The organism is Mycobacterium sp. MAC_080597_8934 (assembly GCF_000523975.1).
Classification (GTDB): Bacteria; Actinomycetota; Actinomycetes; order Mycobacteriales; family Mycobacteriaceae; genus Mycobacterium; species Mycobacterium avium.
Genome location: NZ_JAOS01000013.1, coordinates 56,277 through 113,947 on the forward strand (window position 1 = coordinate 56,277; position 57,671 = coordinate 113,947).

Annotated in this window: 48 protein-coding genes and 5 pseudogenes (2 of these 53 cut by a window edge); 29 read left to right on the top strand and 24 right to left on the bottom strand. The window is 70.5% G+C overall.

The window, feature by feature from the left end:
- A protein-coding gene (locus NF20_RS06775; RefSeq protein WP_033713306.1) for a CYTH and CHAD domain-containing protein crosses the window boundary here: on the bottom strand, positions 1-778 show its beginning. The gene continues 863 nt to the left of window position 1, outside the view; the window shows 778 of its 1,641 coding nt (coding positions 1-778); the start codon lies at positions 776-778; the stop codon falls past the left edge of the window.
- Positions 779-893: 115 nt separating this feature from the next.
- Positions 894-1,145: a hypothetical protein gene (locus NF20_RS06780; RefSeq protein WP_003872343.1), complete on the bottom strand. Its 252-nt coding sequence runs from the start codon at positions 1,143-1,145 to the stop codon at positions 894-896.
- 187 nt (positions 1,146-1,332) lie between these two features.
- Between NF20_RS06780 and NF20_RS06785 the strand changes: the two genes are divergently transcribed.
- Positions 1,333-1,749 carry a heme-binding protein gene (locus NF20_RS06785; RefSeq protein WP_019732174.1) on the top strand — a complete coding sequence of 139 codons (417 nt, stop codon included), beginning with the start codon at positions 1,333-1,335 and terminating at the stop codon, positions 1,747-1,749.
- 13 nt (positions 1,750-1,762) lie between these two features.
- Here the strand turns inward: NF20_RS06785 and NF20_RS06790 are convergent, their stop codons facing one another.
- On the bottom strand, positions 1,763-2,938 hold the full coding sequence (locus NF20_RS06790) for a beta-1,4-xylanase (RefSeq protein WP_023881491.1): 1,176 nt from the start codon (positions 2,936-2,938) through the stop codon (positions 1,763-1,765).
- Positions 2,939-3,139: 201 nt separating this feature from the next.
- Positions 3,140-3,997, bottom strand: coding sequence for a 3-methyl-2-oxobutanoate hydroxymethyltransferase (gene panB / locus NF20_RS06795; protein WP_023861483.1), 858 nt, complete (start codon positions 3,995-3,997; stop codon positions 3,140-3,142).
- A gap of 150 nt (positions 3,998-4,147) precedes the next feature.
- Between panB and NF20_RS06800 the strand changes: the two genes are divergently transcribed.
- The 7 genes and pseudogenes from NF20_RS06800 to NF20_RS06830 all read left to right on the top strand — a co-directional run bounded on the left by NF20_RS06800 (position 4,148) and on the right by NF20_RS06830 (position 14,854).
- The gene (locus NF20_RS06800) at positions 4,148-5,539 is read left to right on the top strand and encodes a WS/DGAT/MGAT family O-acyltransferase (RefSeq protein ID WP_033713371.1); all 1,392 of its coding nucleotides are present in this window, start codon (positions 4,148-4,150) and stop codon (positions 5,537-5,539) included.
- 51 nt (positions 5,540-5,590) lie between these two features.
- The gene (locus NF20_RS06805) at positions 5,591-7,153 is read left to right on the top strand and encodes an alpha/beta hydrolase (protein WP_003878170.1); all 1,563 of its coding nucleotides are present in this window, start codon (positions 5,591-5,593) and stop codon (positions 7,151-7,153) included.
- A 150-nt stretch (positions 7,154-7,303) separates the two neighbouring features.
- Positions 7,304-8,871: pseudogene (locus NF20_RS06810) on the top strand (alpha/beta hydrolase).
- A gap of 82 nt (positions 8,872-8,953) precedes the next feature.
- Positions 8,954-10,294, top strand: coding sequence for a type I glutamate--ammonia ligase (gene glnA, locus NF20_RS06815; RefSeq protein ID WP_003872336.1), 1,341 nt, complete (start codon positions 8,954-8,956; stop codon positions 10,292-10,294).
- 65 nt (positions 10,295-10,359) lie between these two features.
- The gene (locus tag NF20_RS06820) at positions 10,360-13,356 is read left to right on the top strand and encodes a bifunctional [glutamine synthetase] adenylyltransferase/[glutamine synthetase]-adenylyl-L-tyrosine phosphorylase (RefSeq protein WP_009976481.1); all 2,997 of its coding nucleotides are present in this window, start codon (positions 10,360-10,362) and stop codon (positions 13,354-13,356) included.
- Positions 13,353-13,997, top strand: a complete 645-nt coding sequence (locus tag NF20_RS06825) for a PaaI family thioesterase (RefSeq protein WP_023861489.1) — start codon at positions 13,353-13,355, stop codon at positions 13,995-13,997. The genes NF20_RS06820 and NF20_RS06825 overlap by 4 nt, the downstream gene beginning before the upstream one ends.
- Positions 13,994-14,854 (top strand): TIGR03619 family F420-dependent LLM class oxidoreductase, encoded by an 861-nt coding sequence (locus tag NF20_RS06830; RefSeq protein WP_033713309.1) that lies wholly within the window; start codon positions 13,994-13,996, stop codon positions 14,852-14,854. Before NF20_RS06825 ends, NF20_RS06830 begins: the two co-directional genes overlap by 4 nt.
- A 167-nt stretch (positions 14,855-15,021) precedes the next feature.
- On the opposite strand, the gene glnA (NF20_RS06835) is transcribed toward NF20_RS06830, so the two are convergent.
- Positions 15,022-16,458 (bottom strand): type I glutamate--ammonia ligase, encoded by a 1,437-nt coding sequence (glnA, locus tag NF20_RS06835; RefSeq protein ID WP_003872332.1) that lies wholly within the window; start codon positions 16,456-16,458, stop codon positions 15,022-15,024.
- A 244-nt stretch (positions 16,459-16,702) separates the two neighbouring features.
- Between glnA (NF20_RS06835) and NF20_RS06840 the strand changes: the two genes are divergently transcribed.
- A complete protein-coding gene (locus NF20_RS06840) occupies positions 16,703-17,125 on the top strand; it encodes an RDD family protein (protein ID WP_019733332.1) in 423 nt (140 codons plus the stop codon).
- A gap of 58 nt (positions 17,126-17,183) precedes the next feature.
- On the opposite strand, the gene NF20_RS06845 is transcribed toward NF20_RS06840, so the two are convergent.
- The 5 genes and pseudogenes from NF20_RS06845 to sucB form a co-directional block, all read right to left on the bottom strand.
- Positions 17,184-17,936 carry a DUF4191 domain-containing protein gene (locus NF20_RS06845; protein WP_003872330.1) on the bottom strand — a complete coding sequence of 251 codons (753 nt, stop codon included), beginning with the start codon at positions 17,934-17,936 and terminating at the stop codon, positions 17,184-17,186.
- A gap of 28 nt (positions 17,937-17,964) precedes the next feature.
- A complete protein-coding gene (lipA, locus tag NF20_RS06850) occupies positions 17,965-18,888 on the bottom strand; it encodes a lipoyl synthase (RefSeq protein ID WP_019733331.1) in 924 nt (307 codons plus the stop codon).
- Positions 18,885-19,586, bottom strand: coding sequence for a lipoyl(octanoyl) transferase LipB (gene lipB, locus NF20_RS06855; RefSeq protein WP_023869023.1), 702 nt, complete (start codon positions 19,584-19,586; stop codon positions 18,885-18,887). The genes lipA and lipB overlap by 4 nt, the downstream gene beginning before the upstream one ends.
- Before the next feature lie 49 nt (positions 19,587-19,635).
- Complete coding sequence (locus NF20_RS06860; protein WP_033713312.1) at positions 19,636-20,559, bottom strand: TIGR01777 family oxidoreductase; 924 nt, start codon at positions 20,557-20,559, stop codon at positions 19,636-19,638.
- Positions 20,560-20,575: 16 nt separating this feature from the next.
- A pseudogene (gene sucB, locus NF20_RS06865) lies at positions 20,576-22,370 on the bottom strand (2-oxoglutarate dehydrogenase, E2 component, dihydrolipoamide succinyltransferase).
- 223 nt (positions 22,371-22,593) lie between these two features.
- Between sucB and NF20_RS06870 the strand changes: the two are divergent.
- Positions 22,594-24,369, top strand: coding sequence for an SDR family oxidoreductase (locus NF20_RS06870; RefSeq protein ID WP_033713315.1), 1,776 nt, complete (start codon positions 22,594-22,596; stop codon positions 24,367-24,369).
- A gap of 44 nt (positions 24,370-24,413) precedes the next feature.
- Here the strand turns inward: NF20_RS06870 and NF20_RS06875 are convergent, their stop codons facing one another.
- Entirely contained in the window at positions 24,414-24,755 is a 342-nt protein-coding gene (locus tag NF20_RS06875; RefSeq protein WP_003878156.1) for a hypothetical protein, read from the bottom strand.
- A 148-nt stretch (positions 24,756-24,903) separates the two neighbouring features.
- On the opposite strand from NF20_RS06875, the gene NF20_RS06880 reads away from it, so the two are divergent.
- Positions 24,904-25,353 (top strand): SRPBCC family protein, encoded by a 450-nt coding sequence (locus NF20_RS06880; protein WP_011724700.1) that lies wholly within the window; start codon positions 24,904-24,906, stop codon positions 25,351-25,353.
- A 197-nt stretch (positions 25,354-25,550) separates the two neighbouring features.
- Here NF20_RS06880 and NF20_RS06885 read toward each other — a convergent pair whose 3' ends face one another.
- On the bottom strand, positions 25,551-27,098 hold the full coding sequence (locus NF20_RS06885; RefSeq protein WP_033713316.1) for a leucyl aminopeptidase: 1,548 nt from the start codon (positions 27,096-27,098) through the stop codon (positions 25,551-25,553).
- 50 nt (positions 27,099-27,148) lie between these two features.
- Here NF20_RS06885 and gcvT point away from each other — a divergent pair, with 50 nt between their 5' ends.
- Together gcvT and NF20_RS06895 are read left to right on the top strand one after the other, a co-directional pair.
- Complete coding sequence (gene gcvT / locus NF20_RS06890; protein ID WP_019733889.1) at positions 27,149-28,252, top strand: glycine cleavage system aminomethyltransferase GcvT; 1,104 nt, start codon at positions 27,149-27,151, stop codon at positions 28,250-28,252.
- 54 nt (positions 28,253-28,306) lie between these two features.
- The gene (locus NF20_RS06895; protein ID WP_033713317.1) at positions 28,307-29,422 is read left to right on the top strand and encodes a branched-chain amino acid aminotransferase; all 1,116 of its coding nucleotides are present in this window, start codon (positions 28,307-28,309) and stop codon (positions 29,420-29,422) included.
- Positions 29,423-29,629: 207 nt separating this feature from the next.
- Here NF20_RS06895 and NF20_RS06900 read toward each other — a convergent pair whose 3' ends face one another.
- The 4 genes and pseudogenes from NF20_RS06900 to NF20_RS06915 all read right to left on the bottom strand — a co-directional run bounded on the left by NF20_RS06900 (position 29,630) and on the right by NF20_RS06915 (position 32,679).
- Positions 29,630-30,385, bottom strand: coding sequence for an adenosylcobinamide-GDP ribazoletransferase (locus NF20_RS06900; RefSeq protein WP_033713318.1), 756 nt, complete (start codon positions 30,383-30,385; stop codon positions 29,630-29,632).
- Positions 30,382-31,434, bottom strand: a complete 1,053-nt coding sequence (gene cobT, locus NF20_RS06905; protein ID WP_164999930.1) for a nicotinate-nucleotide--dimethylbenzimidazole phosphoribosyltransferase — start codon at positions 31,432-31,434, stop codon at positions 30,382-30,384. Before cobT ends, NF20_RS06900 begins: the two co-directional genes overlap by 4 nt.
- Entirely contained in the window at positions 31,431-31,967 is a 537-nt protein-coding gene (locus NF20_RS06910; RefSeq protein WP_033713320.1) for a bifunctional adenosylcobinamide kinase/adenosylcobinamide-phosphate guanylyltransferase, read from the bottom strand. Before NF20_RS06910 ends, cobT begins: the two co-directional genes overlap by 4 nt.
- Positions 31,968-31,994: 27 nt before the next feature.
- Positions 31,995-32,679, bottom strand: a pseudogene (locus NF20_RS06915) (DUF3043 domain-containing protein).
- A 191-nt stretch (positions 32,680-32,870) separates the two neighbouring features.
- On the opposite strand from NF20_RS06915, the pseudogene NF20_RS06920 reads away from it, so the two are divergent.
- Positions 32,871-33,946 (top strand): annotated as a pseudogene (locus tag NF20_RS06920) (glycerate kinase).
- Positions 33,947-34,043: 97 nt separating this feature from the next.
- Positions 34,044-34,400 (top strand): HesB/IscA family protein, encoded by a 357-nt coding sequence (locus NF20_RS06925; RefSeq protein WP_003872274.1) that lies wholly within the window; start codon positions 34,044-34,046, stop codon positions 34,398-34,400.
- A gap of 26 nt (positions 34,401-34,426) precedes the next feature.
- Here the strand turns inward: NF20_RS06925 and NF20_RS06930 are convergent, their stop codons facing one another.
- Positions 34,427-35,104: a hypothetical protein gene (locus NF20_RS06930; protein WP_033713324.1), complete on the bottom strand. Its 678-nt coding sequence runs from the start codon at positions 35,102-35,104 to the stop codon at positions 34,427-34,429.
- 179 nt (positions 35,105-35,283) lie between these two features.
- Between NF20_RS06930 and NF20_RS06935 the strand changes: the two genes are divergently transcribed.
- On the top strand, positions 35,284-36,258 hold the full coding sequence (locus tag NF20_RS06935; RefSeq protein WP_033713325.1) for a carbohydrate kinase family protein: 975 nt from the start codon (positions 35,284-35,286) through the stop codon (positions 36,256-36,258).
- Positions 36,259-36,279: 21 nt separating this feature from the next.
- Here NF20_RS06935 and asnB read toward each other — a convergent pair whose 3' ends face one another.
- Positions 36,280-38,211, bottom strand: a complete 1,932-nt coding sequence (gene asnB, locus NF20_RS06940; RefSeq protein WP_033713328.1) for an asparagine synthase (glutamine-hydrolyzing) — start codon at positions 38,209-38,211, stop codon at positions 36,280-36,282.
- A 121-nt stretch (positions 38,212-38,332) separates the two neighbouring features.
- Between asnB and NF20_RS06945 the strand changes: the two genes are divergently transcribed.
- The 5 genes from NF20_RS06945 (at position 38,333) to NF20_RS06965 (ending at position 42,251) form a co-directional block, all read left to right on the top strand.
- The gene (locus NF20_RS06945; protein ID WP_033713329.1) at positions 38,333-39,415 is read left to right on the top strand and encodes a cytochrome c oxidase subunit II; all 1,083 of its coding nucleotides are present in this window, start codon (positions 38,333-38,335) and stop codon (positions 39,413-39,415) included.
- A 13-nt stretch (positions 39,416-39,428) separates the two neighbouring features.
- A complete protein-coding gene (locus NF20_RS06950; RefSeq protein ID WP_003872269.1) occupies positions 39,429-39,848 on the top strand; it encodes a cytochrome c oxidase subunit 4 in 420 nt (139 codons plus the stop codon).
- A 189-nt stretch (positions 39,849-40,037) separates the two neighbouring features.
- Positions 40,038-41,000, top strand: a complete 963-nt coding sequence (locus tag NF20_RS06955; protein ID WP_033713330.1) for an MmpS family transport accessory protein — start codon at positions 40,038-40,040, stop codon at positions 40,998-41,000.
- Complete coding sequence (locus tag NF20_RS06960; protein ID WP_033713331.1) at positions 41,000-41,632, top strand: DUF2561 family protein; 633 nt, start codon at positions 41,000-41,002, stop codon at positions 41,630-41,632. Before NF20_RS06955 ends, NF20_RS06960 begins: the two co-directional genes overlap by 1 nt.
- Positions 41,633-41,807: 175 nt before the next feature.
- On the top strand, positions 41,808-42,251 hold the full coding sequence (locus NF20_RS06965) for a DUF5994 family protein (RefSeq protein WP_033713332.1): 444 nt from the start codon (positions 41,808-41,810) through the stop codon (positions 42,249-42,251).
- A gap of 34 nt (positions 42,252-42,285) precedes the next feature.
- Here the strand turns inward: NF20_RS06965 and NF20_RS06970 are convergent, their stop codons facing one another.
- The 4 genes from NF20_RS06970 to NF20_RS06985 all read right to left on the bottom strand — a co-directional run bounded on the left by NF20_RS06970 (position 42,286) and on the right by NF20_RS06985 (position 46,727).
- The gene (locus NF20_RS06970) at positions 42,286-43,974 is read right to left on the bottom strand and encodes a cytochrome b (protein ID WP_033713334.1); all 1,689 of its coding nucleotides are present in this window, start codon (positions 43,972-43,974) and stop codon (positions 42,286-42,288) included.
- Positions 43,971-45,176 (bottom strand): ubiquinol-cytochrome c reductase iron-sulfur subunit, encoded by a 1,206-nt coding sequence (locus tag NF20_RS06975; protein WP_031354046.1) that lies wholly within the window; start codon positions 45,174-45,176, stop codon positions 43,971-43,973. Before NF20_RS06975 ends, NF20_RS06970 begins: the two co-directional genes overlap by 4 nt.
- 82 nt (positions 45,177-45,258) lie before the next feature.
- A complete protein-coding gene (locus tag NF20_RS06980) occupies positions 45,259-46,086 on the bottom strand; it encodes a cytochrome c (protein WP_003872263.1) in 828 nt (275 codons plus the stop codon).
- Positions 46,087-46,115: 29 nt separating this feature from the next.
- A complete protein-coding gene (locus NF20_RS06985; protein ID WP_023861629.1) occupies positions 46,116-46,727 on the bottom strand; it encodes a cytochrome c oxidase subunit 3 in 612 nt (203 codons plus the stop codon).
- A 147-nt stretch (positions 46,728-46,874) separates the two neighbouring features.
- Here NF20_RS06985 and trpD point away from each other — a divergent pair, with 147 nt between their 5' ends.
- A complete protein-coding gene (gene trpD / locus NF20_RS26095; RefSeq protein WP_158295311.1) occupies positions 46,875-47,978 on the top strand; it encodes an anthranilate phosphoribosyltransferase in 1,104 nt (367 codons plus the stop codon).
- Here the strand turns inward: trpD and NF20_RS06990 are convergent.
- A pseudogene (locus NF20_RS06990) lies at positions 47,916-49,799 on the bottom strand (DEDD exonuclease domain-containing protein); the annotation flags it as partial. The gene trpD and the pseudogene NF20_RS06990 sit on opposite strands and share 63 nt — an antisense overlap.
- A 116-nt stretch (positions 49,800-49,915) precedes the next feature.
- Here NF20_RS06990 and NF20_RS26100 point away from each other — a divergent pair.
- From NF20_RS26100 to pimB, 4 genes are all read left to right on the top strand, one after another.
- A complete protein-coding gene (locus NF20_RS26100; RefSeq protein WP_224112062.1) occupies positions 49,916-50,191 on the top strand; it encodes a hypothetical protein in 276 nt (91 codons plus the stop codon).
- Positions 50,192-50,371: 180 nt separating this feature from the next.
- Positions 50,372-51,529 (top strand): peptidoglycan hydrolase RipC, encoded by a 1,158-nt coding sequence (gene ripC / locus NF20_RS06995; RefSeq protein ID WP_033713336.1) that lies wholly within the window; start codon positions 50,372-50,374, stop codon positions 51,527-51,529.
- Positions 51,530-51,560: 31 nt separating this feature from the next.
- Positions 51,561-52,391 (top strand): hypothetical protein, encoded by an 831-nt coding sequence (locus NF20_RS07000; RefSeq protein ID WP_033713337.1) that lies wholly within the window; start codon positions 51,561-51,563, stop codon positions 52,389-52,391.
- A gap of 36 nt (positions 52,392-52,427) precedes the next feature.
- Positions 52,428-53,561, top strand: a complete 1,134-nt coding sequence (pimB, locus tag NF20_RS07005) for a GDP-mannose-dependent alpha-(1-6)-phosphatidylinositol monomannoside mannosyltransferase (RefSeq protein ID WP_033713338.1) — start codon at positions 52,428-52,430, stop codon at positions 53,559-53,561.
- Between the two features lie 140 nt (positions 53,562-53,701).
- Here the strand turns inward: pimB and NF20_RS07010 are convergent, their stop codons facing one another.
- Positions 53,702-55,504 carry an AMP-dependent synthetase/ligase gene (locus tag NF20_RS07010; RefSeq protein ID WP_023869045.1) on the bottom strand — a complete coding sequence of 601 codons (1,803 nt, stop codon included), beginning with the start codon at positions 55,502-55,504 and terminating at the stop codon, positions 53,702-53,704.
- Positions 55,505-55,670: 166 nt separating this feature from the next.
- On the opposite strand from NF20_RS07010, the gene NF20_RS07015 reads away from it, so the two are divergent.
- The 3 genes from NF20_RS07015 to NF20_RS07025 all read left to right on the top strand — a co-directional run.
- On the top strand, positions 55,671-56,069 hold the full coding sequence (locus tag NF20_RS07015) for a hypothetical protein (RefSeq protein ID WP_033713373.1): 399 nt from the start codon (positions 55,671-55,673) through the stop codon (positions 56,067-56,069).
- A 115-nt stretch (positions 56,070-56,184) separates the two neighbouring features.
- Complete coding sequence (locus tag NF20_RS07020) at positions 56,185-56,622, top strand: SRPBCC family protein (RefSeq protein WP_009976532.1); 438 nt, start codon at positions 56,185-56,187, stop codon at positions 56,620-56,622.
- Positions 56,615-57,671: the 5' portion of an ArsA family ATPase gene (locus tag NF20_RS07025; RefSeq protein WP_085988250.1), read on the top strand. Its footprint extends 224 nt past the window's final position; 1,057 of the gene's 1,281 nt are visible here — the first part of the coding sequence; it begins with the start codon at positions 56,615-56,617; the stop codon falls past the right edge of the window. The genes NF20_RS07020 and NF20_RS07025 overlap by 8 nt, the downstream gene beginning before the upstream one ends.

A 57,671-nucleotide genomic window follows, 5' to 3' on the forward strand; every position in this document is an offset into this window, starting at 1 on the left:
CGCCGTTGGGCGACGGCGCGCGGCCCAGCACCCGCGCCAGCTTGGAGCCGTGGCCTGCCGGCACCGCTCCGGCGTCCAGCAGCCGGTTGCTCAGCCGGTTCAACAGCTCGGTGCCGGCGGCGCCCTCGGCGTGCCCGTTGCCGCCGAGCAGCTCCAATTCCCATTCCCGCCACTCCTGTTGGGTGGGCGGATGTTGGGTGGGCGGGTTTTGGGTGGGCACCTGATCGGTGGCCGACGCGGCGGTGTCGTCGAAACCGCCGGAACCCTCGTCGACACCGCCGGAACCGTCGTCGGGGCCATCGGGCGCGCTCGGCGTCGCCCACGCGGTGACGTGGTCGTTGCTGAACTCGGCCAGCGGCTGGCCCGCCGCGTCGTAGAGCACCTGCGTGTCACGCTCGGTGGTGATCCGCGCGACCGGCCGCAGCGGACGGTTGCGGACGATCGCCAGCACCACATCGACCAACTCGGTGGGCACGGTGTCGGCGTCGGAGGCGTCCAGCGGTGCCCGGACTTCGGTGCGCGCGTCGGGCCCGGCGGGCAGCTTCAGGTGCCATCCGGCGTCCGAGCCGCCGGTGCGCCGGCGCAGGGTGATCTTGTTGCGCGCCAAGTCATGTGCGGGCGTGTCGAAATACGTCGCGTCCAGGATCTGGGTCGGCGACTGCTCGACCCGGGCGACCGCGGCGATCCCTTCGAACGAGGGCATCACCGTGGACTCGACCACGTCGAACTTGCGCTCCACCTCGAGATGACGCGAGGTCTGCGGCGCTTGTGCAGGCATCTTCGGGCTCCATCGGAGGCGCGTCGGAGGCGCGTCGGGGGCGCCGGGCGCGGCCGTCAACATGGTGGACAGGGGCGGATGAGCACCCATAGCCTGCCATACCGCGGTGACGGCGTTACGGCGGCGGAGGCGGCGGGGGAGTCGAGGTGTCGTCTTCGGGCAGCGGCGCGTAAACGGCCGGCGGCGGGGCGTAGCGGGCGATGTTGTCGCCGATGTTGGTGCACCCGCTCACCGTGACGCGCCGGCCGGCGCCCACGCACACGGTCGCGTCCGCGCGATCGGCGCCGGGCACGGCGACCAGGATCGCGGGCACGGCGGCCAGACCGCAGAGCACCAGCAATGCCGCACGGCACCGGCGCGCATTCATCCGCGCTCCCCTTCCGACGCTTTGATTGCCACCTGATTGCATTGTGCCGTCGTGAGCCGGCGGCGGGCGGGAATCGGAAATAATCGCCTGGGGGCCGCGCAATTCTTCGCCGCGAATCGGCGCCCGCGCGGCGAGGAAACCCTTATGGTTTGCCATACGCACACCCGCCTTTCGGCAGAACCGACGAATGGAGCGTTCCATGGCGCCTTTTGCTCGCTCGGCACGCCGAGTCATCGGCGAAAGAATCGCGGCCGGCGCGGCCGGGGTGGCAATGACCGTCGCCGGCCTTGTCGCGACGCTTGTGCTGACGGCGGGACCGGCGGCGGCCGACTGGCCGATGGACGATCCGGAACCGGCGCCGGCGTCGCTGCCGAACTGCACGGCGGCCGACCTGGCCCAGGTGTCGGCGGGCGTCGCCGCAGCCACGTCGGCGTATCTGTTCAGTCACCCGGACGTCAACGCCTACTTCACCAGCTTGAAGGGCCAGCCCCGCGACGAGATGCGCGCGCAGCTCAAGCAGTACATGGACGCCAACCCGCAGACCCACGCCGACCTGGAGGGCATCCGCCAGCCGCTCACCGATTTCCAGGACCGCTGCCGCTGACGGCCCCGGCCGGTCAGCCGGCCGGCGGCGGCTGCAGATGCATCGCCAGATCGCTCAGCTCGAGGATGGTCTGAATCTCGCTGTCCCGGAACGGCCGCCCGTCGGGATCCAGCAGGTCGTGGAACCATTCCCGCGGCATCGCCGGATCCGGATGCTCCCAGGAATCCCACGGGAAAAACGTCTGGGTTTTCCCGGCGACCAGGCCCCAGTTGAACGCGCCGACGTTGGCGCGCTTGGCGATCGGCAGGATGGTTTGCACCGTGCTGCCCAGCGGCCGGGCCATGTACTCGGTGCACAGGATCGGGCGCCCCAGCGGCACCAGATCGGCGATGCGCTTCTCGAACGCCGCCGGTTCGCCGTAGCAGTGGAAGGTGATGACGTCTGAGTTGTCGAGCTGGATGCCGCTGATGACGCTGCGCCGTGCCGGGTCGGCCCACTCGCCCTGCCACACGCCGCTGGTCAACGGTTGGCAGGGATCCACCGAGCGGGCCCACGCGAACACCTGCGGCAGCAGCTCGGCGACCCGGTCCAGCTTGTCGGTGCGCTCGACCGAGGCGTAGGCGTCGGCGGGATTGTCCGGCTCGTTCCACAGGTCCCAGCCCAGAATGCGGTCGTCGGTGCGGAATTGCGACAGCACCCCGGTGACGTAGCCGCGCAGGGTGTGCAGGTAGCCGTGGTCGTCCAGCCGCGCCGCGCCCGGGCTTTGCACCCAGCCGGAATTGTGGATGCCGGGCCGGGGCGCCCGCTGCGGACCCGGTTGAGGAAAGGGATCCCAGCACGAATCGAACAACACGAACAGCGGCTTGATGCCGTGCCGGGCCGCGATGTCGACGAACCGGGCCAGACGGCCCTGAAACCCCCGGTGGTCCTGTTCCCACAGCAGGTCGTGCAGGAAGACGCGCACCGCGTTGAACCCGTTGCGGCGGGCCCAGCCCAGCTCGGTGTCGATGCGCCGAGGGTCGAAGGTGTCCGGCTGGAACATCTCCAGCTGGTTGATGGCGTTGGAGGTGATGTAGTTCGCGCCGACCGGCCAATCCTGCGCCTGATACCAGCGATTGGCCCGCTCGGGTGACCACCGGCTTGCCTGCGGCGACGTGCGGGGCGGCTGCGCGGACGCGTGCGGTGCTCGGGCCAAAGCCATGCCTCCTGCCAATAGCAGCGGCAACTTGAACACCAGTCGACGGTGCACTAAGTCACCACGATTCCCCCGGTCGATGTGGTCCCACCCTTGCGCTAGACAATCCGTCTTCGGCAATCGTACATCGTTGCCACACAAGGACTTTCAGCCCACACGGGCCGTCGGGTCGTGACCGGGACGGCTGCGGTGCGCGCTAAAACCCTTGCTACGCCGTCACAGTAGCGCAGCGGGGGGAGGGCCCCAACGACCGCCTCAGAAGCAGTGTTCGTCGGCCGGGAAGACCCCGGCGGCCACCTCGTGCGCATACTGCGTTGCGGCGCGGCGCAATTCGCCGCCGATGTCGGCGAAGCGCTTGACGAAGCGGGCGGACTTGCCGCTGCTCATGCCGGCCATGTCCTGCCAAACCAGAACCTGGCCGTCGCAGTTGGGGCCGGCGCCGATCCCGATGGTCGGGATGGTGAGCTTGCCGGTGATCTGGGTGGCCAGCTCGGCCGGCACCATCTCCATCACCACCGAGAACGCTCCGGCCTCGGCGACGGCGATCGCGTCGGCGATGGTCTGTTCGGCCGCGTCGCCGCGGCCCTGCACCCGGAAACCGCCCAGGCTGTTCACGCTCTGCGGGGTGAAGCCGATGTGCGCCATCACCGGGATGCCGGCCGCGGTCAGGTGAGCGATCTGCTCGGCCACCCGTTCGCCGCCCTCCAGCTTCACCGCGTGCGCGCCGCCCTCCTTCATGAACCGGGTGGCGGCGGCCAGCGCGGCGGCCGGCCCGGCCTCGTAGCTGCCGAACGGCAGATCGGCGACCACCAGCGCGTGCGGGGCCCCCCGCACCACGCCGCGGACCAGCGGGATCAGCTCGTCGATCGACACCGGCACCGTGGTGTCGTAGCCGTAGACGACGTTGGCCGCCGAGTCGCCCACCAGCAGCACCGGGATGCCGGCCTCGTCGAAGATGCGGGCGGTGGAATAGTCGTACGCCGTCAGCATGGCCCACTTGTGGCCCTCGGCCTTCATCTTCTGCAGATGGTGGGTGCGAATCCTGGTGCGCGGCTGGGCGGGCTGGGCCGGTTGGGCGGGCTGGGCGGCACCGTAAACATTGTGCTCAGACATCGTTGTCCTAGTGGGTGGTCGGGTCGATCCTCGTGGCCCTCAGTTTTGGAAAATCCTGAGCGGGTCCCCGGGCTCGTCTGACGGTGCCATTCTGCCATTTCTTTTGCGCAGTCGCACCGCCGCGGCGGTGTGAGACATACCATGCTGCGCATGCAGCGGCTGAGTGGACTCGACGCCAGCTTCCTGTACCTGGAGACCTCGTCGCAGCCCATGCATGTGTGTTCGATCATCGAGCTGGACACCTCGACGGTGCCGGGCGGCTACACCTTCGAGCGGCTGCGTGACGCGCTGGTGCGCCGCATCCGGGCGATTCCGCCGTTTCGGGAAAAGCTCGCCGACAGCCCGCTGAATCTGGACCATCCGGTCTGGGTGGACGACGTGGACTTCGACGTCGACCGTCATCTGCACCGCATCGCCGTGCCGGCGCCGGGCGGGCGGGCCGAGCTGTCGCAGATCTGCGGCCACATCGCCCAGACGCCGCTGGACCGCCGCCGGCCGCTGTGGGAGATGTGGGTGATCGAGGGCGTGGCCGGCACCGACTGCCACCGGGACGGGCGGCTGGCGGTGATGACCAAGGTGCACCACGCCGGCGTCGACGGGGTGACCGGCGCCAACCTGATGTCGCAGCTGTGCGCGACCGAGCCCGACGCCGCGCCGCCGGAACCGGCCGCGGGTGTCGGCGGCGGCGCCGGGTGGCGGATCGCCGCCGGCGGCCTGGTCAGGTTCGCGGCCCGGCCGCTGCGGCTGGCCAGCGTGGTGCCCGACACCGCGGCGTCGGTGCTGGCCACGGTGCGACGGGCGCTCGACGGCGCGGCCATGGCCCGCCCGTTCGCGGCGCCCGCGACGGTGTTCAACGCCCGGATCAGCAACCGGCGCTGCATCGCGTATGCCGAATTGAATCTCGACGACGTCAAAGCGGTGAAGAACCATTTCGGCGTCAAAGTCAACGACGTGGTGATGACCCTGGTTTCCGGCGTGCTGCGCCAATATCTGGCGGAGCGAAACGCATTGCCGGATTCGTCGCTGGTGGCGTCGGTCCCGATTTCCGTGCACGGCAAATCCGACCGGCCCGGCCGAAATCAGGTGTCGGCCATGTTCGCGTCCCTACACACCGAAATCGCCGACCCGGTGCAGCGGCTGAAAGCGATCGCCCACGCGAATTCGGTTGCCAAAGAACACAGTTCGGCCATCGGGGCGTCATTGCTGCAGGATTGGACGCAATTCGCGGCGCCGGCGGTGTTCGGCATCGCGATGCGGCTTTACGCGCGGACCCGGTTCACCGACAGCATGCCGGTGCACAACTTGGTGGTCTCCAACGTGCCCGGGCCGCAGGTTCCGCTGTACCTGCTGGGCTGCGAGGTCAAGGCGATGTATCCGCTGGGGCCGATCTTTCACGGCTCGGGACTCAACATCACCGCCATGTCGTTGCGGGGCAAGCTGGACGTCGGCCTGATCGGCTGCCCGGACCTGGTGCCCGACCTCTGGGAGCTGGCCGACGAGTTCGCGGTGGCGATGGAGGAGCTGCGGGCGGCGGCGCGGTAGCCGGGCCGCGGTGCCGCTGATCAGGATCCCAAGTTTCCTCTGGCAGCATATGTGGGCATGGGCCTGTCTCGTCGCGGTAAGAGCGCGCGCACGCTGCTGATCTGGATGTCGATCGCCGCGGTCGCGTTGCTGTTGGCGGGCTGCGTCCGGGTGGTGGTGGGACGCGCCGTCATGTCCGGGCCCAAGCTGGGCCAGGCCGTGGAGTGGACGCCGTGCCGGGCCGCCAACCCGAAGGTCAAACTGCCCGCCGGCGCGCTGTGCGGCAAGCTGGCCGTCCCGGTCGACTACGACCACCTCGACGGCGACGTGGCGACGCTGGCGATGATCCGTTTCCCCGCCACCGGGGACAAGATCGGTTCGCTGGTGATCAACCCCGGCGGGCCGGGGGAGTCGGGCATCGAGGCGGCGCTGGGCGTCGTGCAGTCGTTGCCCAAGCGGGTCCGCGAACGCTTCGACCTGGTCGGTTTCGACCCGCGCGGGGTGGGCGCGTCGCGCCCGGCGGTCTGGTGCAACTCCGACGCCGACAACGACCGGCTGCGCACCGAGCCCAACGTCGACTACAGCCCGGCCGGGGTGGCCCACATCGAGGACGAAACCAAACAGTTCGTCGGCCGCTGCGTCGACAAGATGGGCAAGAAGTTTCTGGCCAACGTCGGGACCGTCAACGTCGCCCGCGACCTCGACGCGATCCGCGCGGCGCTGGGCGACGACAAGCTGACCTACCTCGGCTACTCCTACGGCACCCGGATCGGCTCGGCCTACGCCGAGGCCTACCCGCACAACGTGCGGGCGATGATCCTCGACGGCGCCGTCGACCCCAACGCCGACCAGATCGAAGCCGATCTGCGGCAGGCCAAGGGATTCCAGGACGCGTTCAACAACTTCGCCGCCGAATGCGCCAAGCAACCGAACTGCCCGCTGGGCACAGACCCGGCCAAAGCCGTCGACGTCTACCACAGCCTGGTGGACCCGATGGTCGATCCCGACAACCCGATGGTCGGCCGGCCCATCCCGACGAATGACCCACGCGGACTGAGCTATAGCGACGCCATCGTCGGCACCATCATGGCGTTGTACTCACCCAACCTGTGGCACCACCTGACCGACGGGCTGTCCGAACTCGTCGACCACCACGGCGACACCCTGCTCGCCCTGGCCGACATGTACATGCGCCGCGACGCGCACGGCCACTACACCAACGCCACCGACGCCCGGGTGGCGATCAACTGCGTGGACCAGCCGCCGATCACCGACCGCGCCAAGGTGATCGACGAAGACCGCCGCTCCCGGGAGATCGCGCCGTTCATGAGCTACGGGCAGTTCACCGGCAACGCGCCGCTGGGTACCTGCGCGTTCTGGCCGGTGCCGCCGACCAGCAAGCCGCACACCATCTCCGCGCCCGGGCTGGCGCCCACGGTGGTGGTGTCGACGACGCACGATCCGGCGACGCCGTACAAGGCCGGGGTGGATCTGGCCAACGAGTTGCGCAGCTCGCTGCTGACCTACGACGGAACGCAGCACACCGTGGTGTTCCAGGGTGACGGCTGCATCGACAACTACGTGACGGCCTATCTGGTCGGCGGCACCATCCCGCCCAGCGGCGCCAAGTGCTGACGCCCCAGGTTTCGCCGAACGTGCACTGGCGGCGAGCTTCTCGCGGATTTTTCGCGCTGAGTGCACGTTCGGCGGCGGCCGGCTCGGCGGCCCGGCCCGAGACCAAGGCGTAACCGTTTCGCGCTGCCACGGGTATCCGGGGCTGCAACGATGACAGCCATGTCGCGCCTGAGATCGTTGAGCTCGGCGCTGCTCTCATTCGGCCTCGTCCTCGGTGGAACATCGGGCGCCGGGTTGCCGGTGGCCGGCGCCACCCCGGAGCCTGGCGCCGGCCAGACCCCGGCGCCGAATCCGCCGACGGCCGCGGCGCCGCAGGGCTGGGGGAGCTGCAGCCAATTCGTCACGGACACAAGCGATATCCCGACCGCGCAGTGCACCACGGTGTCGGTCCCGATCGACTACAACAACCCCGGCGCCGGGCAGGCCAAGCTCGCCGTGATCCGGGTACCGGCGACCGGTCAGCGGATGGGCTCGCTGCTGGTCAACCCCGGCGGCCCGGGCGGCTCGGCCGTCGACATGGTGGCCGCGATGGCCTCCGACATGGACAACTCGGCCATCCGGCGCAGCTTCGACCTGGTCGGCTTCGACCCGCGCGGGGTGGGCCACTCGACACCGCCGCTGCGGTGTCGCACCGACGCCGAGTTCGACGCCTACCGGCGCGAACCCATGGTCGACTACAGCCCGGCCGGGGTGGCCCACATCGAGCAGCTCTACCGGCAGCTGGCCCAGCAGTGCGTCAACCGGATGGGCACCGCGTTCCTGGCCAACGCCGGCACCGCCTCGGTCGCCCGCGACATGGACGCGGTGCGCCAGGCGCTCGGCGACGAGCAGATCAACTACCTGGGCTACAGCTACGGCACCGAGCTGGGCACCGCGTACCTGGAGAAGTTCAGCAACCACGTGCGGGCGATGGTGCTCGACGGCGCCATCGACCCGACCGTCGGGCCGGTCGACGAGAACATCAACCAAATGGCCGGATTCCAAACGGCTTTCAACGACTACGCCACCGACTGCGCCCGCTCGCCGGGCTGCCCGCTGGGCACCGACCCGGCGCAGTTCGTCAACCGCTACCACGCCCTGGTCGACCCGCTGGTCACCCGGCCGGGCCGCACCGCCGACCCGCGCGGGCTGAGCTACGCCGACGCCACCACCGGCACCATCAACGCCCTCTACACGCCGGCACACTGGAAGTACCTGACCAGCGGTCTGCTCGGGCTGGCGCGCGGCACCGACGCCGGCGATCTGCTGGCGCTCGCCGACGACTATCAGGGCCGCGACCGCAACGGCCACTACTCCAACGACCAGGACGCGTTCAACGCGGTCCGCTGCGTCGACGCCCCGAACCCGACCGACCAGGCCAGCTGGGTGAGCGCCGACCAGAAGATCCGCCAGGCCGCGCCGTTTTTGAGCTACGGGCCGTTCACCGGCAACGCGCCCGCGACCTGTGCGCGCTGTGGCCGGTGCCGGCGACGTCGGCGCCGCACGCCGCCCCGCCGATGCCCGCGGGCAAGGTCGTCGTCGTCTCCACCACGCACGACCCGGCCACGCCGTATCAGGCCGGGGTGAATCTGGCCCGCCAGCTCGGCGGCCCGCTGATCACCTACGACGGGACGCAGCACACCGCGGTGTTCAACGGCGACCAATGCGTGGACAACGCCGTGGTGCGCTATTTCGTCGCCGGCACGCCGCCGCCGGCGTCGTATCGCTGCCAGTCCTGACCAGCGCCGCACGCCCCGCCGCAACGGTTCTGAGCGGGCATCGGTAACACAGAATTAACAGCGGTTGCCTACTGTTCGAGATATGGATCGACAGAAGGAATTCGTCCTGCGCACCCTCGAGGAACGGGACATCCGCTTCGTTCGGCTGTGGTTCACCGATGTGCTCGGGTTCCTCAAGTCGGTCGCCATCGCCCCGGCCGAACTCGAAGGCGCCTTCGAGGAGGGCATCGGCTTCGACGGCTCCTCGATCGAGGGCTTCTCCCGGGTGTCGGAATCCGACACCGTCGCCAACCCCGACCCGTCCACCTTCCAGGTGCTGCCATGGGCCTCGCCCAACGGCCACCACCACTCGGCGCGAATGTTCTGCGACATCACCATGCCGGACGGGTCGCCGTCCTGGGCCGACCCGCGGCACGTGCTGCGCCGCCAGCTGCAGAAGGCCAACGACCTGGGCTTCTCCTGCTACGTGCACCCCGAGATCGAGTTCTTCCTGCTCAAGCCCGGGCCCGACGACGGCACGCCGCCCGTCCCCGTCGACACCGCCGGCTACTTCGACCAGGCCATCCACGACTCCGCCTCCAACTTCCGCCGGCACGCCATCGAAGCGCTGGAGTTCATGGGCATCTCGGTGGAGTTCAGCCACCACGAGGGCGCGCCCGGCCAGCAGGAGATCGACCTGCGCTTCGCCGACGCCCTGTCGATGGCCGACAACGTGATGACGTTTCGCTACGTCATCAAGGAGGTCGCGATCGAGAACGGCGCCCGCGCCTCGTTCATGCCCAAGCCGTTCGGGCAGCACCCCGGTTCGGCGATGCACACCCACATGAGCCTGTTCGAGGGCGACGTCAACGCGTTCCACAGCCCCGACGACCCGCTGCAACTCTCGGACGTGGGCAAGTCGTTCATCGCCGGCATCCTCGAGCACGCCTCCGAGATCAGCGCCGTCACCAACCAATGGGTGAACTCCTACAAGCGGCTGGTGGGCGGCGGCGAGGCCCCCACCGCCGCGTCCTGGGGGGCGGCCAACCGCTCGGCGCTGGTGCGGGTGCCGATGTACACGCCGCACAAGACGTCGTCGCGCCGCGTCGAGGTGCGCAGCCCCGACTCGGCGTGCAACCCCTACCTGACCTTCGCCGTGCTGCTGGCCGCCGGCCTGCGCGGGGTGGAGAAGGGCTACGTGCTGGGGCCGCAGGCCGAGGACAACGTGTGGGACCTGACTCCCGAGGAGCGGATCGCGATGGGCTATCGCGAACTGCCCACCAGCCTCGACAGCGCGCTGCGCGCCATGGAGTCCTCGGAGCTGGTCGCGGAGACGTTGGGGGAGCACGTCTTTGACTTCTTCCTGCGCAACAAGCGCACCGAGTGGGCGACCTACCGCAGCCACGTCACCCCGTACGAACTGCGCACCTACCTGTCGCTGTAGCCCCGGCGCCGTAGCGCATTTCCCGTCCCGGGTGCGCCGGCGCGGCGTCGGGTTGCGCTACCGTCGTGGTCGTGACCAAACCCGCGACGCAGCGCCCCCGGCTGCCCAGCGTCGGCCGGCTCGGGTTGGTCGATCCCCAAGCGGCCGAACGGATGGCGCAGCTGGGTTGGTACGACCATGACGACCAGGCCCACGTCGATCTGCTGTGGGCGCTGTCCCGGGCGCCGGACCCCGACGCCGCGCTGCTCGCCCTGGTCCGGCTGGCCGAGACCCCCGACGCCGGGTGGGACGAACTGGGCGCCGCCCTGCTCACCGAACGCCCGCTGCGGGGACGGCTGTTCGCGGTGCTCGGCTCCTCGCTGGCCCTGGGCGACCACCTGGTCGCCCAACCGCGATCCTGGAAACTGTTGCGCGGCAACGTCTCTCTGCCCACCCACGACGAACTGTGCGCGATGTTCACCGGCTGCGTCGACGAGGCGCTGGCCGACCCCGGCTCGGCGATGGTGCGGCTGCGCACCCTGTACCGGGACCGGCTGCTGGTGCTGGCCGCGCTCGACCTGGCCGCCACCGTCGAGGACGAACCGGTGCTGCCGTTCACCGTGGTGGCCGCCCACCTGTCGGACCTGGCCGACGCGGCGCTGGCCGCCGCGCTGCGGGTGGCCGAGCACAACGTGTGCGGCGACCGGACACCGCCGCGGCTGGCGGTCATCGCGATGGGCAAATGCGGTGCCCGCGAACTGAACTACGTCAGCGACGTCGACGTCATCTTCGTCGGCGAGCGCGCCGACACCGTCACCACCCGGGTGGCCAGCGAGATGATGCGGCTGGCGTCCGAGGCGTTCTTCCAGGTCGACGCCGGGCTGCGACCGGAAGGCCGCAGCGGCGAGCTGGTCCGCACCGTGGAGTCGCACATCGCCTACTACCAGCGCTGGGCCAAGACGTGGGAGTTCCAGGCGCTGCTGAAAGCCCGTGCGGCGGTGGGCGACGCGGAGCTCGGCCGGCGCTACCTGGACGCGCTGATGCCGATGGTGTGGGTGGCCTGCGAACGCGAGGACTTCGTGGTCGAGGTGCAGGCGATGCGCCGGCGCGTCGAGCAGCTGGTGCCCGCCGACGTCCGCGGCCGCGAGATCAAGCTGGGCAGCGGCGGGTTGCGCGACGTCGAATTCGCCGTGCAGCTCTTGCAGTTGGTGCACGGCCGCAGCGACGAGTCGCTGCACGTGGCCTCGACGGTCGACGCGCTGGCCGCGCTGGGGCAGGGCGGCTACATCGGGCGCGAGGACGCGGCCAACCTCACCGCCTCCTACGAATTCCTGCGGCTGCTCGAGCACCGCCTGCAGCTGCAGCGGCTCAAGCGCACCCACCTGCTGCCCGAGGCCGACGACGAGGAGGCGGTGCGCTGGCTGGCCCGGGCCGCCCACATCCGGCCGGACGGCCGCCACGACGCGGCCGGGGTGCTGCGCGAGGAGCTGCGGCACCAGAACCTGCGGGTCTCGCAGCTGCACGCCAAGCTCTTCTACCAGCCGCTGCTGGAATCGATCGGCCCGGCCGGGCTGGAGATCCGGCACGGCATGACCTCCGAGGCCGCCGAGCGGCAGCTGGCCGCCCTGGGCTACGAGGGCCCGCAGAGCGCGTTGAAGCACATGTCGGCGCTGGTCAACCAGAGCGGCCGGCGCGGCCGGGTGCAGTCGGTGCTGCTGCCGCGGCTGCTGAACTGGATGTCGTATGCGCCCGACCCGGACGGCGGCTTGCTGGCCTACCGCCGGCTGTCGGAGGCGCTGGCCGGCGAGAGCTGGTATCTGTCCACGCTGCGCGACAAGCCCGCGGTGGCGCGGCGGCTCATGCATGTGCTCGGGACCTCGGCGTACGTGCCCGACCTGCTGATGCGCGCGCCGCGGGTCATCCAGGACTACGGCGACGGGCCGTCCGGGCCCCGGCTGCTCGAGACCGACCCGGCCGCGGTGGCCCGCGCGCTGGTCGCCTCGGCCAGCCGATACTCCGACCCGGTGCGGGCGATCGCCGGGGCGCGCACCCTGCGCCGGCGCGAGCTGGCCCGGGTGGCGTCGGCGGACCTGCTCGGCATGCTCGAGGTCACCGACGTGTGCAAGGCGCTGACCTCGGTGTGGGTGGCCGTACTGCAGGCCGCGCTGGACGCGATGATCCGGGCCAACCTGCCCGACGACGGCCCGCAGCGGGGCAAGGCGCCGGCCGCCATCGCGGTGATCGGCATGGGCCGGCTGGGCGGCGCGGAGCTGGGCTACGGGTCCGACGCCGACGTGATGTTCGTCTGCGAGCCGGCACCCGGCGTCGACGATTCGGCGGCGGTGCGCTGGGCGGCCTCGGTCGCCGAGCAGGTTCGCACCCTGCTGGGCACCCCCAGCGTGGACCCGCCGCTGGACGTGGACGCCAACCTGCGGCCCGAGGGCCGCAACGGCCCGCTGGTGCGGACCCTGGCGTCCTATGCCGCCTACTACGAGCAGTGGGCGCAGCCGTGGGAGATCCAGGCGTTGCTGCGCGCGCACGCGGTCGCCGGGGACGCGGAGCTGGGGCAGCGGTTCCTGCTGATGGCCGACAAGACGCGCTACCCCGCCGACGGGGTGTCGCCGGAGGCGGTGCGCGAGATCCGGCGCATCAAGGCCCGGGTGGACGCCGAGCGGCTGCCGCGCGGCGCCGACCCCAACACGCACACCAAGCTGGGCCGCGGCGGGCTGGCCGACATCGAATGGACCGTGCAGCTGCTGCAGCTGCTGCACGCCCACGAGGTGCCGGCGCTGCACAACACGTCGACGCTGGAGTGCCTGGACGCGATCGCCGAGGCCGGCCTGGTTCCCGCCGACGAGGTGGACCTGCTGCGGCAGGCCTGGCTGACCGCCACCCGGGCCCGCAACGCGCTGGTGCTGGTCCGCGGCAAGCCCACCGACCAGCTGCCCGGCCCCGGGCGTCAGCTGAACGCGGTCGCCGTCGCCGCGGGCTGGCCCACCGACGAGGGCGGGGAGTTCTTGGACAACTATCTACGGGTGACGCGACGCGCAAAAGCGGTCGTGCGCAAGGTGTTCGGAAGTTGAGTCAGGAGGCCGGCGCGTTGGACGCCATATTCGAGGTGCTCGACGCGGCGGAGGCCGAACGGGTGACCGCACTGTATGCCCCGTTGGCCGATGCGGTCCGCGAGCTCGTCGACGCCACCATCCGGACCGAGGTTGACGACGCCGTCGTCGCCGAAGCCCGCTCGGCGATCGAGGCGGTCACCGCGTCGCTGCGGCGACGGACCCGGCCGGTGGGGGTGAGCTACCGGGTCGACGGCCGGCCGCTGCCGCTGGGCAACGCCGCGATCGGCGTGTGCAATCCGATCGCCCCGCCGATCGTCGTGCACCACGAGGGCGACGGGCGCTGCTGGAGCGAGTTCGTCCTCGGCTCGGCCTACGAGGGGCCGCCGCGGCTGGTGCACGGCGGCGTCAGCGCCCTGGTGCTCGACCACATGCTCGGTGAGGCGGCCAGCGAAGGGCTGTCCAAGGCGCGGTTCACCGGCACCATCACCGTGAAATACCTGCGCGGCACGCCGCTGGGCCCGCTGCGCTGCGACGCCTGGATCGACCGCCGCGAGGGTGTCAAAGTCTTTGCCCGAGGCACCATTTCGGATGCCGCGGGAGTCACCGTCGAAGCCGACGGCGTGTTCATCGAGCCGGCCTGGGCGCGGGAGACGCAGTGAGGTTCTACGTCAGCAGCGCCTTCTTGAACACCCGGGAGATCGTCGAGATCGCTAGGGCCGCAGATGAACTCGGCTACGACGGGATCGGCATCCCCGACCATGTCGCCAACCTGGAGACGCTGGACACCCCCTACCCGTACACCAGGGACGGGCAGCGGCGCTGGCAACCGTTCACCGACTGGCCCGACCCGTGGGTGCTCATCGGGGCGCTCGCCCAGGTCACCACCCGGCTGCGGTTCGTCAACACCGTTTACATCCCGGCGATGCGCAACCCGTACTCGGCGGCCAAAGCCATTGGCACCGCGGCGGTTCTGGCGTCGGGCCGGGTGGAGCTGGGCGTCGGCGTCGGCTGGTGCCGCGAGGAATTCGCGTTGATGGGGGAGCGGTTCGAGGCGCGCGGCAAACGCACCGACGAGATCATCGAGCTGATGCGGGCGCTGTGGGCGCCGGGCTGGACGGAGTTCGACGGCGAATTCTACTCCGCGCCGCGGCTGGAGATGCAGCCCACCCCGCCGCCGATCCCGGTGTATGTGGGCGGGCTGTCGGACATCGCGCTGCGCCGCGCCGCCCGCAACGACGGCTGGATCGGCGACCTGATCAAGACCGAGCGGGCCATCGAGGCGGTCGGCCGGCTGCGCGAGCTGCGCGCCGAAAACGGTTTGACGATGGACGATTTCACCATCCTGACGCCGCTGACCGACGCGTTCACCACCGCCGATTACCGGCGCGCCGAGGATGCCGGCATCACCGGGATCATCACCATGCCGTGGATGTTCTACGCCGGGCCGCAGGCGTCGCTGGACGACAAGATCGACGGCATGCAGCGGTTCCGCAAGGACCTCGCGCTGGACGGGTAGGGCTGGACACCTGCGCCGGCTTCGGCTGAGCCCCACGACACTTACCCGGTGGCGACGACACGCCGGCGCGGGCCGCCATCGCTTAAGTCTCGCGGAACCCAGCAGGGCGGCGGGGACGAGACCGCCCGCCCGATCGGATCGGGCGGGCGGCATCGACTTCGACGTCTCTAAACGTCGTAGTACAGCGCGAATTCGTAGGGGTGCGGCCGGACCTGGACCGGCAGGATCTCGGTCTCGCGCTTGAAGCTGATCCACGTCTCGATCAGGTCGGGCGTGAAAACGCCTCCCTCGGTGAGGTATTCGTGGTCCTCTTCCAGCCGGTCGATGACCGCGGACAGCTGGGTCGGCGCCTGCGGGATGTTGGCGGCCTCCTCGGGCGGCAGCTCGTAGAGGTCCTTGTCGACCGGCGCCTGCGGCTCGATCTTGTTCTTGATGCCGTCCAGGCCGGCCATCAGCATGGCCGAGAACGCCAGGTAGGGGTTGCCCGAGGAGTCGGGGCAACGGAACTCGAGCCGCTTGGCCTTCGGGTTGGTGCCGGTGATCGGGATGCGCACACACGCCGAGCGGTTGCGCTGGCTGTAGACCAGGTTGATCGGCGCCTCGAAGCCCGGCACCAGGCGCTTGTAGGAGTTCGTCGTCGGGTTGGTGAACGCCAGCAGCGACGGCGCGTGGTGCAGCAGGCCGCCGATGTAGTGCCGCGCGGTGTCCGACAGACCGGCGTAGCCCGTCTCGTCGTACATCAGCGGGCTGCCGTCCTTCCACAGCGACTGATGGGTGTGCATGCCGGAGCCGTTGTCCCCAAACAGCGGCTTGGGCATGAACGTAACGGTCTTGCCGTTCTGCCACGCGGTGTTCTTGACGATGTACTTGTAGAGCATCATGTCGTCGGCCGCGTGCAGCAGCGTGTTGAACTTGTAGTTGATCTCGGCCTGGCCGCCGGTGCCCACCTCGTGGTGGCCCTTCTCCAGGCTGAAGCCGGCCTTGATCAGGTTGGACAGCATCTGGTCGCGCAGGTCGACGTAGTGGTCGACGGGGGCGACGGGGAAGTAGCCCCCCTTGGGGCGGACCTTGTAGCCGCGGTTGGGGCTGCCGTCGAGCTCGTTGGGCGAGCCGGTGTTCCACCAGCCCGAGATGGCGTCGATCTCGTAGAACGAGCCGTTGGTGCGCGAGTCGAAGCTCACCGAGTCGAAGATGTAGAACTCGGCCTCGGCGCCGAAGTACGCGGTGTCGGCCACACCGGTGGAGATCAGGTAGTTCTCCGCCTTGCGGGCGATGTTGCGCGGGTCGCGCGAGTACGGCTCGAGGGTGAACGGGTCGTGCACGAAGAAGTTCAGGTTCAGCGTCTTGGCCTCGCGGAACAGGTCGATCTGGGCCGTGGCCGGGTCCGGCAGGAGCAACATGTCGGATTCGTGAATGGACTGGAATCCGCGAATGGACGAGCCGTCGAAGGCCAGGCCGTCCTCGAAGACGCTCTCGTCGAAAAACGAAACCGGGATTGTGAAGTGCTGCATGATGCCGGGCAGGTCACAGAACCGGACGTCGACAAATTCGACTTTCTCGTCCTTGGCGAGTTTGAAGACGTCGTCGGGCGTCGTTTCCGTCACAGAATGCTCCTTTACTTGGTGAGATCCGCGGCCTGACGCTATGGAGCAGATGTTGCCCGTCAGTCAACCCGATGTTGCGCGCACGTTACGTGACCATGCCACACGCAAAAAGTGGCCGCGTCGGCGGCGGGTTCTATTGTGGGGCCATGGATCGCAAGATCGTATCTTTTCTGTTCGCGCGGCGCACCGTCTGCCCGTCCCGCCGGTGCCGGACCGCCGGGCGCCGCGACGCCGGTCCGGGGCGATGACGCCGGAATCGCGATCCGCATATCCGGGCGAAAAGCTCGGCCTGCCGCAGCGCGGGCCCGGCTCGTTGGCGCCGATGGGGCCTCGGCTGGGCGCGTTGATGATCGACTGGCTGATCTCCTACGGGCTGGCGGCGCTGGCCATGCGGTTGGGCTGGTTCTCGGCATCGGCCCTGGCCACCGCCGTGCTGGTGATCTGGTTCGTGCTGGGGGTGGTCTCGGTGCGGCTGTTCGGCTTCACGCCCGGCCAGCTGGTGCTGCGGCTGCAGGTGGTGACGGTGGACGGGCGGGGGCTGGTCGGCACCGGCCGCGCGGTGGTGCGCGGTGTGCTGGTCGGGACGGTGGTGCCGGCGTTGTTCACCGACTGGGACGGCCGCGGCCTGCAGGACCGGCTGACCGCGACGGCCGTGGTGCGGCGCTGAGCTCTGCCGATGGCGGCGACCCGCTGCGCCCGGCCGCGCTTTGCGATCGGCGCGGGAGCTACTTGCGGCGGACGGTGCGCTGCACCCCGCGCATCTTGCCGGCGTTGGGCAGCGGGCCCTTGGGCATGACGGCGGCCCCGGCCCGCGACCCCAGCGCGGCCAGCCGCGACTCCAGGGTGTCCATCTGCTTGACGGTGATGTTGGCCGGCAGCCGGGTCAGGTGGCGCTCCAGCTTGGCCAGCGGCACCTCGTCCTCGCCGTTGCCGACGATGATGTCGTAGATCGGCACGTCGCCGATCAGCCGGGCGGTGCGCTTTTTCTCCTGCGCCAGCAGCGGCCGCACCCGGGTCGGCGAGCCCTCGCCGACCAGGATCACGCCCGGCCGGCCGATGACGCGGTGCACGGCGTCGAAGTGGCCGGTCGCCGCCACCCCGGGGGTCACCCGCCACTTGCCGCGCAGATTGTCCAAAGCCCATGCCGCCGCGCCGGTTTGGCCCTCGGCCTTGCGGTAGACCGATTTCTGCGCGCGGCGCCCGAACACGATGAAGGCGACCAGCGCGCCCAGCACCACGCCGAACGGGATCAAGGTGATCATGGTCAGCCCGCCGGCCCAGACGCCCACACCCACCGACACGCCCACGACCAGCAGGAAGGCGCCGATCATGTAGGGCAGCAGGCGCTTGTCCTCCTGGCGCTGGATGTTGAACGCCTGCCACAACTGGGCGCGGCGCTCGCGCGCGGCGGCCTTGCGGGCGGCCTGCGCCTGCGCGCGGGCCGCCTTGTTGTCGGCGGCAGAGCGGGATTTAGCCATAGTCAAAGAATACGTAGCGCCGTGGCGGCTAGGCGCGGGCGCGGGCGGCCTGCCGGTAGAGTCGCCCGGCGCGGTACGACGAGCGCACCAGCGGCCCGGCCAGCACCCCGGAGAAGCCCAGCTCTTCGGCATGCCGCGCGAACTCGACGAATTCCTCCGGCTTCACCCAGCGCTCGACCGGGTGGTGGCGGGCCGACGGGCGCAGGTACTGGGTGATGGTGATGATGTCGCAGCCGGCGCCGCGCAGGTCGGCCAGCGCGGTGCGCACCTCGTCGGGGGTTTCGCCCAGGCCGAGGATGAGGTTGCTCTTGGTGACCAGCCCGGCCTCGCGGGCCGCGGTCAGCACGTCCAGGCTGCGCCGGTAGGTGAAGGCCGGGCGGATCCGTTTGAAGATCCGCGGCACCGTTTCGACGTTGTGCGCCAACACTTCCGGGCGCGACCCGAACACCTCGGCGAGCCGGTCGGGCCGGCCGTTGAAGTCGGGGATCAACAGCTCGACACCGGTCGACGGGTTGAGCTCCTTGATGGCGCGCACCGTCTCGGCGTACAGCCAGGCGCCGCCGTCGGGCAGGTCGTCGCGGGCCACCCCGGTGACCGTGGCGTAGCGTAGCCCCATCGTGCGCACGCTGTCGGCCACCCGGCGGGGCTCGTCGCGGTCCAGCTCGGCGGGCTTGCCGGTGTCGATCTGGCAGAAGTCGCAGCGACGGGTGCACTGGTCGCCGCCGATCAGGAAGGTGGCCTCGCGGTCCTCCCAGCATTCGAAGATGTTGGGGCAGCCGGCCTCTTCGCAGACCGTGTGCAGCCCCTCGCGCCGGACCAGGCTCTTGAGCTCGGTGTATTCCGGCCCCATCCGGGCCCGCACCCGGATCCACGGCGGTTTGCGCTCGATCGGGGTCTCGGCGTTGCGCACTTCCAGGCGCAGCAGTTTGCGTCCCTCGGGTGCGACAGTCACATCGCCGATGCTACGCGGGCGCCGGGTGAGTGCTCACGCACCGGCAGCACCCCGTCCAGGGCGTCGCAGACGGCGTCGGCGACCGACGTCACGACGTCGTCGACCGCGACCGGGCGGCGCAGTTCGGCCGTCAGCGACGTCACCCCGGCGTCGCTGATGCCGCACGGCACAATGGCGCTGAAGGCACCCAGGTCGCAGTCGCAGTTCAGCGCGAAGCCGTGCAGGGTGGTGGCGCGGGACACCCGCACCCCGATGGCGGCCACCTTGCGGTCGGGCCGGCCGGCGTCGCCCGGCACCCACACCCCGGAGCGGCCCGGCACGCGGACCGTGTCCAGGCCCAGATCGGCGCACACCTTGATCAGCGCCTCCTCCAGCCGTCGCACGTAGTCGACCACGTCCAGCGGTTCGGCCAGGCCGATGATCGGATAGCCGACCAACTGGCCGGGCCCGTGCCAGGTGATCTTGCCGCCCCGGTCGGTGTCGACCACGGGCGTGCCGTCCAGCGGCCGCTCGTGCGGTTCGGTGCGCCGGCCCGCGGTGTACACCGCCGGGTGTTGCAGCAACAGCAACGTGTCGGGGCCGCCGGCGACCCGGGCGTCGGCCAGGTCGCGCTGCTGCTGCCAGGCCGCGCGGTAGTCGACGGTGCCGAGCCGGCGGACATCGATCAGGGCGCGGCTGGACCGGATGGAATCGATCACGTTCGCGACGGTACTCGGCCCGGCCCGGTCGGGCCCAATCCGGGCGGGGTCAGTCGTGGGCGGGCCGGGCGGTGGCGTAGCCCAGCGCCTCGCCAATGGTGTTGTGGTGGAACACGAATCCGGTGCGCTCCAGCGCGGCGGGGATGGCGCGCTGGCCGGTCAGCAGGCCCTCGTCGGCGAACTCCCCGAGCGCGGCGCGGACGGCGAAACCGGGCAGCATCAACGGGGTCGGGCGGTTGACCGCCCGACCGAACGCGGTGGTGAATTCGGCGTTGGTGACCGGGGCCGGCCCGGTCATGTTCACCGGGCCGGACAGCGCGGGCTCGAAGATCGCGAACAGCAGGGCCCGCACCTCGTCTTCCAGCGTGATCCACGACATGTACTGCCGCCCACTGCCCAGCCGGGCGCCCAGGCCGGTGCGGAACAGGGGCCGCAACCGGCCCAGCGCGCCACCGGCGGGGGAGAACACCAGCCCGGTGCGGGCCAGCACCACCCGGGCGCCGCCGTACTGCGCCGGCAGCGTGGCCGCCTCCCAGTCCTGGCACAGCTGGGCCAGGAAACCGGTTCCGGCGCGGTCGTTTTCGTCGACCACGCGGTCCTTGGTGTTGCCGTAGAAGCCCACCGCGCTGGCGTTGACCAGGGTCGCCACCCCGGCGGCGGCGACGGCGTGCGCGAGGACCTCGGTGGGGGTGATGCGGCTGTCGCGCAGGCTCTGTTTGAAGGCCCCCGACCATCGCCGCTTGCCGATGTTCACCCCGCACAGGTTGACGACGGCGTCGACGCCGCGCAGCGCGTCGGGATCCAGATCGCCGCTCTCGGGATTCCAGGACAGCTCGTCGCCGTTCGCCGGTGCCCGGCGCACGATGCGCAGCACCCGATGGTCGTCGGCGCGCAGGGCCGCCGCCAGCGCCGAGCCGATCAGGCCGGACGAACCCGCAATGGCGATGACGGCCTTTTGCCCAGCGCGAGCCAACGTTCGACCGCCCTTCTCACAGCCCGAGGTCGGCCTCGAATGCTCCCTCTTCGAGCCGGTGCTTGATGGTGGTCAGGAAGCGGCCGGCGTCGGCGCCGTCGATCAGCCGGTGGTCGTAGGTCAGCGGCAGGTAGCAGATCGAGCGCACGCCGATCGACTCGTTGCCGAACTCGTCGACGATCACCCGCGGCCGCTTGACGATCGCCCCGGTGCCCAGCATGGCGGCCTGCGGCGGGACCAGGATCGGGGTGTCGAACAGCGCGCCCTGGCTGCCGATGTTGGTGATCGTGAAGGTGCCGCCGGACAGCTCGTCGGGCTTGAGGTTGCCCGACCGGGCGCGCGCGGCGATGTCGGCGATCGCCCGGGCCAGCCCGGCCAGCGACAGGTCGCCGGCGTTGTGCACGACGGGGGACAGCAGCCCCTGTTCGGTGTCGACCGCGAAGCCGAGGTGCTCGGCGTCGTAGTAGGTGATCTCCTTGGTTTCCTCGTTGTAACTGGCGTTGATGTTGGGGTGGATCTTCAGCGCGTCGATCACCGCGCGGGCGATGAACGGCAGGAACGTCAGGTTCACCCCCTCGCGCTCGGCGAACGCCGCCTTGGCCCGGGCCCGCAATCCGACCAGCCTGGTCATGTCGACCTCATGGGTCTGGGTGAGTTGGGCTGTGGCAAGCAGGGATTCGCGCGTCTTGGCCGCGGTGATCTGACGGATCCGGCTGGCCTTCTGGGTGGTGCCGCGCAGATGCGCCAGCGCCGGCGCCGGGGTCGGCGCGGCGGGCTTGCGGGCCTCGGCGGCCGCGGGGGCCGGTGCGGCCGACGGCTGGGCGGCGGCCTGTTGTTGCCGCTGCTTCTGCTCGGCGGCGGCCAGGACGTCTTGCTTGCGGATGCGACCGCCCACCCCGGTGCCGGTGATCGACGACAGGTCGATGTTGTTCTCGGCGGCCAGCTTTCGCACCAGCGGTGTCACGTAGGGGGTGCCCTCGCCGCCGGCGGCCGGCTGGGCTTGAGCCGGTTGGGCTTGCGCCGGTTGGGCTTTCGGCTCGGGCGCCGGCTGGCTTGCGGCTGGGGCTGTGGCGCGGGCTGCGCCTGGGTTGGGGTGCCGGTTCGGGTTTCGGTTCGGGCTTGGGTGCCGGCGGGGGTTGGGGCGCAGCGGGGGCGGGCGCCTGGGCGCCGGTGCCGATGCGGGCCAGCTCGCCGCCGACCGGCACGGTGCTGTCCTCCTCGGCCGTGATGCTGATCAGCACGCCGGCCACCGGCGACGGGATCTCGGTGTCGACCTTGTCGGTGGACACCTCGACCAGCGCGTCGTCGACCTGGACCGAATCCCCGACCTTCTTGAGCCAGCGGGTCACGGTGCCCTCGGTCACCGACTCGCCCAGCTCGGGCATCAACACCGGGGTGGCGGCGCCGCCACCCGACTCCTGCGGCGCCGGCTGGGCCGGCGCCTGCGGCTGGGCCGGGGCCTCGGGCTGGGCCTGGGCCGGTTCCTGTGCCTGGGACTCGGGCTGGGCCGGTGCTTGCGGCTGGCTCGGCTGGCTGGGGGCCTGCGCCCCGCCGCCGGCGGCGCCGTCGTCGGCCGCGTCGCCGATCACGGCCAGTTCGCCGCCCACCTCCACGGTGTCGTCTTCCTGGGCGATGATCTTGGTCAGCACACCCGCGGCAGGCGACGGGATCTCGGTGTCGACCTTGTCGGTGGACACCTCGACCAGCGGCTCGTCGAGTTCGACCGTGTCCCCTTCCTGCTTGAGCCAGCGGGTGACCGTCCCCTCGGTGACGCTCTCACCGAGTGCCGGCATCTGGACGGAGAAGGCCATCTCTTCTGACTCCTCGATCGCTCGTGGGTCGGGGCGGGTCGATCAGCTCGCTCGCGGAAGGCGAAGTCGCAATCCAAAACTATCCTGTCACTGCGCCCGCGCCGGCACACATCCAGGGCAGATCCGGCTCGCGGCTCGGGTGACCCCGGTCACGCTTGCTACCGTGTGGCCACCGCGGCCCCAGCGCCGCGGCCCACAGCGGGAGCCAGACCGGGGAGGTCCGATGCCGGCACCACAACACTCGCCCCAGCATTTCGTGCACAGCGCCGACGGCACCCGCATCGCGGTCTACGACGAGGGCAACCCCGAGGGCCCGACCGTCGTGCTGGTGCACGGCTTTCCCGACTCGCACGTGCTGTGGGACGGGGTCGTTCCGCTGCTGGCCGAGCGGTTCCGGATCCTGCGCTACGACAACCGCGGGGTCGGTGCGTCGTCGGCGCCCAAGCCGGTGTCGGCCTACCGCATGGACCGCTTCGCCGACGACTTCGCCGCGGTGATCGGCGAACTCAGCCCGGGCGGGCCCGTACACGTGCTGGCCCACGACTGGGGCTCGGTCGGGGTGTGGCACTACCTCAAGCGTCCCGGCGCCAACGACCGGGTCGCCACCTTCACCTCGGTGTCCGGGCCCAGCCAGGACCAGCTGGTCGACTACATCTTCAGCGGGCTGCGGGCGCCCTGGCGGCCGCGCGCCTTCGCCCGCGCGCTCGGCCAGGCGTTGCGGCTGAGCTACATGATCCTGCTGTCCATCCCGGTGCTCGCGCCGTTGGTCCTGCGGCTCACCCTGTCGATCCCGGCGCTGCGGCGCAACGCCGTCGACAACATTCCCGTCGAGCAGATCCACCACTCCGACCGCCTGGCCGCCGACGCGGCCCGCGCGGTGAAAACCTATCCCGCCAACTACTTTCGCTCGTTTGCCATCCGCAAACAGGGTGTGGCCGTCATCGACGTGCCGGTGCAGCTGATCGTCAACACCGAGGACCGGTACGTGCGGCCGTACGGCTACGACCACACGCCACGGTTCGTGCCTCGGCTGTGGCGTCGCGACATCCGGGCCGGACACTTCTCGCCGATGTCGCATCCGCAGGTGATGGCCGCGGTGGTGCACGACTTCGCCGATATGGCCGAGGGCAAGCCGGCCAGCCGCGCGCTGCTGCGCGCGCAGGTGGGGCGTCCCCGCAAGGCGTTCGGCGACACCCTGGTGTCGGTCACCGGCGCCGGCAGCGGCATCGGCCGGGCGACCGCGTTCGCCTTCGCCCGCGAAGGCGCCGAGCTGATCGTCAGCGATATCGACGAGGCGGCCGTCAAGGCCACCGCCGCCGAGATCGCCGGCCGCGGCGTCGCGCACGCCTACGTGCTCGACGTGTCCGACGCGCAGGCGGTGGAGGAGTTCGCCGAGCGGGTCAGCGCCGCGCACGGCGTGCCCGACATCGTCGTCAACAACGCCGGCATCGGGCAGGCGGGCGGATTCCTGGACACCCCCGCCGAGGAGTTCGACCGGGTGCTCGCGGTCAACCTGGGCGGGGTGGTCAACGGCTGCCGGTCGTTCGCGCGGCGAATGGTGCAGCGCGGCACCGGCGGTCACCTCGTCAACGTATCGTCGATGGCCGCCTACGCCCCGCTGCAGTCGCTGAGCGCCTACTGCACGTCCAAGGCGGCGACCTTCATGTTCTCCGACTGCCTGCGCGCCGAACTCGACGCCGCCGGGGTGGGACTGACCACCATCTGCCCGGGCCTGATCGACACCAACATCATCAACACCACCAGATTCGACGCGCCGGCGGGCGCCCGGGCCGAACGGGTCGACGACCGGCGCGGGCAGCTGGGAAAGATGTTCGCGCTGCGCCACTACGGGCCCGACAAGGTGGCCGACGCCATCCTGTCGTCGGTGCAGAAGAAGAAGCCGATCCGCCCGGTGGCGCCGGAAGCCTATGCGCTGTACGGCCTTTCGCGGGTGATGCCGCAGGGGTTGCGCAATGCCGCGCGGCTGCGGGTGATCTGAGGCTAAACGTCCGAGGCTAACGTCTGAGGCGAAGCGTCCTTTGGTTAAGCGCCGGTGGCCGCGCCGCGGCGCCCGGTCAATAGCGTCGCGCCGATCGCGATGATGCCCAGCACCGCCAGCGGTATCGTCCACGCGCGCCGGCCGCCCACCGAGGACTGGCACTGCGCCACATAGTCGGTGTGCGGGACGATCTGGTTGAGGATCGGAACGTTGGCAACGCTGTTGTCGTTGGCGTTGCGGGCCGCGGAAAGATCCGTCACGACCGCGTTCCCGCATCCGATGGAGTGGCCGTTGCCGTCGGAAACCGACACCGGCGCCAGCAGCCCGATGACTCCGGCCAGCAACAGCACGGCGCCCACACCGATGATCAGCCGTCGCACCGTCATGGTTTCGCCTTTCTCGTCGGGCCCTGTCCGGGCCGAGCGATAGCAGATTAACCGCCGCGTGCCCCCGGTAAACCCGACCCGGGCGGCGAGTAACCCACCGAATCGCGGGTATCCGCGGCCCAAACCAAAGACGTGAAGGGGTGGGCCGGTGATTACTGCCACGCGCGAGGTCGCCGCGCCGTGTGAGCGGGTCTGGGAGGTAATTGCCCAGGGCTGGACCTACACGCAATGGGTGGTGGGCAACAGCCGCACCCGCGCGGTGGATGCGGACTGGCCGAATCCCGGCGCCTCGATCCGGCATTCCGTCGGGGTGTGGCCGCTCGTCATCAACGACGCGACGGTGGTGGAGCGCTCCGACCCCCCACACGAGCTGGTGCTGCGCGCCCACCTGGGACCCCTGGGCGCCGCGCGAATCACCTTGCGGCTGCACGCAACCCGGGTGGGATGCCGGGTGGAGATGATCGAAGTGCCGGCCCGCGGATCGGTACGGCTGATCCCGAATCAGCTTGCGCTGCTGGCGGTTTACCCCCGAAACCAGGAGTGCCTGCTGCGGCTGGCGGCGCTGGCCGAACGGCAGGAGCCGAATCAGGTGACCTAGCTCATGGCCTCCGACGCGGTGGCCATGTCGTGCTGACGAAGTAGTTCGCGAGCTTTCCTCGGCCGCCGAGCGTCACGCCAGCGTGGCGCCCGGCGGGCCGAGCCACGCCAGCGTGACGCTCGACGGGCGCCAGCGTGACGCTCGACGGGCGCGGCGGAATGACGCTCGACGGGCGCGGCGGGATCGCGCTGGGGCGCTTAGCCGTTCGCGGCGATGTCTTCGAGCACCGCGAACATGGTGCGCGTCGGCACCCCGGTGGCGCCCTTGGGCGAATAACCCCACGGGCTGCCGGTGTTGTAGGCCGGGCCGGCCACGTCGATGTGCGCCCAGCCCACCCCGTCGGCGACGAACTCGCGCAGGAACACGCCGGCCACCAGCATGCCGGCGAAGCGCTGCCCGCTGATGTTCGACAGGTCGGCCACCGTGGACTTCAGGTCCTCCTTGAGCTCGTCGGGCAGCGGCATCGGCCAGCCGTTCTCACCGACCCGCTGCGAGATCGCCGCCACCCGGTCGCGGAACTCGTCGCTGCCCATCACGCCGGGGATCCGGGCGCCCAGCGCGACGGTCTGCGCGCCGGTCAGCGTGGAGGTCTCGATCAGGTAGTCCGGGTTGTCCTCGCAGGCCCGCACGATGGCGTCGGCCAGAATCAGCCGGCCCTCGGCGTCGGTGTTCTGCACCTCGACGGTGGTGCCGCCGTACTGCGTCAGCACATCGCCGGGCCGCTGCGCGGTGCCCGACGGCATGTTCTCCGCCATCGGCACGGTGGCGATCACGTCGATCGGCAGCTGAAGCTGCGCGGCCAGCGCCACGGTGGCGATGACGGCGGCGGCCCCGCCCATGTCCGAGGTCATGTGATGCATCGAGGCCGCCGGCTTGATCGAGATGCCGCCGGTGTCGAAGGTGACGCCCTTGCCGACCAGCGCCACCTTTTTCGCCTGCTTGGATTTCTTGGCCAGCCGCGAACCGCGGTGGATCAGCCGCACCAGCCGCGGCGGGCGCGACGAACCCTGGCCGACGCCCAGAATCCCTCCGTAGCCGCCCTTTTGCAGCGCCTTCTCGTCGAGCACCTCCACCTCGAGGCCGACGGACTCACCCAAAGCCCTTGCCCGCTTGGCGAATTCGGCGGGAAACAGGTGACTGGGCGGGGTGTTGACCAGATCGCGGGCGGTGGCGACCGCGGTCGCGACGGCCGCACCGTGCGCGACCTCCTGCTTGGCGTCCTTGGCGGTGGTCAGCACCGTGATCTTTTGCAGCCCTTTGTCTTTCGGGGCGGTCTTGGCGCTGCGGAATTCGGTGAACCGGTAGCTGCCCAGGATCAGGCCCTCGACGGCGGCCGAGGCCACGCCCTCGCCGGGCAGCGCCGCCAGCGTGGTGAACACCGTCTCGGTGTTGGACAGCGACCGCGCGGCCACCCCCGCGGCACGGCGGACGGTGTCGGCCGGCCACTCGGATCGCGGCTTGCCCAGGCCGACGGTCAGCACGCTGGACACCGGCAGCGATCCCACCACCAGCCGGTGCAGTTGTTCGGCGCCGCCGGTGGCCGCCAGCGCCCGCAGGCCGGATTCGATCTCGGCGACCGCGTCGGAGGACAGGAACGACCCGGCCGACGTGACGACGGCGCCCGGCTTGTCGTCGTCGCCGGTGGAGACGACAGGCACGATCAGCACGGTGGACGCGGCGGCGCGGCGGGGCAGCGAGGAGGCGACGTTGACGACGGGGGAGGCGTAACCGGGTTCTGTGCTCATCCGCATCACCCTAACGGTCCGCCGGTCGCGGCTGGCTAGGGTGAGAAGTCGTGAGCAACGAAGCCGACCTGCTGCACGGACCGCTGGAAGACCGCCACCGCGACCTGGGCGCCAGTTTCGCCGAGTTCGGGGGTTGGCTGATGCCGGTGTCGTATGCGGGCACCGTCAGCGAGCACAACGCGACGCGCAACGCCGTCGGCCTGTTCGACGTCAGCCATCTGGGCAAGGCGCTGGTCCGCGGGACGGGCGCGGCGCGGTTCGTCAACTCCGCGCTCACCAACGACCTGAACCGGATCGGGCCGGGCAAGGCGCAATACACGTTGTGCTGCAACGAATCCGGGGGAGTCATCGACGACCTGATCGCCTACTACGTCGACGACGACGAGATCTTTTTGGTGCCCAACGCCGCCAACACCGCCGCCGTGGTCGAGGCGCTGCAGGGCGCCGCCCCGGCCGGGGTGACCATCAGTAACCTGCATCGCTCGTATGCCGTGCTGGCCGTGCAGGGGCCGCGCTCGGCCGACGTGCTCGCCGAGCTGGGCCTGCCGAGCGACATGGATTACATGGCCTACGCCGACACCTCGTTCCGGCAGGTGCCGGTGCGCGTCTGCCGCACCGGCTACACCGGCGAGCACGGCTACGAGCTGCTGCCGCCGTGGGAGTCCGCCGGCGTGGTGTTCGACGCCCTGGCCGCGGCGGTGTCGCAGGCCGGCGGCCAACCGGCCGGCCTGGGCGCCCGCGACACGCTGCGCACCGAGATGGGTTACCCGCTGCACGGCCACGAACTGTCACCGGACATTTCGCCGCTGCAGGCCCGATGCGGCTGGGCGATCGGCTGGAAAAAGCAGGCGTTCTTCGGCCGCGACGCGCTGCTGGCCGAGAAGGAGGCCGGGCCGCGACGGCTGCTGCGCGGGCTGCGGATGGTGGGCCGCGGCGTGCTGCGGGCCGGGCTGACGGTGCTCGTCGGTGACACGCCGGTCGGGGTGACCACCTCGGGCACGTTCTCCCCGACGCTGCAGGCCGGGATCGCGCTGGCGCTGATCGACACCGACGCCGACGTGCGGGACGGTCAGGAAGTCACCGTCGACGTCCGCGGCCGCGCCGCCACGTGCGAGGTGGTGCGGCCCCCGTTCGTCGCGGTGAAAACCCGGTAGCGGCGCGGTCGCGCGGGCAAAATCCGATCGGACGCCCGGATATACAATCAGCGGATGACCAGTGGCTCCCTCGAGTTCACGGTTTCGCGCTCGACACGTCCGGCGACCGACGGCGAACGCGAAACCATCCTGGCCGAGCCGGGTTTCGGCAAATACTTCACCGACCACATGGTGTCGATCGAGTACGACGAGACCGAGGCCGGACGGGGCTGGCATGACGCGCGCGTCATCCCGTACGGCCCGATCGAGCTGGACCCGTCGGCGATCGTGTTGCACTACGCGCAGGAGATCTTCGAAGGGCTCAAGGCCTACCGCTGGGCGGACGGCTCCATCGTGTCGTTTCGCGCCCAGGCCAACGCCGCCCGGTTGCGGTCCTCGGCGCGGCGGCTGGCGATTCCCGAGCTGCCCGAGGAGCTGTTCCTGGAATCGCTGCGCCAGCTGATCGCCGTCGACAACGCCTGGGTACCGGCCGCCGGCGGCGAAGAGGCGCTGTATCTGCGGCCGTTCGTCATCGCCACCGAGCCCGGGCTCGGGGTGCGGCCCTCCAAGCAATACCGCTACCTGCTGATCGCCTCCCCGGCCGGCGCCTACTTCAAGGGCGGCATCAGTCCGGTCACCGTCTGGGTGTCGACGGAGTACGTGCGGGCCAGCCCGGGCGGCACCGGGGCGGCCAAGTTCGGTGGCAACTACGCGGCCTCGCTGTCCGCGCAGGCCGAGGCCGCGGCCAACGGCTGCGACCAGGTGGTGTGGCTGGACGCCGTCGAGCGGCGCTTCGTCGAGGAGATGGGCGGGATGAACATCTTCTTCGTGTTCGGCAGCGGCGGCTCGGCACGGCTGGTCACCCCCGAGCTGTCCGGCTCGCTGCTGCCCGGTATAACGCGAGACTCGTTGCTGCAGTTGGCAATTGACGCCGGCTTCGCCGTCGAGGAACGCAAGATCGACATCGACGAGTGGCAGAAGAAGGCCGCCGCCGGTGAGATCACCGAGGTGTTCGCCTGCGGCACCGCCGCCGTCATCACGCCGGTGTCGCACGTCAAGTACGGCGAGACGGAGTTCACCATCGCCGACGGCCAGCCCGGCGAAGTGACGATGGCATTGCGCGACACGCTCACCGGGATTCAGCGGGGCACCTTCGCCGACACCCACGGCTGGATGACCCGGCTCGGCTGATTTGCGGGCTCGCGCCCCGCGGGCGCCGGCTGCCCGCGACTGTCGGCGCCCCGCCCGCGACTGTCGGCTCGCCCGCGACTGTCGGCTCGCCCGCGAGCGTGAAGTTAGTTTCACGCTGGGCTCCGACCGTGAAGCTAGTTTCACGCTCGGCGGGTTGCTGAGCCGCCGAGCCGGCACGGCCGGCCGGCCGAGCCGAGCCGGCGCGGGCTAGACGCGCACCAGGGCCGCGAGCGCTACCGCGCTCACCGTCGCGGTCAGCTCGATCGCCGCGCCCAGCACGTCACCGCTGATGCCGCCGAAGCGGCGCACGCAATGCCGCACCAGCACCCCGCCGCAGCCCAGGCCCAGCAGCACCGCGACCGGTCCGTGCCACGGCCGCGGCCCGGCCACCAGCGACATGCCGAGAAGCACCGCGACCCAGGCCGCCGCCACCGCCGCCGGCTGACTGCCGGCGACGGCGGCGCCCAGCGAGCTGCCGGCGGCCGCCGGCACCGTCCGACGGCAGGCCAGCACCGCGGCGACCCGGCCGGCGAACACCGCCACGGCCACCCCGACCGGAACCGGCCGCCCCGCCGCGAGCGCGGAGAACGCCAGCGCCTGCGCGATCACCACCACGACGACGGCGGCCACGCCGAACGGTCCGGTCGAGCCGTCCCGCATCACCGCCCGCGCGCGGTCCGGGGGGCCGTAGCAGCCCAGGCCATCGGCCGTGTCGGCGACGCCGTCGATGTGCAGGCCGCGGGTGATCAACAGCAGCGCGGCCACGGCGAGCAGCCCGCCCAGCGGGCTGGACCGGCCGAACACCACCGCGCCGCCCCACGCGACGGCGGCGGCCAGCGCCCCCAGCGCGAGGCCTACCACCGGCAGCGCCGTCATGGCGCCGCGGCCCATCGGCCCGCGGCCGCCGGCCGGCATGGGCAGCACCGTGCCGAACGCGAAAGCCGTTGCCAGCGAACGCATCACGGGTGAGTCGACGGGTCGGACACGCCGGCCTGGGCGAAGGTCGCCATCGACGACAGGGCCGCCACCGCGGCCCGCACGATGGGCAGCGCCAGCGCGGCGCCGGTGCCCTCACCGAGCCGCATGCGCAGGTCGAGAATCGGCTCCAGATCCAGCGCGGTCAGCGCCAGCGCATGACCCGGCTCGGTGGAGCGGTGCCCGGCCTGCCACCACAGCCGGGCGCCCGGCGCCAGGTGCTCGGCGACCAGCGCGGCCGCCGTCACCGCCATGCCGTCGAGCAGCAGCGGGGTGCGCCGCACCGCGGCCTGCGCGCAAAAACCCGCCAGCGCAGCCAGATCCGCGCCTCCGGCGCAGCGCAGCAGCGCGACCGGGTCGGGCAATACCCGTCGCGCCCGAAAGAGCGCGTCGCGCACCGCGGCCGTCTTCCGCGCCCACCCGGCGTCGTCGATGCCGGTGCCAAACCCCACCGCCACGACCGGCTCGACGTTGGTCAGCGCCGCCACCAATACCGCTGCGGCCGTGGTGTTTCCGATCCCCATGTCGCCGGCGATCAGCAGGTCCGCGCCGGCGTCGACCTCCTCGTCGGCGATGGCCGCACCCGCGGACAGCGCCCGCTCGGTCTCCTCAGCGGTCAACGCGTCCTGCACCGTGATGTCGCCGCTACCGCGGCGGACCTTGTGCGCGCCGATCCGATCGTCGGGCGGGTCTGCGTCCACCGCCAGGTCCGCCACGCGCACGCTCGCCCCGGCGACGCCGGCCAGCGCGTTGATCGCGGCGCCGCCCGCGTCGAAGTTGGCGACCATCTGGGCCGTCACCTCCGGCGGGTAGGCCGAGACGCCGCACCGGGCGACGCCGTGATCACCGGCGAACACCACCACCCGGGCCCGCTCGAACTGCCGCGGCGGGCACTGCCCCTGGCAGGCCGCGATCCACACCGACAGGTCCTCCAGCCGGCCTAGCGCGCCGCGCGGTTTGGTCAGGGTGTCCTGCCGCGCCCGGGCGGCGGCGGCCGCGCCCGGGTCGGGCGGCGAGACGGTCGCGAATTCCATCAGACCCCCGGCGTTTTGATCGGCACCGGCTGGCCGGCCACCACCAGCACCACCCGGTCGCACAGCCGCGCGAGGCGCTGGTTGAGGCTGCCCAGCTCGTCGGCGAACCGGCGCGCGGACGCGGTGGCCGGCACCACAGTCAGCCCAACCTCCGGGCTGACCAGCACCAGCGCGGCGGCGAACTCGGCGACCGCGGCCAGCACGTCGTCGACCGGGGCGGTCACCGAGCCGCCCTGCCATCCGTCGTGCCGGTCCAGCATGCCGGTCAGCCAGCCGCCCAGGTCGTCGACCAGGGTGGGGACCTGCGGACAGCGGCGCAATTCGGTTGCGATGTCGTCGGTTTCGATCGTCGACCAGTGCGCGGGCCGCCGGTCGCGATGCTCGGCGACCCGGTGCGCCCAGGCCGCATCGTGCGCGCCGGGCGGCCCGGGCGCCAGGTAACGAACCCGCCGGCCGGCCGGCAGCCCCTCGGCGACGGCTTCCTCCGCCCACTGCGACTTGCCTGACCTGATCCCGCCGAGCACCAAAGTGCGCACCGGTGTCAGCCGGCTTTCGGGTGAGGTCTAATCGACACTGCTGCCGTGCTTGACTTGGGGCCGCGGCGCCCGCAACCGCCGCATCTGCGAGGCCCGGCCGGCCGCGTAAAGGCCTAGCTTCCAACGGCTTTCGGTGTTGTTGGGGAACTTGGCGTCGACCATCCTGCTGACCTTGCGGCCCAGGAGCAGGCCGTCGATACTCATCACTGCCATCAGCACCAGCATTGCGGGAGAGATGTAGAGCTGCAGTTGCGGGACGCCGAACATGATGAACATCAAGAACAGCGTCGACGGCATGAACAGGCCGAGCAGGTTGCGCCGGGAGTCCACGATGTCGCGCACGTAGCGCCGGACCGGGCCCTGGTCGCGCGGCAGCAGGTAGCCCTCCTCGCCGGCCATCATGCGTTCCCGCCGCTCCGACATGCGGGCGCGATTGGCGGCCTTGTCGGCGCGGCGCTCTTCGCGGCTGAGCTTGGGCCGCCAACGTCTTGCGGCGGCCGCGCCTCGGAGGCGGTCATCGGTGCGGGTGCGACGGCCCCTTGCGCGCGTTGCGGCGGGCCTCGCTGCGCTTGGGGTGGGCGACCCTTCGGCCGGTCCGGCGCGGCTCGCGGGACGCGGCGTCCGCGGCGCCAGCAACGTCGGATCCGCCCGACGCGGCGGTCTGCTCGTCGAGGTCTTCGTCCTGGTCCTTCTTTCGGCCCAACAGCTTCACAGGGGCCAGGTTACTTCGCGGCCGGGCCGCGCCGGAATTCGCCTGGAATGCCTTGCTATTAGACCTGCGTTAGTGCCTCAGTTGGCCCTACTCTTACACGTGATGAACGGCTGCCTTTGATGGACGACGGGTCGATGGCCTCGGATGATGCTGCCTCCAGCCTGGCCCCCGGCCGCCTTCAATTACCCGCGATGCAAGTTCTGGTGGCCCCCGACTGTTATGCCGACAGCATGTCGGCGCTGGAGGCGTCCGCCGCCATCGCGACCGGCTGGACCCGGTCGCGTCCCGGCGACCGGTTCATCGTCGCCCCGCAGTCCGACGGCGGTCCCGGTTTCGTCGAGGTACTGGCCAGCCGGCTGGGCGAGACGCGCCGGCTGCGGGTGTCCGGGCCACTGAAAGCCATGGTGGAGGCCGAATGGGTCTTCGATCGGGGGTCGGCGACCGCCTACCTGGAGTGCGCGCAGGCGTGCGGGTTGGCGCTGCTCGGCGGTCCACCCACCCCGGAGACCGCCATGGCGGCCCACAGCAAAGGCGTGGGCCAGCTGATCGCCGAGGCGCTGCGGGTCGGGGCGACCCGGATCGTGGTCGGACTCGGCGGCAGCGCGTGCACCGACGGCGGCCAGGGCATGATCGCCGAACTCGGCGGCCTGGACACCGCCCGCCGGCAACTGGGCAATGTCGAACTGATCGCCGCCTCCGACACCGAATACCCGCTGCTGGGCCCGTGGGGGGCGGCCCGGGTGTTCGGGCCGCAGAAGGGCGCCGACACCGCCACGGTCGCGGCGCTGGAAGTCCGGCTGCAGGCCTGGGCGCTGATCCTGGAGGCGGTCGCCGGGCGCGACGTCAGCGCCGAGCCGGGCGCGGGCGCCGCCGGCGGCATCGGGCCGGGCTGTTGGCGCTGGGCGGCCGGTGCGAGTCGGGAGCGGCCATCATCGCCGAACACACCCGGCTGTCCGACGACCTGGACACGGCGGAGTTGATCGTCACCGGCGAGGGCCGATTCGACGAGCAGTCGCTGCACGGCAAGGTGGTGGGTTTCCTCGCCGACGCGGCCCGGCCGCGCGGGATTCCGGTGATCGTGCTGGCCGGCCAGGTCGATCTGGACACCGCGACCGTGCGCTCGGCGGGCATCATGGCCGCGCTGTCGATGGCCGAACACGCCGGATCGGCGCGGCTGGCCCAGGCCGACGCCGCCAATCAGCTGATGGGTCTGGCCTCGGTTGCGGCGGCGCGACTCGGGAATAGCGGTCCGTCAAGGTACCGTTGAAGCAGTGGACTTTCGCCCAAGTCCGGGTCGCAGTGCGCACGCCGGCGATACCGGGCCGGATCGAAGCCACCCAACAATGAGGCATGTAGGAGAAGCAATGACGGTGCAAAACGAGTCGAACGCCAAGACCCACGGCGTGATCCTGACCGAGGCCGCCGCCACCAAGGCAAAGTCCCTGCTGGACCAGGAGGGGCGGGACGACCTGGCGCTGCGCATCGCGGTCCAGCCGGGTGGGTGCGCTGGGCTGCGCTACAACCTCTTCTTCGACGACCGGTCGCTGGACGGCGACCTGACCGCGGAGTTCGGGGGTGTGACACTGACGGTGGACCGGATGAGCGCGCCCTATGTCGAGGGCGCGTCCATCGATTTCGTGGACACCATCGAAAAGCAGGGGTTCACCATCGACAACCCCAACGCCACCGGCTCCTGCGCCTGCGGCGACTCGTTCAACTAGACGCTTCGGCTGATCGCGAAGGCCCTCTAGTACGAGCCGCCGGTGCGCAGCACGTACGAGCACACCATGATCTGGCCGCGCTGGAACAGCAGCTGGGCGATGCCCTGCACCTGCCCGCGCGCCGGGCCGCCGCTCACCGGGGACACCCGCATGCTGAACAACGCCTGCGCCTGGTACTGCGACAGGTAGACGATCTTGTCGATCGAGGTCACCTGCACCTCGGAGAACTGTTTGCGGAACGCGTCGCTGCTGAGCTTGGCCAGCGCCTGGTCGGACCGCTTGTCCTGGACGCCGTCGTAGAGGCCGCACAGGGCGTTGCGGGCGATCTCGTCGATGTCGCGATGCTCGAGCGCGTCCAGATAGCCCTGGATCGCCGTTTTGGCCGCGCCCTCGGAGAACGTCGCCCCGGTGTTGGCGCCGTTGGTGCGCACCCCGTACACGATGGCCACCGTCATCACCGCGACCAGCGCAACGGCCAGCACCAGGCCGACGATCAGCCGCCGCTTGGATCGCCGCGGCGGGTACGGCGCGGGCGCGGGTGGGGGACCGGCATAATTGGCTGAACCGGGTGGCGCCTGCGGGGCCGCGGCGTAGCCGGTATCGCCGGCGTTGGGGTGGTCCGGGAACTCGAGTGGCTGGGATTCGCTTGGGGGAGTTGGTCCTTGGCCGCCGACGGTGTGGTTCGGCGAGTGCGGACCTGCCATCGTGGTTCTCCTACGGTGGTGACGGGACTGCGAGCGGGTTCGGCCCGTCGAGTTGCTGAGCCGTTCCCAAGGTCGTTCCTAAGGGAGGCTAGCGCAGACCCTGCACCGACCGTGCACGCAGCGACGGTCGAAACACCTGAGTAAGCTAGATAACCTTACTAACGAAGGATGGAGATTTCGTGACGATCGCGGTGACAGGGTCGATTGCAACCGACAATCTGATGCGTTTCCCCGGCCGGTTTTCCGAACACCTGCTGGCCGAGCACCTGCAGAAGGTGTCCCTCAGCTTCTTGGTCGACGACCTGGTGATTCACCGCGGCGGCGTGGCCGGCAACATCGCCTTCGCCATCGGGGTGCTGGGCGGCGACGTGGCGCTGGTCGGCGCGGCCGGCGACGACTTCGGCGAGTACCGCGACTGGCTGCAGCGCCACGGCGTCAACTGCGACCACGTGCTGATCTCGCAGACCGCGCACACCGCCCGGTTCGTGTGCACCACCGACCAGGACATGGCCCAGATCGCCTCCTTCTATCCGGGCGCCATGTCGGAGGCCCGCAACATCAAGCTCGCCGACCTGGTGTCGTTGCTGGGCAAGCCGGAGTTGGTGATCATCGGCGCCAACGACCCGGAGGCGATGGTGGTGCACACCGAGGAGTGCCGCAAGCTGGGCCTGCCGTTCGCCGCCGACCCGTCCCAGCAGCTGCCCCGGCTGTCCGGCGAAGAGATCGACAAGCTGGTCGACGGCGCCGCCTACCTGTTCACCAACGACTACGAGTGGGAGCTGCTGCTGTCCAAGACCGGCTGGTCGGAGGCGGACGTGCAGCAGAAGGTCGGGCTGCGGGTGACCACGCTGGGCGCCAAGGGCGTCGACATCGTCGAGCGCGACGGCACCACCACCCGCGTCGGCGTGGTGCCCGAGACCAGCCAAACCGACCCCACCGGCGTGGGCGACGCGTTCCGGGCCGGGTTCCTGACCGGGCGCAGCGCCGGGCTGAACCTGGAACGCTCGGCGCAGCTGGGCTCGCTGGTCGCCGTGCTGGTGCTGGAATCCACCGGAACCCAGGAGTGGTCCTGGGACCAGGAGGTCGCCAAGAGCCGGCTGGCCGGCGCGTACGGCGAGGACGCGGCCGCCGAGATCGCCGCGGTGCTGGCCTGACGTTTTGCCGAGCAGACGCGCTCAGAGCTGCACCGGGTACACCGGCTCGCCGATCTGCGGCACCACGCTGTGCTCGACGAAGATGGCGTGCCAGAGCATGAAGATCAGCACTGTCCACAGCCGGCGGCTGTGATCGCTGACGCCGTTGCGGTGCTCGTCGAGCATCCGGCGCACGGCGCCCAGGTCCACCAGGTGACCGGCCTGAGACGACGCCACCATCGAGTAGGCCCACTCCAGCAGCTCGCCGGCGCGCAGCCAATGCCGGATCGGGACCGGGAAGCCGAGCTTGGGCCGGTGCAGCACGTGCGCCGGGACGATCGGCTCCAGCGCCCGCCGCAACGCGTACTTCGTGGTGGTGCGGGTGATCTTGGCCTCCACCGGCAACCGGGACGCCACGGCGAACACCTCGGGATCCAGGAACGGCACCCGCAGCTCCAGCGAGTTGGCCATCGTCATCTTGTCGGCCTTGACCAGGATGTCCCCGCGCAGCCAGGTGAACAGGTCGATGTGCTGCATGCGCGCCACCGGGTCCCAGCCGATCGACTGCGCGTACAGTGCGGCGGTGACGTCGGTGTGCGTCCATTCCGCGCGGAAGCCGGGCAGCACGTCGCGCAGCTGCGCATCGGAGAAGCTGCGGGCGTTGCCGTAATAGCGCTCCTCGAGCGTCAGCGACCCGCGGTGCAGCAGGCTCTTGCCGCGCATCCCGTCCGGCAGCGGCTTGGACACCTTGCCCATCGAGCGCCGCACCGGCCGCGGCAGGTAGTCGAAAGGCCGCAGCGACAACGGCTCCCGATAGATCGTGTAGCCGCCGAACAGCTCGTCGGCGCCCTCCCCGGACAGCACCACCTTGACGTGCTTGCGGGCCTCCCGGGCGACGAAGAACAACGGCACCAGCGCCGGGTCGGCCACCGGCTCGTCGAGGTACCAGACGATCTCGGGCAGGGCGGCGACGAACTCGTCGGGGTGCACCACCTTGGCGATGTGCCGGGCGCCGATCGCCTCCGCCGAGGCCACCGCGACGTCGATCTCGGAGAATCCCTCGCGCTCGAAACCGGTGGTGAAGGTGATCAGCCGCGGGTTGTGCCGGATGGCCAGCGCCGCGATGGCGGTCGAGTCGATGCCGCCGGACAGAAACGCCCCGACGGTGACGTCGGCGCGCATGTGTTTGGCCACCGAATCTTCGAGCACCGCGGTGATCTCGTCGTAGCGGGCCTGTTCGGTGTCGCGGGTGATGGGCACGGCGGCGAACCGGGGCACGAAGTAGCGGGTGATGTCGGGCGCCGCGCCGGGCCGGATCCGGGCATAACAGCCCGATTCCAGCCGTCGCACCCCGCGGTGCAGCGTCTCGGGCTCCGGCACGTACTGCAGGACGGTGTAGTGCTGCACCGCGCGCTCATCGATCGCGGTGTCGAACCCGATCAACTCGGCCAGCTCCAGCAGGCACTTCTTCTCGCTGGCCACCGCGGTGCCGCCGGTGCCGGTCGCCACGAACAGCGGTTTGATGCCGAAAGGGTCACGGGCACAGAACAATTCGCGGGTGACGGTGTCCCACAACGCAAACGCGAACATGCCGCGCAGCCGGGTCAATACATCGGTGCCCCAGTGGTGGAAGCCGGCGACGATGGCCTCGCCGTCCCCGTCGGTGGCGAACACCGCGCCGTGGTGGGCGGCCAGCTCGTCGCGCAGCTCCAGGTAGTTGTAGATCTCGCCGTTGAACACCAGCTCGTAGCGGTCCGGCGTCTCGGGCGGGCCCCAGCGCAGCGGCTGGTGCGAATGGGCGATGTCGATGATCGACAGCCGGTTGAAGCCGAACACGACGGAGCCGTCGGCGCCGGCCCAGGTGCCCGGCTCGTCGGGCCCGCGGTGGCGCATCAGGTGCGAGGCGCGCGCGATCGCGTCGTCGGCGCCGACGGCACCGGCTCGGGCGGCGACGAACGCCAGCAGACCACACACGGCGCCTCAGTATGCCGCACGTCCAACGCGGGGACCGACTGGCGGGCCGGGGTTTCGTCGCCCGGTTCAGACGCGTGGTCTACGCTGCGTAGTATTCGATATCCGAGCAGGAGGCGCCGACGTGACCCCTCGCGAGCAGGACCGTTCGCAACCTTTGTCGCAGGGTAGGTTTCCGGGCCGCGTCGGGCGCAGGGTGCTGCGGCCGTTGGCGCTGGCCGTGACGCTGGGTGTGCTGGCGATCGTGCTGAGCGGATGCAGCAGCTGGGCCGACGCGCTGGCGCTGGGCTGGCCGAAGGGCATCACCCCGCAGGCCCACCTCAACCGGGAGCTGTGGATCGGCGCCGTGATCGCCTCGCTGGTGGTCGGGGCCATCGTGTACGGGCTGATCTTCTGGGCGTCGGCGTTCCACCGCAAGAAGGTGACCGACACCGAGCTGCCCCGCCAGTTCGGCTACAACATGCCGTTGGAGCTGGTGCTGACGGTGACGCCGTTCCTCATCATCTCGGTGCTGTTCTACTTCACCGTGGTGGTGCAGGAGAAGATGCTGCACATCGCCAAGGACCCCGAGGTGGTGGTCGACGTCACGGCCTTCCAGTGGAACTGGAAGTTCGGGTATCAGAAGGTCAACTTCAAAGACGGCACGCTGACCTACGACGGCGCCGACCCGGAGCGCAAGAAGGCGATGGTGTCCAAGCCGGAAGGCAAGGACGCGCACGGCGAGGAGCGGGTCGGGGCCGTCCGCGGGCTGAACACCTCGGACCGCACCTATCTGAACTTCGACAAGGTCGAGACGCTGGGCTCCAGCGACGAAATCCCGGTGCTGGTGCTGCCCACCGGCAAGCGCATCGAATTCGACCTGGCGTCCGCGGACGTGGTGCACACCTTCTGGGTGCCCGAGTTCCTGTTCAAGCGCGACGTCATCCCCAACGCCGAGGCGAACAACTCGATCCACGTGTTCCAGGTCGAGGAGATCAACTCGCCCGGGGCGTTCGTCGGCCACTGCGCCGAGTTCTGCGGCACCTATCACTCGATGATGAACTTCGAGGTCCGTGTGGTGTCGCCCAACGACTTCAAGGCCTACCTGCAGCAGCGGATGGACGGCAAGAGCAACGCCGAGGCGCTGCAGGCGATTGGTCAGTCTCCGGTGGCGGTGACCACGCACCCGTTCGACTCCAAGCGCGGTCAGTTGGCCGGAAGCCAGTAGGTTAGGACACCACATGCATATCGAAGCCAGGCTGTTCGAGTTCATCGCCGGGTTCTTCTTTCTGACCGCACTGCTCTACGGCGTGCTGACCGCGCTGTTCGCCACCGGCGGCGAGGAGTGGGCGGGGACCACCGCGCTGGCGCTGACGGGCGGCCTGGCGCTCATCGTGGCCACCTTCTTCCGCTTCGTGGCCCGCCGCATCGACACCCGCCCCGAGGACTACGAGGGCGCCGAGATCAGCGACGGAGCAGGCGAATTGGGCTTCTTCAGCCCGCACAGCTGGTGGCCGATCCTGATCGCGCTGTCGGGTTCGGTGGCCGCGGTGGGCATCGCGCTGTGGTTGCCCTGGCTGATCGTGGCCGGGGTGATGTTCATCCTGTCGTCGGTCGCCGGGCTGGTCTTCGAGTACTACCTGGGTCCTGAGAAGCACTGATTCGCGGCATAAAGGTCACAATCCGATCACGTGATCGGCTGCGCAGTTCGCCACGGCGTCTCTGCCCCTTTGCGGTTGGGTAGTGTTTTGCCCAGGCAAATGGGAAGTTTCCCGGCGCGCCCGCAATGAAGTGACCGCGGAGTTTTACGCGCAGGCGATGCAGTTCGAACAGGGTAGGCAAAGGCAGAGATGAGCGGGTCTAGACCCCCGGGATGGGAACCTGAGGAACCCGATCCTGCTGCCGACCCGATCGACCACCAGCCGGATCCCGGCGGCCCGCCCGTCGACGAGTTCCCGGGTGAGGACTTCCCGGCCGGGGGAGATCACGAGGACGCGGTCGAACCCTTCGACGACAGCGTCGAATTCGACGCGGCCGACCAGACGGGTCAGACCGACGCCTACTCGCGGGCCTATTCGGCCCCGGAGTCCGAGCATTTCACCAGCGGCCCCTACGTGCCGGCCGATCTGCGCCTGTACGACTACGACGACTACGACGAACCGGCCGAGCTGGACGAGGAACACGGCACCGCCCGCTGGCCGTGGGTGGTCGGGGTGGCGGCCATCGTGGCCGCCATCGCGCTGGTGGTGTCGGTGTCGCTGCTGTTCGCCCGGACCGACACCACCAAGCTGGCCAACCCGAACACCACCACCGCGTCCACGCCGCCGCTGCAGGACGAGATCACCACCACCAAACCGTCGCCGCCCCCACCGCCCCCGCCGCCGCCACCCACGACCGAACCGCCGCCCCCGACTGCAACGGAGACCCAGACTGTGACGGTGACGCCCTCTCCGGCACCGCCGCCCCCGCCCGCGCCCGCCCCGGCCCCGCCGCCGGCCACCTCGACGGCCGCGGCCCCGCCGCCGCCCACCACCCCGACGGGTCCGCGCCAGGTCACCTACTCGGTGACCGGCACCAAGGCCCCGGGCGACATCATCTCGGTGACCTACGTGGACGCGTCCGGCCGGCGGCGCACGCAGCACAACGTGTACATCCCGTGGTCGATGACGGTCACCCCGATCTCGCAGTCGGATGTGGGCTCGGTCGAGGCGTCCAGCTTGTTCCGGGTCAGCAGGCTCAACTGCTCGATCACCACCAGCGACGGAACGGTGCTCTCGTCGAACAGCAACGACGCGCCGCAGACGAGCTGCTGATGGTCAGCAGATATTCGGCATATCGGCGTGGGCTGGGCGACGACACCATCTCGCCCGAGGTCATCGACCGCATCCTGATCGGTGCCTGCGCCGCGATCTACCTGGCGTTGTTGGGCGTCAGCGTGGCGGCCTGCGTTGCGCTGGCGGACCTGGGCAGGGGATTTCACAAGGCGGCCAGCAGCCCGCACACCACCTGGGTGCTGTACGCCGTCATCATCGTCTCCGCGCTGATCATCGCGGGGGCCATCCCGATCCTGTTGCGGGCCCGCCGGATGTCGCAGGCCGAGCCGACGGCCCGGGCGATGACGGCGCCGGCACGACCCCCGGTGCGGCTGGGCGCCGGCGTCGCGCGGCCCGCGACCGAGCGGGCGCGGCACACGCCGGCGACGACCCCGGACGTGGGGTGGTCGGGCGAGGCGGTCGATCGAATCTGGTTGCGCGGCACCGTCATATTGACCGGCACCATGGGCGCGGCGCTGATCGCGGTCGCGACGGCGACCTATCTGATGGCGGTCGGTCACGACGGATCGTCCTGGGTGGGCTACGGATTCGCCGGGGTGATCACCGCGGCGATGCCGGTGGTCGAGTGGCTGCACATCCGCCAGCTCCGCGAGGCGGTCGCCGAGCAGTAACCGCCGTCGCGGCCCGGCCCCGGGCCACCTCGGCGATCCGGTCGGCCGCGGGTGGCGTAGCGTCGAGCGCGAGCGGTTTCGTTGTCAGCGGTGCGCTACCGCGCTGCACCCACCGGCAATGCGATTCCTCCCTTCGCCCGCCCGCGAAGGATGCCGACCGGGAAGGGCGCCGCACGTGGGTTCCGCAGCAAGACGCCGACGCGCCGATCCCGTCCGGCTGTCGGTGGGGTGCGAACTGGGCCGCGCCATCGACGGCGCCTGGTGGCCCCGCGCCGACCGCATCACCAACGAATTGCCCGAGCTGGTCGCGGTGCTCACCCCGCTGCTCGGTCAGATCGGCGCGATCAACGTCAACTGGCCGCCGCTGCAGCGACCGCCGGACTTCAACTGGCCGGGCTGGGAACGCAAGCGCCAGCACGTGATGACGCTGATCGGGGGAGACGCGCGGATCAACCTGCTGATCATCCCGTACGCGACCTACAGCGCGCTGGCGCGGATGGTGTTGCGCTGCGCAGCCGGGCTGCCCGTCGAGCCCCGGGACCGGGGCAAGCCGGCGTTCCTGACGGCCGGCTCGATCCTGCGGGCCGCCGAGCAACAACGCGTCGACAGCTCGCCCTGAGGCTCACCGGGCCTCAGGGCGCCCTGCCGCGTCGCTAGTGCTGGCCGTCCTCGCCGTTGGTCGAGCCCACGATGCTGTCCTGATGTTCGCGCAGGGCGGTCAGGGCACGCTGCTCGGAGGCGTGCGCGGCCTCCCGCAGGGCCGCGTCCTCGGACGGCGGGTCGGCGTACAGGAAGCTGCCGATGCCGGGCGACCCGGCCGAGCCCAGCTTGTTCATCTTCTTGGGCAGCGGGGCGCCCTGGTACTCCAGCGGCAGCGGGTGACCGTGCTCGTCGACCGGGCCCAGCGGCTGGTGCAGCTCGATGTAGGCGCCGTGCGGCAACCGTTTGATGATGCCGGTCTCGATGCCGTGCTCGAGCACCGCGCGGTCGCTGCGCTGCAGCCCGATGCACCACCGATAGGTGACGAAGTACACGATCGGCGGAACGATCACCATGCCGATGCGGCCGATCCACGTCGTCGCGTTCAGCGAGATGTCGAACTTCAGCGCGATGATGTCGTTCATCGCGCTCAGCGTGAGCACCATGTAGAAGGCGATCGCCATGGCGCCGATCGACGTGCGCACCGGCACGTCGCGCGGCCGCTGCAGCAGGTTGTGGTGCGCGTAGTCACCGCTGAACCGCTTCTCCAGGAACGGGTAGATGATCAGCAGCACGAACACCGCGCCCATGATCAGCGCCACCCACACCACCGCCGGAATGGTGTGGTGCCAGAAGTAGAACTCCCACGGCGGCCAGATACGCGCCAGGCCCTCGGTCCACATCATGTAGAAGTCCGGCTGCGAGCCGGCCGAGACGTGAGATGGCTTGTAGGGGCCCAGGTTCCAGATCGGGTTGATCTGCAGCAGACCACCCATCAGGCCCAGCACGCCGACGATGGCGGCGAAGAACGCGCCGGACTTGACCGCGAACACCGGCATCACCCGCACCCCGACCACGTTGTGCTCGGTGCGACCCGGGCCGGGGAACTGGGTGTGCTTCTGGAACCACACCATGGCCAGGTGCAGCCCGATCAGCGCCAGGATGATGCCGGGCAGCAGCAGGATGTGTAGGGCGTACATCCGCGGGATGATGTAACCCGCTGCGGCGCACTCGCTTCCGACACCGCCGCAGGGGAAGTCACCACCGAACAGGGCCCAGTGCAACCAGGTCCCGATCACCGGCATGCCCAGCGTGATCGAGGACAGGGCGGCGCGCAACCCGATGCCCGACAACAGGTCGTCGGGCAGCGAGTAGCCGAAGTAACCCTCGAACATGGCCAGGATCAACAACAGTGAGCCGATCACCCAGTTGGCCTCGCGCGGCCGCCGGAAGGCGCCGGTGAAGAAGATGCGGGCCAGGTGCACCATGATCGCGGCGGAGAAGATCAGCGCGGCCCAGTGGTGGACCTGACGCACGAACAGCCCGCCGCGCACCTCGAAGGAGATGTCCAGGGCCGACGCGAAGGCCTTCGACATCTCCACGCCGCGCAACGGTTGGTAGACGCCGTTGTAGGTGACCTCGGCCATGGACGGGTCGAAGAACAGCGTCAGGTACACCCCGGTGAGCAGCAGCACGATGAAGCTGTACATCGCGATCTCGCCCAGCAGGAACGACCAGTGGGTGGGGAAGACCTTGTTGAGCTGTCTGCGGACGGCCGCCGACGGGTGGTAGCGCGTGTCGATGTCCTCGCCTTGACGGGCCAGGACGTCGCCGATCTTCGGGGGACTCAATTTCGGACTCATGTTGTCGTCCTCTCCCAGAATGCCGGTCCGACGGGTTCGACGAAGTCACCGTTGGCGACCAGATACCCGTTGGTGTCGATGGTGATCGGCAGTTGCGCCAACGCCCGCGCGGCCGGCCCGAAGATCGGCTTGGCGAAATGCAGCGCGTCGAACTGCGACTGGTGGCAGGGGCACAGGATCCGGTAGGACTGCTCCTCGTACAGCGATGCGGGGCAACCCAGATGCGAGCACACCTTGGTGTAGGCGAAGAACTCGCCGAAGTTGAAGCTCTCCTGGCCCTGCCGCTTGACCACGCGGGGCATGTCGGTGGGCCGAATCCTGATGAGCATCACCGGGTTTCGCACACCCTGGTTGATCGCCCGCAGCTTCTCCTGCGATTCCGGGGTGGTGCCGTCGCCGTCGGACTCGCGCCACGGGAACACGGTTTCCATGCCGCCGGCGTCGAGGTCCTCGGGCCGCATCTTGACGAACGGGGCCCCGGTGTAGGTGCCGGTGGCGCGGGCCAGGTAGATGGTCTCGCCCGGGTAGCGCGGGGTCCAGCCCGACGTCCACAGCACGGCCTTCTTCCCGTTGGCGGTGGGCACCACCGGCTTCCACGGGTTCTTGATCAGGCCCCCGGCAAATGCGACCAGGGTGGACAGGCCGAACGCGCCCAGGCCCACGCCCAGCGACAGCCCGACCATCTTGCGCCGCCCGATGGTGGACCCGTTGTAGGCGTCGGCCAGGTTCGCCACGACCGTCTTGCGGTCGATCTCGCGGGAGGCGCCGTCGTGCCGCTGCTGGATCGAAATCTCTTCGGGGATAAAGCGTTTCTGGTACAGGATGGTGCCGATCCCGATCGACAGGATGGACATCCCGAAGGTCAGGCCGTACAGCGGGGTGGCCAGGTCGTACAGGAAGCTGCCGGCGGCCTCCTTGGGCTTGTACTCCCACGGCCAGAACAGGAAGATCAGCAGCAGCGCCAGTCCGAAGCCGCCGCCCAGCAAAAGCCACAGGGCGACGCCGCGCTCGGCGCGCTTCTCGGCCTTGGTGCCCTCGACCGGCCACCGGGGTTCCTTGAACACCGTTTCGACGCCGTCGAGCTTGCCGCCAAGCGTCACCAGCTCCTGCTGCGACATCGCGGCCAGCGCCGCTTCGTCGGGCTCGTTGGGCGCCCCGGCTCCCTTGTCGGTGTCAGAGCCGCGAACGTCGCCGTCGCTCATTTTGCGCCGCTCCTCCTCTTCGGTTCGGCCCCTTCGCCGTTGCGCGGCTGGGGGAGACCCCACTGCATCGTCCCGGTGCGGCTCATGCGCGTGCCCCGATCCACAGCGCCAGCCCGATGGCGGCCACCATGCCGATGATCCAGGCCGCCATCCCCTCGGGGGCGGGGCCGAACCCGCCCAGGCCGTAGCCGCCCGGCTGGCGCTCCTCGGTCACCGCCTTGATGTAGCCGATGATGTCCTTCTTGGCCTCGAACGACAGCTGGCGGTCGGAGAACTTCGGCATGTTCTGCGGACCGGTCCGCATCGCCGCCAGGATCTGCTGCTCGTTGGCGGGCTCGAGGTCCGGCGCGTACTTGCCGGACGACAGCGCCCCGCCCTTGCCGGTGAAGTTGTGGCACGACGAGCAGTTCAGCCGGAACAGGTCGCCGCCGCGGCCGAGGTCCTCGCCGCGCAGCGAGCGCATCGCCAGGCTGCCGTCCGGGTTGCGCACGGTGGTGGGACCGCCGCCGTTGGCCTGCACGTAGGCGCCCAGCGCGTCGGTCTGCGCCTCGTCGAACACCGGCTCCTTGCGGGGCGCCTGCGCCTCGCCCGTCATCGCGGGCATCCGGCCGGTGGACACCTGGAAGTAGACGGCCTCCTCACCGACACCGATCAGGCTCGGCCCGCGGTCGGGCACGCCCTGCAGGTTGGCGCCGTGGCACGACACGCACGACGTGTCGAACAGCTGCTTGCCGGTGCGCAGCAGCGCCGAGTTCGACTCGTCGGCGACGGCGACCTGCGGCCGCGGCGTCAGGATGGCGGCCAGTCCGCCGGCGATGGTCAGCGCGATCAGCAACAGCAGGCCGCCGGACAATCGGCGGCGCAGCCGCCGTCGCGAACGGTCGGTTCGGGTGGACCGCAGCTTCTTCAACCGAGCACTCCTGTTCGTCCAGCGTCCGCTCATCGGATGAAATAGATCACGGTGAACAGCGCGATCCACACGATGTCGACGAAATGCCAGTAGTACGAGACGACGATGCTGGCCGTCGCCTGCGCCGGGGTGAACTTGCTCATCGCGGTGCGGGCCAGCAGGAAGATGAAGGCGACCAACCCGCCGGTCACGTGCAGACCGTGGAACCCGGTGGCCAGATAGAACACGCTGCCGTAGGCGCTGCCCGGGATGGTCGTGCCGTGGCCCATCAGGTGGTAGTACTCGTAGCCCTGCCCGAGCACGAAGAACAGGCCCATCAAGAAGGTGATCACATACCAGCGACGCAGCCCGAACACGTCGCCGCGCTCGGCCGCGAACACCCCCATCTGGCAGGTGAACGACGACGCGATCAGCACCAAGGTCACCGGCACGGCCTGATACAGGTTGAGCTCGGTCGGCGGCGGCGGCCACTTGCCGCCCGACTGGGCGCGGGCGGTGAAGTACATCGCGAACAGGCCAGCAAAGAACATCAGCTCGCTGGAAAGCCAGACGATCGTGCCGACACTGACCATGTTGGGCCGATTCAGCGAATGAACCCGCGACGTAATTGCAGTACCTGAGGTCCCGACAGCGCTGGTCACATCCGCAAGTATGACGCTTTGTAGTTGTTGAACTCCACCCGGGTCTGGAATTTCACGATTTGTGGCGGGGCGCGTCACGCCCCGGCGCCGACCGGGCCCTTCGCGGCGAGGTTGGGGCCGCTGTGCCCGGCGTGGGACCATCGGCGCGTGGCGTTGTCATCTGAGTCGTCCGCGGCTTCCGCGGCCCGGCGGCCCTCCGGTGCGCCGGCGACGTCGTGGCGCCAGGTGCTGGCCCGGCTGACCGGCGGTGACGACCTGGCCCGCGGGCAGGCGGCCTGGGCCATGGACCAGATCATGACCGGCGAGGCGAGCCCGGCCCAGATCGCGGCCTTCGCGGTGGCGATGCAGGTGAAGATCCCCACCTCGGCCGAGGTCATCGAGCTGGCCGAGGTGATGCTGAACCACGCCCTGCCGTTCCCGGCCGGCGCGATCCGCGACGACACCGTCGACATCGTCGGCACCGGCGGCGACGGCGTCAACACCGTCAACCTGTCCACGATGGCGGCGATCGTGGCCGCGGCCGCGGGGGTGCCGGTGGTCAAACACGGCAACCGCGCGGCGTCGTCGCTCTCGGGCGGCGCGGACACGCTCGAGGAGCTCGGGGTGCGGATCGACCTGGGCCCCGAGCAGGTCGCGCGCAGTGTCGCCGAAGTCGGCATCGGCTTCTGCTTCGCGCCGCTGTTCCACCCGTCCTACCGGCATACCTCGGCGGTGCGCCGCGAGATCGGCGTGCCGACGGTGTTCAATCTGCTTGGGCCGCTTACCAATCCGGCTCGACCGCGGGCCGGATTGATCGGCTGCGCGTTCGCCGAGCTGGCCGAGGTGATGGCCGGGGTGTTCGCCGCCCGGCGCTCCAGTGTGCTGGTGGTGCACGGCGACGACGGGCTCGACGAGTTGACCACCACGACGACCAGCACCATCTGGCGGGTGCAGGCCGGCACGGTGGACCGGTTGACGTTCGATCCGGCCGGGTTCGGTTTCCCGCGGGCCGAGCTCGACGATCTGTTGGGCGGTGACGCGCAGACCAACGCCGCGGAGGTGCGGGCGGTGCTGGCCGGCGGCCAGGGCCCGGTGCGCGACGCCGTCGTCCTCAACGCCGCCGGCGCGATCGTGGCGCACGCCGGGTTATCCAGCCGCGCCGAATGGTTGCCGGCCTGGGAGGACGGGCTGGCCCGCGCCAGCGCCGCCATCGACTCCGGCGCGGCCGAACAGCTGCTCGCGCGTTGGGTGCGGTTCGGTCAGCAGCTCTGACGCCCGCAGGGCCTGCTCGCTTGCCAGCCGGGCCGAGCGCGCCGCCGCCGCCCACGCCGCCCAGGCCCCGGCCGAGCTCAGCGGGGAGGCCCAGCCCGCCGCGTCCTGGGTGCCCTCCACCCGGACGATGCGCACCCCCGGGGCCTCCAGCCAGCGCGCGATCAGCGCCGTCTCCTCGACCAGCGCGCCGCCCAGCGGCCCCGGCTCGGGCCAAATCGCTTGCGCCGCAGCGGTGATCGCGTCAACCACCGGCATCGGCGGCACCCCGCGCCGGGCGTTGCCCGCCGCGGCGAGCCGGCCGTAGCGGACGACGGCCAGCTGATAGCCGCCCTGCCCGTCGGGCGCGGCGGCAGCCAGCTCCGGCAACGAGGCCAGGGCCCGCAGCCGCTGGCCGCGCCACAGCGTCTCGACCGCGGTGGCGGTGCGGTCACGCAGCCGGGCGGCGCTTTCGAAGTGACGCCGCTCGGCCAGCGCAGCGACCTGGTCCACCGCGGCGGCCAGCGCGCTGTTGTCGGCGCCGTCGATCAACGCCGCGACCCGCGCCACCGCGGCCGCGTATTGGGTGGCCGTGACGCCGCGGGCGGCCGGGCACGGCGCCACCTCCGCCTCCGGGCACAGCGGCCCGTGCAACGCCGCCCGGCCCAGCCGGTTGGTGCAGGTGCGCAGCCCGGCGAACCGGGCCAGCAGCTCGGCGGTGTCGGCGGCGTCGGCGCGGGCCCGGAACGGCCCGACGGCCCGGTCGTGCCGCGGCGCCCGGACCACCGCGAGCCGGGGGAACGCCTCGTCGGTGAGCGCCACCCACCACCACCGCTGGGGGAAGCGGGACCGCCGGTTGTAGGGCGGGGCGTGGGCGGCCAGCAGCCGCAGCTCGCGCACCCCGGCCTCGAGCGCGTGCGCGCACTCGACGTGGTCGACCGCGCCGGCCAGCGCGACCATCTCCTTCATCCGGCCGCGCGGATCGGCGCCGGTGAAGTACTGGGCGACCCGGCGCCGCAGGTCGACGGCGGTGCCGATGTAGAGCACCTCGCCCGACGGCCCGCGGAACAGGTACACCCCCGGCCGGCGCGGCAACCCCTCGGCCAGCACCCGTTTGCGGCGCTGGGTGGGCGTCACGTCGGGCAGGTAGCCGCGCAGGTCGGCGTAGGTGTGCACGCCCTGGTTGCCGACCCGCTCGATGAGGGCGTGCAGCACGTCGACGGTGGCCCGGGCGTCGTCGAGGGCGCGGTGGGTGGGTTGGGTGGTCACGGCGAACAGCCGGGCCAGCGAGGCCAGCCGCACGCTGGGGGCCTCCTCGCGGCTGAGCACCCGGCGGGCCAACCGGACCGTGCACAGCACCCGCGGTCGCGGCCAGGCGATGTCGCACTGCTGCGCGGCGGCGCGCAGGAACCCGACATCGAAACCGGCGTTGTGGGCGACCAGCACCGCCCCGCGGTCCAAGCCGGCGAACTCGAGGAACATCGGCAGCACCGCGTCGATGGCCGGCGCGTCCGACACCATCGCCGTGGTGATGCCGGTCAGTCGCATGATCTGGGGCGGGATGCTGCGCTGCGGGTCGACCAGGGTGGCGAACTCGCCGAGCACCACGCCGCCGCGCACCTTGACCGCCCCGATCTCGGTGATGGCGTCGGGCGCGGTTCCCTCGGTGCTGGTGCTGCGTCCGCCGGTGGTTTCCAGGTCGACCACCACGAAGGTGGTGTCGCGCAGCGCGACCTCGTCGGGGCCGAACGCCGGTCCCACGTCGGCGAAGCTCAGCTGAGTCGCACCGTCGGAGGCCACGGTGGTGACGGTAGGCAGCACGACCGACACCCGGGCGGCTGCCACGCCGGTCCGGGCGGTCGGGGTCGGCGGTCGATGTCGGTGGCCGCCGTTACCGTTCGGTCAGCCCGGCGCGATGTGCGCCGGCCCGCTCCGCGGAGCCAGACCGAGAGGACGGACCGATGGCATCGAGAACTGGACCCACCGACAGGGGTGCGACGGCGGCTGCGGCGCCGGCCGCGACGCCGGAGCCGGGGGCGCCGGTGGTGATCGACTGCGACGACTGCGCGGCGCGCGGACCCGGATGTCGCGACTGCGTGGTCAGCGTGATACTCGGGGTCCCGGATACCTTATTGCAGGACGAGCGAGCGGCTTTGGAGGTTTTGGCCGATGCCGGCCTGGCACCACGGCTGCGGCTGGTCCCGATTCGTCGGGATCGCGGGACTGGTGTAGCCTAAATGCCTTGTCCGCCAAAGGCCCTCGGCTCAGGCGGAATGGCCCACATCAAAATGACAGAATTCTTTCTAATTTCTTAACCGCCCGCTTTGGACAAACGCCGATATCGTTTCGTAACCTGTTTGAGACCTAAACCCGCTCGACGACCGCGATTCGTCGATGGCCGTTTAAGGAAGCAAATCTTGAGGCTTGACTCTAGGTACCCGGTTGCGCGTGCCCTGACACGTTCGGCCCTGGGGACGCTAGCTGGCTTCGCGATCCTGTTCGGTATCGTCACCGCGCCCGCGTGCGCCGACCCGGCCGAAGACGCCATGGCGAAACTCAACGAGCTGTCCCGTCAGGCCGAGCAGACCACCGAGGCCATGCACAGCGCCCAGCTCGACCTGAACGAGAAGCTGGCCGCCCAGCGCGCCGCGGAGAAGAAGCACGACGACGACCAGGCCGCGGTGGACGCGGCGAAGGCGCACCTGGCGTCCTACCAGAAGGCGGTCAACAACCTGGCCGCCGCGACCTACATGGGCGGTCGCGTCGACGGCATGGAAGCCATCCTGACCGCCGGGTCGCCGCAGGGGCTGATCGACAAGCTGGCCGTGCAGCGGCTGATGGCCACGCAGATGGCCAGCCAGATGAAGAGCTACCGGATCGCCGGCGAACAGGCCGCCAAGGCCGAGCGCGAGTCGGCGAAGTCGGCCGCCGACGCCAAGAGCGCCGCCGAGCAGGCCGCCGCGGTGCGAGCGAGCTTGCAGTCCAAGCAAAGTCAGCTGCAGGTGCAGATCGCGGTGGTCAAGTCGCAGTACATGTCGTTGACGGCCGACCAGCGCACCGCGCTGGCCAACCCCGGACCGGCCGTCCCGGCCGCCGCGACGGCACCCGGTGCGCCGGCGCCCGAAGCGGCGCCGCCCGGCACGCCCCCGGGCGGGCCGGGGCCGGGTGAGGCTCCGCCTCCCGGCGGCGCACCGGGCATGGCTCCCGGCGGCGGGGGAGTCGGCGGCGGCGACCGCGCCACCGTCGTGCAGGCCGCGCTGACCCAGGTCGGTTCACCCTATGTCTGGGGTGGCGCCGCACCCGGCGGGTTCGACTGCTCGGGCCTGGTGATGTGGGCGTTCCAGCAGGCCGGCATCTCGTTGCCGCACTCCAGCCAGGCGTTGGCCCATGGCGGACAACCGGTTTCGCTGTCGGACCTGCAACCCGGCGACGTGCTGACCTTCTACTCCGACGCCTCGCACGCCGGCATCTACATCGGCGACGGCATGATGATCCATTCCTCCACCTACGGTGTGCCGGTGCGGGTGGTGCCGATGAACTCCTCCGGCCCGATCTACGACGCCCGCCGTTACTAGACGCCCGCGGCTCGCGGCCCTGCTGGCCTGGGTGTTCGTCGTCGAACTCGTGGTGGCCGCGGCGGTGCCGTTCGACGCCGAACGTGACGGCCGGACCCGTCCCGCCCAGCTGGTCAGCCCCGTGCGCAGCCAATTCAGCGCGTCGAGCAGGTCGCTGGTCGTCGGCGATCGCACCGTCCGGATGCTGGGTCTGGGCGGCCCGGCCAGTGACCGGTTGCTGGCCCGGGTGGCCGCGGGCATGGGCGCGGCGATCACCGCCGTGGAGGCGTTCTGGGGCGCCGACTGGAACCGGGAGATCTCGGTGGTGGCCGCCGGCACCGACGAGGAATTCCGCGCCGCGGCGGGCGGGGGCCCGGCGACGCAGTGGGCCGACATCGCGGCCGTCACCGTCTCCGACCGGGTCGATCCGGTGCGCCGGATCGCGTCCGGCCAGCGCATCGTGTTCGCGCCGGGTGCCGCCAACATGAGCCCGGCGTCGTTGCGAATCGTGTTGGTGCACGAGCTTTTTCACTATGCGTCGCGCGCGGACACGGTTGCCGACGCGCCCCGCTGGCTCACCGAAGGGGTCGCCGACTTCGTCGGTCGGCCGCCGGCGCCCGTGCCCGCCGATGCGTTGCTGCCGCTGACGCTGCCGTCGGACACCGACCTGGACGTGCCGGGGCCGCAGCGTTCGTCGGCCTACGACCGCGCCTGGTGGTTCGCCCGGTTCGTGGCCGACAGCTACGGACCGCCGAAACTGCGCGAGCTGTACCTGGCCACCTGCGGCCTGCGGCGCGCCGATCTGGCCACCGCGGCCCAAGAGGTGCTGGGCACCAGCCCGGCCGGCCTGCTGACCCGCTGGCACCAGTGGCTGACCCACTAGGGCCGGCCCGCGGTGCCGCCAGGCTAGCCTGACCCAGTGAGTCGGGTCCTGCTGGTAACCAACGACTTTCCGCCCCGCCCGGGCGGCATCCAGTCCTACCTCGGCGAATTCGTCGGGCGGCTGGCCGCCGCCGGCTCGCATGAGCTGACGGTGTATGCGCCGCACTGGAAGGGCGCGCAGGCTCACGACGAGGCCGTCGGCTACCGGGTGGTGCGCCACCCGGGCACACTGATGCTGCCAGGGCCCGCGGTCGACGCCCGGATGCGGCGGCTGATCGCCGAGCACGGCATCGACACCGTGTGGTTCGGCGCCGCCGCCCCGCTGGCGCTGCTGGCCCAACGCGCCCGCGCCGCCGGGGCCCGCCGGGTGCTGGCCAGCACGCACGGCCACGAAGTGGGGTGGTCGATGCTTCCGGTGGCGCGCTCGGTGCTGCGCCGCATCGGTGAACAGACCGACGTCGTCACCTTCGTCAGCCGCTACACCCGGTCCCGGTTCGCGCCGGCGTTCGGGCCCAGGGCGCGGCTGGAATACCTGCCGTCCGGCGTGGACACCGGCCGGTTCCGGCCCGATCCGGCCGGCCGCGCGCGGCTGCGGGAGCGCTACGGGTTGGGCGGGCGGCCCACCGTGGTGTGCGTGTCCCGGCTGGTGCCGCGCAAGGGCCAGGACATGCTCATCCGGGCGATGCCCTCGATCGTGCAACGGGTCGACGGCGCCGCGCTGGTCATCGTCGGGGGCGGCCCCCACCTGCAATCGCTGCGCGCCCTGGCCCGCGACTGCGGGGTGGCCGCGCAGGTGACCTTCACCGGGGGGATACCGGCCGCCGAGCTGCCCACCCATCACGCGCTGGCCGATGTGTTCGCCATGCCGTGCCGCACCCGCGGCGCCGGCCTGGACGTCGAGGGGCTGGGCATCGTCTACCTGGAGGCCTCGGCCAGCGGTGTCCCGGTGATCGCCGGCAGGTCCGGGGGAGCACCGGAAACGGTGCAGCACAACAAGACCGGGCTGGTGGTGGACGGCCGCTCGGTGACCGAGATCGCCGATGCCGTCACCGAATTGCTCAGCGACCCGGACCGGGCCGCCGCGATGGGCGCGGCCGGCCGCCAGTGGGTGACCAGCCAGTGGCGCTGGGACACCCTGGCCGCCCGGCTGGCCGGGCTGCTGGGCGACTAGCGGCGGCCAGCGGGCCGGGCGCCGCGGCCGTCACGCGGGGCCGCGAGCGTCACGCGGCGCGCCAGCGTCACGCCAGCGTGACGCTCGCGCGCCGGCGCCACGCCAGCGTGACGCTCGGCGGCGGAGAGCCGTCAGGGCCGTCAGTCCTTGGCGTAGATGGCCTCGATGTCGGAGGCGAACTTCTCGGCCACCACGTTGCGCTTGACCTTCATCGTCGGGGTCAGCTCGCCCGTGTCCTCGGTGAAATCGACCGGCAGGATGCGGAACTTGCGGATCGATTCGGCATGCGACACAGCCTGATTGGCGTCCTTGATGGCGGCGTCCACCTCGGCGACCAGATCGGGGTCGGTGGTCAGATCGGCCACCGACGCCCCGGCGCCCTTGTGGTTGCGCTGCTTCCAGCCGCCGAACGCCTCGGGGTCGATGGTGATCAACGCGCCGATGAACGGCTTGTTGTCGCCGACCACCATCGCCTGACTGATCAGCGGGTGCGCCCGCAGCCGGTCCTCGAGCACGGCGGGGGCGACGTTCTTGCCGCCCGCGGTGACGATGAGCTCCTTCTTGCGCCCGACGATCTTCAAGAACCCGTCGTCGTCGAGCACACCCAGGTCGCCGGTCTTGAACCAGCCGTCGGTGAAGGCGTCGGCGGTGGCCTGCTCGTTGCGCCAGTAACCGCTGAACACCACGCCGCCGCGCACCAACAGCTCGCCGTCCTCGGCGATGCGCATGCTGTTGCCCGGCAACAACGTTCCCACAGTGCCGATCTTGACGTTGCCGACCTGGTTGACGGTGATCGCCGAGCTGGTCTCGGTCAGGCCGTAGCCCTCGTGGATGGTCAGGCCCACGCCGCGGAAGAAGTGCCCGAGCCGCGAGCCCAGCGGTGCGCCCCCCGACACCGACGCGTGGCAGTCGCCGCCCAGCGCCGCCCGCAGCTTGTGGTACACCAGCCGGTCGAACAACGCGTGCTTGGCCCGCAGCAGCGGACCCCGCCGGCCGCGGTCGGCCGCCTCGCTCCAGTCGACGGCGGTCTGCACGGCCATCGCGAAGATGCGGCCCTTGCCGTCGTTGGCGGCGTTTTGCTCGGCGGTGTTGTAAACCTTCTCGAACACCCGCGGCACCGACACCACCACGGTCGGCTTGAACACGGCGAACATCGGCAGCAGGTTCTTGATGTCGCTGGTGAATCCCACGGTCACCTTGTTGGCGAACGCGGACAGGGTCAGCGAGCGGGCCAGCACGTGGGCCAGCGGCAAGAAGATCAGCAGCCGCTGCCCCTCGTCGAGCAGCGTCGGCAGGCTCTCCTTGGCGCCGCGGGTCTCGTAGAGCAGGTTGGAATGGGTCAGCTGGCAGCCCTTGGGCCGCCCGGTGGTGCCCGAGGTGTAGATCAGGGTGGCCGGATCCTGGGCGCGCAGCCCGTCCAGACGCGCGGTCAGCTCGGCCGGTTCCACCCCTGCGGCCGCCTCGGCCAGCTGGTCGAGGGCCTTGGGGCCGGAGCCGTCGATGTGCAGTACCCGGCGCAGGGCGGGCAGCTCGGCGGTCAGCTCGGTGACCATCGCCGCGTGCTCGTCGGTCTCGGCGAACGCCAGCACCGCCTCGGAGTCCTGCAGCACCCAGCGCACCTGCTCGGCGGAGGACGTCTCGTAGATCGGCACGGTGACCGCGCCCACCGCCAAGATCGCCAGGTCGAGGATCGCCCATTCGTAGCGGGTGGCCGAGAAGATCGACACCCGGTCGCCGGCCTGTACCCCCAGTGAAATCAAACCCAATGCGGCCGAACGGATCTGAGCCGCCGCCTCGGCACAGGTGACGTCGGTCCACTCCCCGTCGACTTGGCGTTGGTAGATGACGAAGTTCGGATCGTCGCGCTCGTGCTCGAAGACCATCGTCGCGATGTTCTCGTTTTCGCCGACGGAGAAGCGGGCGGGGACGCTGTACTCACGCACTCTGATGACCTCAATCGACCTCGTGACGTATCCCGGGAGCCGGGTTGCTGCCGACCAGCCTAATCCGCGCATCCACCCAGCACGGCGACGGTGGGTGAGCGCGGGACCCGATTGCCCCTGCCTGCCCTGGGCCCGGCGCCGCCGGGCGGTGTGTGAAGCTGTGGTCATGCACAGCATCCAGATCGCGGACGAGACGTTCGTCGCGGCCGACGGCGCCCGGGTGGGCGCCTCGGTCGCCGACCGGGCGAGCTGGCGGCGCTGGTGGCCGGACCTGCGCCTGCAGGTCGTCGAGGACCGCGGCGACAAGGGCATCCGGTGGTCGGTCACCGGCGCGCTCACCGGCACCATGGAGGTCTGGCTGGAGCCGCTGAAGGAAGGGCTGGACGGCGTCGTGCTGCACTACTTCCTGCACGCCGAGCCGACCGGGGTGGCCGCCTGGCAGCTGGCCAAGCTGAACCTGGCGAAAATGACGCACCGACGCCGGGTGGCGGGCAAGAAAATGGCCTTCGAGGTCAAGGCGACACTGGAACGGTCGCGACCGGTCGGAGTTTCTCCGGTAGTTTAGCCGGGTCAGGTCCGCGCGGAGAGTACCGTGTCGGACCGAGACCCGCGGGGTTCCCGCACGGCAGTTCCCAGGAGGCCGGGGGCGATCCGGGCGCGGGAGAGAGGGCAACAACCAGGTGGCGGAGAAGACGACCCAAACCATCTACATCGAAGCCGACCCGGACACCGTGATGAAGGTGATCGCCGACATCGATTCCTACCCGCGATGGATCTCGGAATACAAGGAAGCCGAAGTCGTCGAAAAGGACGCCGACGGCTACCCCAAGGTCGCGCGCATCGTCATGGACGCCACCGTCCTCAAGGACACCATGGTGATGTCCTACCAGTGGCCCAAGGATCGGCGGTCGGTCAGCTGGACGCTGGTGTCGAGCTCGCTGCTGCGGGCCCTGGAGGGCTCATACCGGTTGGCGCCCAAGGGATCCGGTACCGAAGTCACCTACGAACTCTCGGTCGACCTGGCCATGCCGATGATCGGCCTGCTCAAGCGCAAGGCCGAGCGGCGGCTGACCGACACCGCGTTGAAGGATCTCAAGAAACGAGTCGAGGCTGAGTGAGTCCGGTGCATCGTCGGCGCCCACCCCGGCCCGGATCAGTCTCTTCGTTGGCAAAGGCGGGGTAGGCAAGTCCACGCTGGCCTGCGCCACCGCGGTGGCCGCCGCCGGCGCGGGACAGCGGGTGCTGGTGGTCTCCACCGACCAGGCGCATTCGCTGGGCGATGTGCTGGGCGTCCCCGTCCCGCCGAGTCAGGCTGAGTTGGTCCGGGTGCTCGCCGACCTGGAGACCGGACGGGCCGAGGCCGGCGGCGGGTTCCTCGACGCGCTGGCGCTGGACACCCTGGCCCTGCTCGAGGCCCGATGGCGTGACGTGGTCGCCGCCCTGGACCGGAGATTTCCCGACTCCGAGCTGAGCACCATTGCGCCCGAAGAGCTTTCGGCGCTGCCGGGTGTGCAGGAGGTGCTCGGTCTGCACGCCGTCGGCGAGTTGGCCCGCTCCGGGCGATGGGACCGGGTGGTGGTCGATTGCGCCTCCACCGCGGACGCGCTGCGCATGTTGACGCTGCCCGCCACCTTCGGCCTCTACGTGGAGCGGGCGTGGCCGCGGCACCGCCGGTTGTCGCTGACCGCCGAGGACGCCCGCTCGGCCGCGGTGGTGGAGCTGCTCGAGCGCGTCAGCGCCAGCGTGGAGGCGCTCAGCGCCTTGCTCACCGACGGCGACCTGGTCGGTGCGCACCTGGTGCTGACCCCCGAGCGGGTGGTGGCCGCCGAGGCGGCCCGCACCCTGGGGTCGCTGGCCCTGATGGGGGTGCGGGTCGAGGAGCTGATCGTGAATCAGGTTCTGCTGCAAGATGACTCGTACGAGTACCGCAACCTGCCCGAGCATCCGGCCTTCTACTGGTACACCGAACGCATTGCCGAGCAGCAAAGCGTGCTCGAGGAGCTCGACGCCGCCATCGGCGAGGTGGCGCTGGTGCTGACCCCGCACCTGTCCGGCGAGCCGATCGGGCCCAAGGCGCTGGGGGCGCTGCTCGACGCCGCCCGGCGCCGGGGCGGGGCCGCGCCGCCCGGCCCGCTGCGGCCCACCGTGGACCTGGAATCCGGGACGG

Bases quoted from the DNA above. Each gene is read 5' to 3' on its own strand.
- NF20_RS06950 (WP_003872269.1), top strand. From the start codon at position 39,429: ATGCATATCGAAGCCAGGCTGTTCGAGTTCATCGCCGGGTTCTTCTTT.
- NF20_RS06930 (WP_033713324.1), bottom strand. From the start codon at position 35,104: ATGGCAGGTCCGCACTCGCCGAACCACACCGTCGGCGGCCAAGGACCA.
- NF20_RS06780 (WP_003872343.1), bottom strand. From the start codon at position 1,145: ATGAATGCGCGCCGGTGCCGTGCGGCATTGCTGGTGCTCTGCGGTCTG.
- NF20_RS06875 (WP_003878156.1), bottom strand. From the start codon at position 24,755: ATGACGGTGCGACGGCTGATCATCGGTGTGGGCGCCGTGCTGTTGCTG.
- NF20_RS26100 (WP_224112062.1), top strand. From the start codon at position 49,916: ATGGCATCGAGAACTGGACCCACCGACAGGGGTGCGACGGCGGCTGCG.
- NF20_RS06960 (WP_033713331.1), top strand. From the start codon at position 41,000: ATGGTCAGCAGATATTCGGCATATCGGCGTGGGCTGGGCGACGACACC.
- glnA (WP_003872336.1), top strand. From the start codon at position 8,954: ATGGATCGACAGAAGGAATTCGTCCTGCGCACCCTCGAGGAACGGGAC.
- panB (WP_023861483.1), bottom strand. From the start codon at position 3,997: ATGTCTGAGCACAATGTTTACGGTGCCGCCCAGCCCGCCCAACCGGCC.
- NF20_RS06970 (WP_033713334.1), bottom strand. From the start codon at position 43,974: ATGAGTCCGAAATTGAGTCCCCCGAAGATCGGCGACGTCCTGGCCCGT.
- NF20_RS07015 (WP_033713373.1), top strand. From the start codon at position 55,671: ATGCACAGCATCCAGATCGCGGACGAGACGTTCGTCGCGGCCGACGGC.
- NF20_RS06785 (WP_019732174.1), top strand. From the start codon at position 1,333: ATGGAGCGTTCCATGGCGCCTTTTGCTCGCTCGGCACGCCGAGTCATC.
- NF20_RS06845 (WP_003872330.1), bottom strand. From the start codon at position 17,936: ATGGCTAAATCCCGCTCTGCCGCCGACAACAAGGCGGCCCGCGCGCAG.
- NF20_RS06925 (WP_003872274.1), top strand. From the start codon at position 34,044: ATGACGGTGCAAAACGAGTCGAACGCCAAGACCCACGGCGTGATCCTG.
- NF20_RS06800 (WP_033713371.1), top strand. From the start codon at position 4,148: ATGCAGCGGCTGAGTGGACTCGACGCCAGCTTCCTGTACCTGGAGACC.
- NF20_RS06870 (WP_033713315.1), top strand. From the start codon at position 22,594: ATGCCGGCACCACAACACTCGCCCCAGCATTTCGTGCACAGCGCCGAC.
- NF20_RS06955 (WP_033713330.1), top strand. From the start codon at position 40,038: ATGAGCGGGTCTAGACCCCCGGGATGGGAACCTGAGGAACCCGATCCT.
- NF20_RS06840 (WP_019733332.1), top strand. From the start codon at position 16,703: ATGACGCCGGAATCGCGATCCGCATATCCGGGCGAAAAGCTCGGCCTG.
- NF20_RS06975 (WP_031354046.1), bottom strand. From the start codon at position 45,176: ATGAGCGACGGCGACGTTCGCGGCTCTGACACCGACAAGGGAGCCGGG.
- NF20_RS06885 (WP_033713316.1), bottom strand. From the start codon at position 27,098: ATGAGCACAGAACCCGGTTACGCCTCCCCCGTCGTCAACGTCGCCTCC.
- NF20_RS06895 (WP_033713317.1), top strand. From the start codon at position 28,307: ATGACCAGTGGCTCCCTCGAGTTCACGGTTTCGCGCTCGACACGTCCG.